Annotated in this window: 46 protein-coding genes and 1 riboswitch (1 of these 47 running past the window's edge); of the genes, 22 read left to right on the top strand and 24 right to left on the bottom strand. The window is 70.2% G+C overall.

The features are described from left to right. The 3 genes from C516_RS0107840 to htpG all read right to left on the bottom strand — a co-directional run. Positions 1-386 (bottom strand): DUF3304 domain-containing protein (locus C516_RS0107840; protein WP_018717816.1); only part of this gene is annotated, 386 nt, incomplete at its 3' end. Between the two features lie 312 nt (positions 387-698). Further along, on the bottom strand, positions 699-1,262 hold the full coding sequence (locus tag C516_RS18960; protein WP_018717815.1) for an elongation factor P hydroxylase: 564 nt from the start codon (positions 1,260-1,262) through the stop codon (positions 699-701). Beyond that, positions 1,259-3,151 carry a molecular chaperone HtpG gene (htpG, locus tag C516_RS0107830; RefSeq protein WP_018717814.1) on the bottom strand — a complete coding sequence of 631 codons (1,893 nt, stop codon included), beginning with the start codon at positions 3,149-3,151 and terminating at the stop codon, positions 1,259-1,261. The genes C516_RS18960 and htpG overlap by 4 nt, the downstream gene beginning before the upstream one ends. A gap of 170 nt (positions 3,152-3,321) precedes the next feature. On the opposite strand from htpG, the gene C516_RS0107825 reads away from it, so the two are divergent. Further along, a complete protein-coding gene (locus C516_RS0107825; RefSeq protein WP_018717813.1) occupies positions 3,322-4,062 on the top strand; it encodes a hypothetical protein in 741 nt (246 codons plus the stop codon). A 108-nt stretch (positions 4,063-4,170) separates the two neighbouring features. Here C516_RS0107825 and ilvB read toward each other — a convergent pair whose 3' ends face one another. From ilvB to C516_RS0107810, 3 genes are all read right to left on the bottom strand, one after another. Next, entirely contained in the window at positions 4,171-6,036 is a 1,866-nt protein-coding gene (ilvB, locus tag C516_RS0107820) for a biosynthetic-type acetolactate synthase large subunit (protein ID WP_018717812.1), read from the bottom strand. Positions 6,037-6,225: 189 nt separating this feature from the next. Further along, a complete protein-coding gene (msrB, locus tag C516_RS0107815; RefSeq protein WP_018717811.1) occupies positions 6,226-6,621 on the bottom strand; it encodes a peptide-methionine (R)-S-oxide reductase MsrB in 396 nt (131 codons plus the stop codon). Positions 6,622-6,626: 5 nt separating this feature from the next. After that, positions 6,627-7,385 carry an SIR2 family NAD-dependent protein deacylase gene (locus tag C516_RS0107810; RefSeq protein ID WP_018717810.1) on the bottom strand — a complete coding sequence of 253 codons (759 nt, stop codon included), beginning with the start codon at positions 7,383-7,385 and terminating at the stop codon, positions 6,627-6,629. 122 nt (positions 7,386-7,507) lie between these two features. Here C516_RS0107810 and serB point away from each other — a divergent pair, with 122 nt between their 5' ends. Beyond that, complete coding sequence (gene serB / locus C516_RS0107805; RefSeq protein WP_018717809.1) at positions 7,508-8,722, top strand: phosphoserine phosphatase SerB; 1,215 nt, start codon at positions 7,508-7,510, stop codon at positions 8,720-8,722. Between the two features lie 40 nt (positions 8,723-8,762). After that, positions 8,763-9,881: an alanine dehydrogenase gene (ald, locus tag C516_RS0107800; RefSeq protein WP_018717808.1), complete on the top strand. Its 1,119-nt coding sequence runs from the start codon at positions 8,763-8,765 to the stop codon at positions 9,879-9,881. Between the two features lie 12 nt (positions 9,882-9,893). Here ald and C516_RS0107795 read toward each other — a convergent pair whose 3' ends face one another. From C516_RS0107795 to ffh, 7 genes are all read right to left on the bottom strand, one after another. After that, positions 9,894-10,919 (bottom strand): proline racemase family protein, encoded by a 1,026-nt coding sequence (locus tag C516_RS0107795; protein WP_018717807.1) that lies wholly within the window; start codon positions 10,917-10,919, stop codon positions 9,894-9,896. A 65-nt stretch (positions 10,920-10,984) separates the two neighbouring features. Then, positions 10,985-12,367, bottom strand: coding sequence for an SLC5/6 family protein (locus C516_RS0107790; RefSeq protein WP_018717806.1), 1,383 nt, complete (start codon positions 12,365-12,367; stop codon positions 10,985-10,987). Then, a riboswitch (TPP riboswitch) is annotated at positions 12,357-12,460 on the bottom strand. It overlaps the preceding gene by 11 nt. Positions 12,461-12,609: 149 nt before the next feature. Then, entirely contained in the window at positions 12,610-12,990 is a 381-nt protein-coding gene (gene rplS / locus C516_RS0107785) for a 50S ribosomal protein L19 (RefSeq protein ID WP_026321022.1), read from the bottom strand. Positions 12,991-13,002: 12 nt separating this feature from the next. Continuing rightward, positions 13,003-13,755, bottom strand: coding sequence for a tRNA (guanosine(37)-N1)-methyltransferase TrmD (trmD, locus tag C516_RS0107780; RefSeq protein ID WP_018717804.1), 753 nt, complete (start codon positions 13,753-13,755; stop codon positions 13,003-13,005). 2 nt (positions 13,756-13,757) lie between these two features. Continuing rightward, on the bottom strand, positions 13,758-14,282 hold the full coding sequence (rimM, locus tag C516_RS0107775) for a ribosome maturation factor RimM (protein WP_156831162.1): 525 nt from the start codon (positions 14,280-14,282) through the stop codon (positions 13,758-13,760). 15 nt (positions 14,283-14,297) lie between these two features. Next, positions 14,298-14,558 carry a 30S ribosomal protein S16 gene (gene rpsP, locus C516_RS0107770; protein ID WP_018717802.1) on the bottom strand — a complete coding sequence of 87 codons (261 nt, stop codon included), beginning with the start codon at positions 14,556-14,558 and terminating at the stop codon, positions 14,298-14,300. A gap of 105 nt (positions 14,559-14,663) precedes the next feature. Continuing rightward, complete coding sequence (ffh, locus tag C516_RS0107765) at positions 14,664-16,067, bottom strand: signal recognition particle protein (protein WP_018717801.1); 1,404 nt, start codon at positions 16,065-16,067, stop codon at positions 14,664-14,666. Between the two features lie 143 nt (positions 16,068-16,210). Here ffh and C516_RS0107760 point away from each other — a divergent pair, with 143 nt between their 5' ends. Continuing rightward, on the top strand, positions 16,211-17,020 hold the full coding sequence (locus C516_RS0107760; protein ID WP_018717800.1) for a cytochrome C assembly family protein: 810 nt from the start codon (positions 16,211-16,213) through the stop codon (positions 17,018-17,020). A 20-nt stretch (positions 17,021-17,040) separates the two neighbouring features. Next, the gene (locus tag C516_RS0107755) at positions 17,041-18,315 is read left to right on the top strand and encodes an HlyC/CorC family transporter (protein WP_018717799.1); all 1,275 of its coding nucleotides are present in this window, start codon (positions 17,041-17,043) and stop codon (positions 18,313-18,315) included. Between the two features lie 23 nt (positions 18,316-18,338). Here the strand turns inward: C516_RS0107755 and cysS are convergent, their stop codons facing one another. After that, positions 18,339-19,730 (bottom strand): cysteine--tRNA ligase, encoded by a 1,392-nt coding sequence (gene cysS, locus C516_RS0107750; RefSeq protein WP_018717798.1) that lies wholly within the window; start codon positions 19,728-19,730, stop codon positions 18,339-18,341. Positions 19,731-19,782: 52 nt separating this feature from the next. Next, positions 19,783-21,192 carry a glutamate--tRNA ligase gene (gene gltX / locus C516_RS0107745; protein ID WP_026321021.1) on the bottom strand — a complete coding sequence of 470 codons (1,410 nt, stop codon included), beginning with the start codon at positions 21,190-21,192 and terminating at the stop codon, positions 19,783-19,785. A 154-nt stretch (positions 21,193-21,346) separates the two neighbouring features. Between gltX and C516_RS18955 the strand changes: the two genes are divergently transcribed. Genes C516_RS18955 through C516_RS0107720 form a run of 5 tightly spaced genes read left to right on the top strand, consistent with a single transcriptional unit; the run spans position 21,347 to position 26,030 of the window. Then, positions 21,347-22,396, top strand: coding sequence for a phosphoribulokinase (locus C516_RS18955; protein WP_018717796.1), 1,050 nt, complete (start codon positions 21,347-21,349; stop codon positions 22,394-22,396). Between the two features lie 26 nt (positions 22,397-22,422). Then, a complete protein-coding gene (locus C516_RS0107735; protein ID WP_018717795.1) occupies positions 22,423-23,532 on the top strand; it encodes a sensor domain-containing diguanylate cyclase in 1,110 nt (369 codons plus the stop codon). Next, positions 23,529-24,464 (top strand): DMT family transporter, encoded by a 936-nt coding sequence (locus C516_RS0107730; protein ID WP_018717794.1) that lies wholly within the window; start codon positions 23,529-23,531, stop codon positions 24,462-24,464. The genes C516_RS0107735 and C516_RS0107730 overlap by 4 nt, the downstream gene beginning before the upstream one ends. Further along, on the top strand, positions 24,461-25,570 hold the full coding sequence (locus C516_RS0107725; RefSeq protein ID WP_018717793.1) for a RuBisCO large subunit C-terminal-like domain-containing protein: 1,110 nt from the start codon (positions 24,461-24,463) through the stop codon (positions 25,568-25,570). Before C516_RS0107730 ends, C516_RS0107725 begins: the two co-directional genes overlap by 4 nt. Continuing rightward, entirely contained in the window at positions 25,560-26,030 is a 471-nt protein-coding gene (locus tag C516_RS0107720; RefSeq protein ID WP_018717792.1) for a cupin domain-containing protein, read from the top strand. The genes C516_RS0107725 and C516_RS0107720 overlap by 11 nt, the downstream gene beginning before the upstream one ends. A gap of 118 nt (positions 26,031-26,148) precedes the next feature. Here the strand turns inward: C516_RS0107720 and C516_RS0107715 are convergent, their stop codons facing one another. Next, positions 26,149-27,435, bottom strand: a complete 1,287-nt coding sequence (locus C516_RS0107715; protein ID WP_018717791.1) for a TRAP transporter large permease — start codon at positions 27,433-27,435, stop codon at positions 26,149-26,151. 38 nt (positions 27,436-27,473) lie between these two features. Further along, the gene (locus tag C516_RS0107710; RefSeq protein WP_026321020.1) at positions 27,474-28,106 is read right to left on the bottom strand and encodes a TRAP transporter small permease; all 633 of its coding nucleotides are present in this window, start codon (positions 28,104-28,106) and stop codon (positions 27,474-27,476) included. 156 nt (positions 28,107-28,262) lie between these two features. Here C516_RS0107710 and C516_RS0107705 point away from each other — a divergent pair, with 156 nt between their 5' ends. From C516_RS0107705 to msrA, 8 genes are all read left to right on the top strand, one after another. Continuing rightward, the gene (locus tag C516_RS0107705) at positions 28,263-29,282 is read left to right on the top strand and encodes a TRAP transporter substrate-binding protein (RefSeq protein WP_018717789.1); all 1,020 of its coding nucleotides are present in this window, start codon (positions 28,263-28,265) and stop codon (positions 29,280-29,282) included. Between the two features lie 185 nt (positions 29,283-29,467). Next, on the top strand, positions 29,468-30,445 hold the full coding sequence (locus C516_RS0107700) for an ABC transporter substrate-binding protein (RefSeq protein WP_018717788.1): 978 nt from the start codon (positions 29,468-29,470) through the stop codon (positions 30,443-30,445). A 138-nt stretch (positions 30,446-30,583) separates the two neighbouring features. Further along, positions 30,584-31,507: an ABC transporter permease gene (locus C516_RS0107695; protein WP_018717787.1), complete on the top strand. Its 924-nt coding sequence runs from the start codon at positions 30,584-30,586 to the stop codon at positions 31,505-31,507. Next, the gene (locus tag C516_RS0107690; protein ID WP_018717786.1) at positions 31,507-32,301 is read left to right on the top strand and encodes an ABC transporter ATP-binding protein; all 795 of its coding nucleotides are present in this window, start codon (positions 31,507-31,509) and stop codon (positions 32,299-32,301) included. Before C516_RS0107695 ends, C516_RS0107690 begins: the two co-directional genes overlap by 1 nt. Positions 32,302-32,340: 39 nt before the next feature. Then, positions 32,341-33,111, top strand: coding sequence for a helix-turn-helix domain-containing protein (locus tag C516_RS0107685; protein WP_018717785.1), 771 nt, complete (start codon positions 32,341-32,343; stop codon positions 33,109-33,111). Positions 33,112-33,210: 99 nt separating this feature from the next. After that, positions 33,211-33,963 carry a haloacid dehalogenase type II gene (locus C516_RS0107680; protein WP_018717784.1) on the top strand — a complete coding sequence of 251 codons (753 nt, stop codon included), beginning with the start codon at positions 33,211-33,213 and terminating at the stop codon, positions 33,961-33,963. Between the two features lie 155 nt (positions 33,964-34,118). Beyond that, the gene (msrB, locus tag C516_RS0107675; protein ID WP_018717783.1) at positions 34,119-34,625 is read left to right on the top strand and encodes a peptide-methionine (R)-S-oxide reductase MsrB; all 507 of its coding nucleotides are present in this window, start codon (positions 34,119-34,121) and stop codon (positions 34,623-34,625) included. After that, positions 34,622-35,245, top strand: coding sequence for a peptide-methionine (S)-S-oxide reductase MsrA (gene msrA, locus C516_RS0107670; protein WP_018717782.1), 624 nt, complete (start codon positions 34,622-34,624; stop codon positions 35,243-35,245). The genes msrB (C516_RS0107675) and msrA overlap by 4 nt, the downstream gene beginning before the upstream one ends. 13 nt (positions 35,246-35,258) lie before the next feature. Here the strand turns inward: msrA and C516_RS0107665 are convergent, their stop codons facing one another. Beyond that, the gene (locus C516_RS0107665) at positions 35,259-35,900 is read right to left on the bottom strand and encodes an IMPACT family protein (RefSeq protein ID WP_018717781.1); all 642 of its coding nucleotides are present in this window, start codon (positions 35,898-35,900) and stop codon (positions 35,259-35,261) included. Positions 35,901-36,241: 341 nt separating this feature from the next. Between C516_RS0107665 and C516_RS0107660 the strand changes: the two genes are divergently transcribed. The 3 genes from C516_RS0107660 (at position 36,242) to C516_RS18950 (ending at position 39,133) form a co-directional block, all read left to right on the top strand. Then, entirely contained in the window at positions 36,242-37,438 is a 1,197-nt protein-coding gene (locus C516_RS0107660) for an ABC transporter substrate-binding protein (RefSeq protein WP_018717780.1), read from the top strand. A 90-nt stretch (positions 37,439-37,528) separates the two neighbouring features. Further along, positions 37,529-38,032 (top strand): xanthine phosphoribosyltransferase, encoded by a 504-nt coding sequence (gene gpt / locus C516_RS0107655; RefSeq protein WP_018717779.1) that lies wholly within the window; start codon positions 37,529-37,531, stop codon positions 38,030-38,032. A gap of 9 nt (positions 38,033-38,041) precedes the next feature. Beyond that, complete coding sequence (locus C516_RS18950; protein WP_018717778.1) at positions 38,042-39,133, top strand: GGDEF domain-containing protein; 1,092 nt, start codon at positions 38,042-38,044, stop codon at positions 39,131-39,133. A 63-nt stretch (positions 39,134-39,196) separates the two neighbouring features. Here the strand turns inward: C516_RS18950 and C516_RS0107645 are convergent, their stop codons facing one another. Next, positions 39,197-39,853: an XRE family transcriptional regulator gene (locus C516_RS0107645; RefSeq protein WP_018717777.1), complete on the bottom strand. Its 657-nt coding sequence runs from the start codon at positions 39,851-39,853 to the stop codon at positions 39,197-39,199. A gap of 486 nt (positions 39,854-40,339) precedes the next feature. Here C516_RS0107645 and C516_RS18945 point away from each other — a divergent pair, with 486 nt between their 5' ends. After that, positions 40,340-41,053, top strand: a complete 714-nt coding sequence (locus C516_RS18945) for a GGDEF domain-containing protein (RefSeq protein WP_018717776.1) — start codon at positions 40,340-40,342, stop codon at positions 41,051-41,053. Here C516_RS18945 and C516_RS0107635 read toward each other — a convergent pair. The 5 genes from C516_RS0107635 to C516_RS0107615 form a co-directional block, all read right to left on the bottom strand. Next, entirely contained in the window at positions 41,050-41,676 is a 627-nt protein-coding gene (locus C516_RS0107635; protein ID WP_018717775.1) for an alpha/beta family hydrolase, read from the bottom strand. The two genes, C516_RS18945 and C516_RS0107635, sit on opposite strands and share 4 nt — an antisense overlap. Continuing rightward, complete coding sequence (locus C516_RS0107630; RefSeq protein ID WP_018717774.1) at positions 41,673-42,602, bottom strand: PhzF family phenazine biosynthesis protein; 930 nt, start codon at positions 42,600-42,602, stop codon at positions 41,673-41,675. Before C516_RS0107630 ends, C516_RS0107635 begins: the two co-directional genes overlap by 4 nt. Before the next feature lie 104 nt (positions 42,603-42,706). After that, complete coding sequence (locus C516_RS0107625; RefSeq protein ID WP_018717773.1) at positions 42,707-43,402, bottom strand: SDR family NAD(P)-dependent oxidoreductase; 696 nt, start codon at positions 43,400-43,402, stop codon at positions 42,707-42,709. A gap of 66 nt (positions 43,403-43,468) precedes the next feature. Continuing rightward, positions 43,469-44,539, bottom strand: a complete 1,071-nt coding sequence (nadA, locus tag C516_RS0107620) for a quinolinate synthase NadA (RefSeq protein ID WP_018717772.1) — start codon at positions 44,537-44,539, stop codon at positions 43,469-43,471. A 34-nt stretch (positions 44,540-44,573) separates the two neighbouring features. Then, on the bottom strand, positions 44,574-44,677 hold the 3' portion of the coding sequence (locus tag C516_RS0107615; protein ID WP_018717771.1) for an NUDIX hydrolase. Its footprint extends 568 nt past the window's final position; only the last 104 of its 672 coding nucleotides appear in the window; its start codon lies beyond the right edge, outside the window — the gene reads right to left on this strand; the stop codon is at positions 44,574-44,576.

The following is a 44,677-nucleotide window of genomic DNA, read 5'->3' as shown; positions in this document are numbered from 1 at the left end:
TCGCCGTAGCGGGGTACCGCCACCGTGCGCTCGAGGTCCAGCGTGCCGTTGTCCCGGCGCTCGACGTAGTTCTGCTGGCGCTCCTCGTAGGAATCCCCGACCAGTGAGGGACGCACGGTCACGACGACCTCCAGCCCCTCGTGCCACTGCCTGGGCAGCGGCACGCAGCAGGTCACGCCGCCGGCGCCGTAAGGGCGGATGCTCATGCCCACGGCGCTGCGTTTGGCATCGCCCGGGCGGTGCACGGAGAAGTAGCGGATACCCCGCTCGGTGTAGTTCACCGCCGAGACGGACACGCCGATGCCCTCCCCGCCGCCGCAGGCGGTGAGCAGGGCGGCCATGAGCAGGGGCCAGACGATGAGGGGGGTCGAGCGGCGTGCTGTCATGCTGACACGCCGGCGGGCCCGGGGATGCCCGGCTTTCCGTGACCGCCCCCGGCCGGTCCCGGCGGTGCGGTGTGTCGTGTCGGCGAGGAACCGGACAACCCGGGCGGGATGCCCGTGAAGGAATCGTCAGCCATGTGCCACCTTCCCTGGTCAAAAGCCGAAGTGCATCAACCCGCGCGATAATGCGCCTTCCGCCTTCCTGGCGGTGCGTACCGGGCCAGGCTTGCCCGGTCCGGGCGATATCAGCCTACCTCAGTACTTTCCGGTTGCCGAGTCCGGAATGCGGATCACTCACACCGCAACCCAACGCGATCATAAACGAGGAAGATCCGCGGGCAGCTCGATATGACCGCCGTAGCGGTCCTGCAGGCGGATGGCGAAACGCCGGGCCCGCGGCGGGAGTCCGTCGCGGAGATACACCGCCAGGGCGTCGCGGACGGCGCGGCGGAAGCCGTCCGGATCACCGGGATCGCCGTCCAGATTGTCGACGCTCACCCGGAAGGGTGCATCCGCGGCCATGCTGAAGGCCCACTCCAGCGCCTGGGGGCGGGCCTCGACCCGCTCGAACTCGGCCTGGGTGACGGCGTCCCGTCCGTCCCCCTCGTACCAGTAGCCGTAGTCCACCAGCGCCCGGCGCCGGGGTCCGGCGATGCACCAGTGCGCAATCTCGTGGAGCGCGCTGGCGAAGAAGCCATGGGCGAAGACCACCCGATGGTACGCACACGTGTCGTCCGCCGGCAGGTACAGCGGCTCCTCATCGCCGCGCACCAGCCGGGTGTTCTCCGGGGCGAACTCGTCGTCGAACAGCCGTATCAGCTCCGCCGGGTCGTGGCCGCCGGCATCCGCCGACGGCCACGGCTGCCCGGTGCCGCTCACGCCGGCGTTTCCAGCAGACGGTTGACCCGCTGCACGAACGCCGCCGGGTCCTCGAGCTGGCCGCCGCCGGTAAGCTGGGCCTGGTCGAAGAGCAGCTGCGCCCAGTCGTCGAAGCGCGCATCCTCGCCGCCGCCCTCGAGCCGCTGGATCAGCGCGTGATCCGGATTGATCTCCAGCGCCGGCGCCCCCTGGGGCATCTCGTGGCCGGCGGCCTTGAGCATGCGCTGGAGGTTCATGCCGAGCTCGTAGTCGCCCACTACCAGGCAGGCCGGCGAGTCGGTGAGGCGGTCGCTGACACGGACCTCGGAGACCCGCTCGCCCAGCGACTCCTGGAGCTTCTCGGTGAGCGGCCTGAGCGCCTCGGCGCGCTCCTCGCGGGCCTGCTTCTCGGTCTCGTCCTCCAGCTCGTCCAGGTCCAGCTCGCCCTTGGCGACGGACTGCAGGGGGTAGCCCTGGAACTCGTGGAGATGGCTCGCGAGCCACTCGTCGATGGGCTCGTGGAGCAGCAGCACCTCGACGCCCTTCTTGCGGAAGATCTCCAGGTGCGGACTGTTGCGCGCCGCGTTGAAGCCCTCGGCGGTGACGTAGTAGATGTGCTTCTGGCCCTCGCGCATCCGCGCGACGTAGTCCGCGAGGGTGACGTCCGCCTCCTGTTTCGCCTCCTGGGTGGAGGAGAAACGCAGCAGTCCGGCGATGCGCTCACGGTTGCCCGAGTCCTCGATCACGCCCTCCTTGAGCACCGAGCCGAACTGGGACCAGAACGTGGCATAGTTCTCGGGCTCGTCCCGGCTCATGCGCTCCAGGGTGTCGAGCACCCGCTTGACCGAGGCGCCGCGGATGCGGTCGATGAGCTTGTTGTGCTGGAGCAGCTCGCGGGAGACGTTGAGCGGGAGGTCGTCGGAGTCGATCACGCCGCGCACGAACCGGAGGTAGCGCGGCATCAGGTGCTCACTGTCCTCCATGATGAACACCCGGCGCACGTAGAGCTTGACGCCGTGGCGCTGGTCCTGGTCGAACAGGTCGAAGGGCCGGCGCGCAGGGATGTAGAGCAGCGAGGTGTAGGCCTGGTTGCCCTCGACCTTGTTGTGCAGCCAGGTCAGCGGCGCCTCGAAGTCGTGGGCGACGTGCTTGTAGAACTCGATGTACTCCTCGTCGCTGATCTCGCCCTTCGGGCGCATCCACAGCGCGGAGGCCTGGTTGACGGTCTCCTCCCCCGGGGCCTCGTCGGACTCCGGATCCGCCTCGGCGGGCATGCGGATGGGCAGCGAGATGTGATCGGAGTACCGGCGGATGATGTGGCGAAGCCGCTGCGGCTCCAGGAACTCGTCGCGTTCCTCGGCGAGATGGAGCACCACGCGGGTGCCGCGCTCGGGGCGCTCGACGTACTCCACCGAGTAGGCGCCCTTGCCGTCGGAGGACCAGTGCACACCGAGTTCCGGGGACTCGCCGGCGCGGCGGGTGTAGACGTCCACCCGGTCGGCGACGATGAACGCGGAGTAGAAGCCCACGCCGAACTGGCCGATGAGCTGCGCGTCCTGTTTCTCGTCACCCGTCATCGCCTCCAGGAAGCGTTGCGTGCCGGAGCGCGCGATGGTGCCGAGGTTCTCGACCACGTCGTCCCGGCTCATGCCGATGCCATTGTCCTCGATCGTGACCGTGCGTGCCTCGCTGTCCGCATGCACCCGGATGGCGAGCTCCGGGTCGTCCTCGAGCAGGCTCTCGTCCTTCAGCGCCTCGAAACGCAGCTTGTCCGCCGCGTCGGAGGCGTTGGAGACGAGCTCGCGGAGGAAGATCTCCGGATTGCTGTACAGCGAGTGGATCATCAGATCCAGCAGCTGCTGGACCTCGGTCTGGAATTCCAGGGTCTCCTGCTGTGCCTCTGCGCTCATACCGCTTCGCATTCCCTTCTTGATCAATGACGTGGTCCACAACGGCCGCGGTCTGTACGATCGTAACCGCGGCGACGATCTTCGCATGGTGCCGGATCGATCCCATTTCAAGGCCGGGGAGAGCCGGGGGTCGATTCTATTACAACTACGACGACACAAAGGCCGACGGCATGACCACCTACGACAGCGTTCTCATCGCCTTCGTGATCTCTGCCGAGGTCGCCCTCGTGCTCGCTGCCATCACGATCTGGCTGGCTCTGCGACTGCGCCGGCGGCATGCGGACCCGCTCGATGCCGCCCGCGCCCACCTCGCCGATGCCCTGGCGGCGAGCGAATCGGGCAGCGGGAGCGCGGCGGAGGTCCGGCGGCAGGCCCTGGCCGCCGAGATCGCCGCCATCGACGCCGACACCGCCGACGACCGGGAGGAGGCGCTGTCCGCCTACGCGGCCCTGTCCTCCGTGGACAAGGCGAACGAGGACGCGGCGGAAGAATCGGCACGCCTGCGACGCCTGCTCACCCGCGAGGAGGAACGGGTCGCCTCGCTGCTGGAGCTGCGCGACGAGCTGCGCACCCTGCGGGTAGGCTACGACCGGGTCCGCCACCTGGCCGGCAAGCTGCTGGAGAACGTCGAGGCGCACGGCCTCGACGAACAGGAGACACAGACCTACCGCGAGACCGAGACCCGCTGGCTGGCCTCCCTGGAAGAGCTGGAAAAGCGTTTCTCGGAGACCGTGGAGGCCGATCCGCCGGACGCCGGCGGGGACGCGTCAGCAGACGGGGTCTCCGTGCCCGAGGAGATCGAGCAGGTCATGGCGATGAAGGACAAACAGATCGAGGAGCTGCGGGCCCGCCTCGGTGAATCGGAGTCGGATCCGGAAACGGCGGAAGAGACGGAACAGCCGCGGGGCTAGGCGGCGGCAGCGATAACGGGCCCGCGCCCGGGAACCGCGGCGCGGCGAGCCGGCGGCCGGCGCCGGGCCGGCCGCCAATAAGGCCCGCTCAATCCGGGACGGCGCCGCCTAGAAGGCCTCCGAAGGCGCCAGCCGCTCCGGCCCGTCACGGCTGTCACCGTAATCCCGGGACGGGATGTGATCGCCGGTGACCATCTCGCGGTAGCTCATGCCCGGCCCCACCATCGGGTACACCCCGGCGTCCGGATCGATGACCACCTCCAGGAATGCGGGCCCCTCAAAGCCCACGAAGGCCTTCAGCGCCTCGCCGAGCTCCGCCTTGTCGGTGACGCGGCGGGCGAACTCGAAACCATCCGACTCCGCCGCCTTGATGAAGTCCTTGCGATGCAGGGACTTGTCGCTGCCCGAGAAACGGTCCTCGAAATACAGCCGCTGCCACTGGCGCACCATGCCGTCGCAGCTGTTGTTGAGCAGCAGCACCTTCACCGGCAGGCCGTAGGTGGTGACGGTCTCCATCTCGCCCAGGTTCATACGGATGCTGCCGTCGCCGTCCACGTCGATGACCAGCGCGTCCGGATTGGCGAACTGGGCGCCGATGGCCGCCGGCAGCCCGAAGCCCATCGTGCCCATGGACCCGGAGGTGAGCCACTGGCGCGGGCGGTGGAAATCGAGGTACTGCGCCGCGAACATCTGATGCTGGCCCACGCCGGTGGCGATGACCGCCTCGCCCCGGGTCAGCGTATTGAGCCGTTCGAGCACCTCCTGGGGCTGGATGAGCGGCGTCTCGCGGTCGAAGTTCATCGGGTAGCTGCCGCGCAGGCCGCGCACGTGTTCCAGCCAGGGCGTGAAGTCCCGGCGGAAGCCCTCGCTGCGCCCGAACTCCACGAGCTGTCGAAGCGAGCGCCCGGCGTCGCCGACATGCGCCCAGTCCACGAGCTTGACCTTCCCGATCTCCGCGGCGTCGATGTCGATATGCGCCACGTGCTCGGCCATCGGCGCGAACAGTTCCGCCTTGGCGGCCACGCGGTCGTCGAAACGCGCGCCCACGGCGATGATGAAGTCGCAGTCCTCCACCGCGTAGTTGGCATACGCGGTGCCGTGCATGCCGAGCATGTGCAGGCACAGGTCGTCGGTGGTGTCGATGGCACCCAGGCCCATCACCGTGGTCACCACCGGGATCCCGTACGCCTTGGCGAAGGCGGTGAGGTCATCGCCGGCGTCGCCGCTGACCACGCCACCGCCGACGTAGAGCAGCGGCCGCGAGGACTGGCCGAGCAGGTCGAAGAACTGCCGGCACTTGCGCTCGGAGAGCTTGGCCTGGCGCAGCGACTCCATGCGCTGACGGTAGCCGCGCACATCGAGCAGCCCCTCGCCGTGGAATTCCCCCACCCAGTTCTGGACGTCCTTGGGCAGGTCCACCACCACCGGCCCGGGCCGCCCGGAGCGCGCCACCTCGAAGGCGGTGCGCATGGTCGCCTCCACGTCCTCCGGATTGGTCACGAGGAAGACGTGCTTGGCGCAGTTGCCCATGATGTTGACGATGGGTGCCTCCTGGAAGGCGTCCGTCCCCATGGCGCCACGGGCCACCTGGCCGGTAATGGCGACCACCGGCACGGAGTCCGCCATGCAGTCGCGGATGGGGGTGACGGTGTTTGTCGCACCGGGACCGGAGGTCACCAGGAACACCCCCACCCGGCCGGTACTGCGGGCATAGCCCGCCGCCATGAAGCCGGCACCCTGCTCGTTGGCAGGCACCACCAGGTTCATCGGCGCACCACCGGTATCGCCGCGCTGGCGCTCGTTGTAGCGGAACACGGCGTCGTAGGTCGGCAGTATCGCGCCACCGCTGTAGCCGAAGACCGTATCTACCCCCTCATCCGCCAGGACCTGTACGACCATCTCCGCGCCGCTCATCTGCTCGCCGGCGAGGGGGTGCTGGGTACTGTGCGGGATGCGGGGTGCTTGTTCCGTCATGGTCGGTCTTCGTCTCCACTGGCTCCGTGGCCCCTAACATCAGGGGATCGATCGATCAATATACTAATGTGACGATAGGTAATGCCAGCTTTCAGGGCGCCCGGAAGCGCCTGCGCGACGGACGTCCGCGACGGCGGGGCCGCTCCCCGGGAGCGGCATGGCACCGCTCCTTCGGGACCGGCGCGACAATCAGTCGTCCCGCGAGTGGAAATCCAGGGCCGCGGAGTTGATGCAGTAGCGAAGCCCGGTGGGCGCCGGCCCGTCGGGGAAGACGTGCCCCAGGTGGGCGGCGCAGCGGCGGCAGTGCACTTCGGTGCGCCGCATCCCCAGGCTCTCGTCGAAGGACTCGCCCACCGCCTGCGGATCCGCCGGCGCGGTAAAGCTCGGCCAGCCGCTGCCGGAGTCGTACTTGTCCCGGCTGTCGAACAGCGGCCCGCCGCAGCACACGCAGCGGAACGTGCCGTCGCCCTTGAAGTCGTTGTACTCCCCGGAGAACGGCGGCTCGGTGCCGTGCTGCTGGGTGACCCGGTACTGCTCCGGGGTCAGCCGTGCCTGCGGGGTATCGTTGTCACGGGTATCGCTCATCGCCTTTATCCTCCAGGCCCGCCGCCGAGTGCGGCCACCAGGCGCGGCAGCACCTCGTCGGCACCGCCGCGCAGCGACCAGTCCGCCTGCCGCGTCAGCGGCGTGGCTTCGGTATTGATCTCCACCACCGGCACACCCGCCTGCAGCGCCGCCCACGGCAAGTCCGCCGCCGGGCGCACCAGGGACGAGGTGCCGATGCTGAGCACGCAGTCCGCCGACTCCGCGAGCTCGCCGGCCCGGTACAGCGCCGCCACCGGCAGCGGCTCGCCGAACCAGACCACGTCGGGACGCATCGGCGCGCCACATTCCGGACACGCCGGCGGGGTTTCACCCGTGGCCCCCGGACGACGCACCGCGCAGCCGGCGCTGCAGCGGTCCCGGTCGATGCGGCCGTGCAGCTCGATGACGTCCCCGCTGCCGGCACGCTGGTGCAGACCGTCCACGTTCTGGGTGACCACGGTCAGCCGTGCCGGCCCCGGCCAGCAGGCCAGGGCCGTGTGGGCCGCGTTCGGCTCCACCCCCGCCAGCAGAGAGCGCCGCCAGGCATACCAGGACCACACCAGCCCCGGATCCCGGGAAAACGCCTCCGGGGTGGCCAGCGCGGTCGGATCGTACCGCGCCCACAGCCCGGTCTGAGCCTCGCGGAACGTGGGCACACCGCTCGCCGCGGACACGCCCGCCCCGGTCAGGGCGAGCACCTGCCGGGCACGGCCCAGTAGCTCGGTCAGGGCGGCGGGAAGCGCCTCGGTGGATGTCTCGGTCATTCCCTCAAGATACCAATGGCAGTGATGGCACTGGAAGCGCACCGCCCCGAATCCACCCGGGCAATGACCGGTCCCATGGCCTACAATGGAGCGCTTTCCGCAGCAGGACGGGACCGCGCGCGATGAGCGAAGTGGTACTGATCAATATCTCGGGGCACGACAACCCGGGCATCACCTCCGCACTGATGGACATCCTCGCCGGCTACGGCGCCCGGGTGCTCGATATCGGCCAGGCCATGATCCACGACACCCTGGCGCTGGGCATACTGATCAAGATCCCGGACGAGGCGCAGAGCGCGCCGGTGCTCAAGGATCTCCTCTACGAGGCCCACAAGCTGGATCTGCGCGTTCGCTTCACGCCGATCTCCGCGGAGGACTACGAGCGCTGGGTCGCCCACGAGGGGGCGCCACGGCAGGTGCTCACCCTGCTCGGCCGCCGGGTCACCGCGGAGCAGATCGGGCGCATCGCCCACGTGATCACCGACCAGGGGCTGAACATCGAGGACATCGTCCGCCTCACCGGGCGCAGCGCGCTGCACGACGACAACGGCGGCAGCCGCGCCTGCATCGAGCTGACCTTGCGTGGCACGCCCCGGGACCCGGACGCCATGAAGGCGAGCTTCTTCAGCATCTCCGAGGCCCTCGGCGTGGACATCTCGTTCCAGGAGGACAACTTCTACCGCCGCAACCGCCGGCTGGTGGTCTTCGACATGGACTCCACACTGATCCAGCAGGAGGTCATCGACGAGCTCGCCAAGGAGGCCGGCGTCGGCGAGCAGGTGGTCGCGGTCACCGAGGCGGCCATGCGCGGCGAGATCGACTTCCGCGAGAGCCTCGCCCGGCGGGTGGCCCTGCTCGAGGGCCTGCCGGAGACCACCCTGGAGGCCGTCGCGCAGCGGCTCACCCTCACCGAGGGCGCGGAGCGACTGCTCAAGACCCTGCACACCCTGGGCTACCGCACGGCGGTGATCTCCGGCGGCTTCACCTACTTCGGCCGCTACCTCCAGCAGCGCCTCGACCTGGACTACGTCCACGCCAACGAGCTGGAAATCGCCGACGGCCGACTGACCGGCCGGGTGATCGGCGAGGTCGTGGACGGCGGCCGCAAGGCCGCGCTGCTCGAGGAGATCGCGGTGCAGGAGGGCATCACCCTGGACCAGGTCATCGCCGTGGGCGACGGCGCCAACGATCTGCCCATGCTCAAGCTCGCGGGCCTGGGCATCGCCTTCCACGCCAAGCCGCTCGTGCAGCAGCGGGCGCGCCAGGCGATCTCCACCGTCGGCCTCGACGGAATCCTCTATCTTATGGGCATGAAGGACGCCGAGCTGCCCCACTGAGGCGGCCGGCAGCGGACACGACACTAGCGCGGAGGCGATCATGCAGGTAGGTGTGCCACGCGAAATCAAGAACCGGGAGTACCGGGTCGGCCTCACCCCGGACAGCGTGCGCGAGTTCGTCGCCCACGGCCACGAGGTGCTCGTCGAGCACGACGCCGGCATCGGCGTGGGCTACGCCGACGCGGACTACGAGCGCGCCGGCGCCAGGATCAGCGACACGCCGGAGCGCATCTATGCCGAGGCCGAGCTGGTGGTCAAGGTCAAGGAACCCCAGCGCGAGGAGCGCCGGCAGCTCCGGGCGGACCAGATCCTGTTCACCTACCTGCACCTCGCCCCGGACCCGGAGCAGACCCACGACCTGGTCGACAGCGGCGCCGTGTGCATCGCCTACGAGACGGTCACGGACGGCCACGGCGGCCTGCCCCTGCTCGCGCCCATGTCGCAGGTCGCGGGCCGGATGTCCATCCAGGCCGGCGCCCACTGCCTGGAGAAGGCGGCCGGGGGCGGCGGTGTGCTCGTCGGCGGGGTTCCGGGCGTACCGCCGGCGCGCGTCGTGGTGATCGGTGGCGGCGTGGTCGGCGAGAACGCCATCGCGATGGCCATCGGCCTGGGCGCCGACACCGTCGTGCTCGACCGCGACGTCGGGGTGCTGCGCCGCCTCGCCACGCACTTCGGACCGGCGCTGACCACCATCTACGCCACCCGCCAGAGCCTGGAGGACCAGGTCCTCGACGCGGACCTGGTGATCGGCGCAGTGCTTGTCACCGGCGCGGAGACCCCGAAGCTCGTCAGTCGCGAGATGGTCTCGCGCATGCGCACCGGCAGCGTGCTGGTGGACGTCGCCATCGACCAGGGCGGCTGCTTCGAGACCTCCCACCCCACCACCCACGACGAGCCGACCTTCGTCGTCGACGGGGTGGTCCACTACTGCGTGGCGAACATGCCCGGCGCGGTACCCCGCACCTCCACGCTGGCGCTCAACAACGTCACCCTGCCCTACGCCCTCGCCCTGGCGGACAAGGGCTTCCCGCAGGCGCTGGCCGAGGACCCGCACCTCCTCGACGGCCTCAACGTCTGCCGCGGGCACGTGACCTACCGCGCGGTGGCCGAAGAGCTGGGTTACCGCTACCTGCCCCCGCGGGAGGCCCTCAAGGGCTGAACGGGGGCGCGCTCAGCGCCGCCCCCAGAGCTCGTCCGGCAGGGCGACGCCGTCGGCCAGCGGGTCGCCGGCCTCGACCACGAACCGTGCCTCACCCACGTAGTGGCCACGGCCGCTCACGGTGACGACCACGCTGCCGTCGGCGGCGGCCCCGCGCACCGCGGCGGTGAAGTCCACCCCGGCGATGCCGCGGAACGTCCGTATCTGTCCCGGCTCGATCAGCCCGCGGGCGTGGGCCAGCGCGAGCCGCGCGGTGACGCCGGAACCGGTGGGGCTGCGATCCACCTGTCCCCCACCGAAGATGCACACATTATGGCTCGGCGCCTCGCTGCTCGGCGGGACGTCGTCGGTGAGGATGGTGCCGTAGATGAAGCCGAGGTCGTCGGCGTCCGGATGGCTCACGCTGAGCTGCTCGCGGGCCGCAGCGGTCATGGCGCGGGCGGCGTGGAGCAGCTGCTCGTAGGGGGTGGCGAAGAGATCGAGCCCCAGCCGCGAGGCGGGCACGATCACGTAGAACGCCCCGCCATAGGCGACGTCCACGGCGATACGGCCGTACTCCGGCACGGTCACGTCGGCGTCCAGGTGGCTGGCGAAGGCCGGCACGCTGTCGAAGCTCACGTCCCCCGGGGCACCATCGGCGTCCGCGTGCACGTGCACGGTGACCGGCCCGCAGGGGCACTCCAGCACGAAGTCGGCGCCGTCCGGACCCAGGGTCACCAGCCCCTGGTCCACCGCATACCGACCCAGGGCGATGGTGGCGTGCCCGCACATGGTGCTATAGCCCTCGTTGTGGGTGAACAGCACCGCCATGGCGGCATCCGGATGGCTCGCCCGCGTCGGCCACACGCCGTACATGTCGGCATGCCCGCGGGGCTCCAGCATCAGGCGCCGGCGCACGTGGTCGTGGTGATCCATCGCGTCGCGCCGGCGATCGAGCAGGGTCTCGCCGGCCAGCTCGGGCAACCCGCCCGTGAAGATACGCACCGGCTCGCCCGCCGTGTGCATGTCCACCACCGTGTAGGCCGTCTTCTCCGCCATGGGCACCCCCCCGTCGAAAAAACCGCCATTCTAACCGCCGCCCGGAAAGGCGGCCACGGAACCATTCAGGCCCGGGCGACGGCCTCGCGTCCGGGCACGAGCAGTGCCACCAGCAGGCAGACCGCCGTAGAGGCGATCATCGCCCCGGCGAAAGGCCCCAGGGTCGGCGCCCCACCGGGGAACGAGGCCGCATGGAGGCCGGCGACGGGACCGCCACCCTGCCACCAGCCCGGCACAATGGAACCCGCGAGACCGGCGGCGGTGCCGGCCACCGCGGCGGCCGGCGTGGTCCGCCGCCACAGTCCCATGAGCACCGGCACCACCGTGGTCGCGCACAGCAGGTCGGCGATGAGGAACAGTCGCAGCACGGACAGGCCCTGCAACGCGACGGCCACCACCGGCACCATCAGCACCACGGTCACCCAGCGGGCCGCACCGAGCGACAGGCCGCGGGCCTCGGTGACCGCCAGCGAGGCGATGCCGTTCTGCAGCGTGTCCACGGACGACGCCACCAGCGTGACCGCCAGGACCAGCGCCGGCAGGGTGACCCATGCGGGGGCGGCATTGAGCAGCGCGAAGAAAGGGATCGGCGGATCGCCGAGGGACAGTCCGGTCATCGCCGCGACGATGCCCAGGGCACCGATCACCGCGACCACCACGACGGTGGTGCCGGCCCCGAGGAGCGCCCCGCGCCCGAGCACACGTGCGTCCCGAGCGGCCCAGACCCGCTGCCAGTAGCCCTGGTGGAAGAGGTTGGCGGCGGTCACCGCGAGCACCAGCGCCAGTGCCACCGCCAGGCCGTCCGCCAGCGGCACCGAGGGCATCGCCGACGCCGCCGGCGGCCGTCCCGTCCCGCCCAGGGCGACACCGGTCACCAGGGCCAATAAGGCAAGCAGCAGCCAGGCCTGCCAGCGGTCCGTCTCCAGGCTCGCGCGCAGTCCGCCGGCGGCGGTGTAGGCGAGGGTCGCCACCGCCACGGCTACCACGACCACGCCGCCGTCCAGATCCGACAGCAGCGCGGTGATCGCGCCGATGGCGGTGAGTTCCGCGGCGAGGAAGCACAGCATGTAGAGCACGGAGATCAGCGCCACCCAGCGCCGTACCGCCGTCCCGTAACAGGCCTCCGCGAAGTCGCCGACGCTGCGCCCCTGGGGCACCCGGGACCGGATCGCCGGGCCGCAGAGCGCGAAGACCAGGAACGGCAGCGCGGCACCGACGGCATAGCCGGCGAGGGCCACCGGCCCCACGAAGGCGCCCACCTCCGGCGGGGCGAAAAGGATCCATGCCCCCATGCCGGAGGCGAGGAAAGACAGGCCCAGCACGGTCGCGCCCTGGCTGTTGCGGGCGGTGACGTAGTCGTCCAGCCCGGCCGAGGTGGCACGGGCACGCAGGCCGATCCAGGTAAAGGCGATGAGGGCCACGCCGAGCGTGGCAAGGGTCAGGTACATGTCGCGCTACCTCCGCCGGTATGATCCGGATCAGGTTCCAGGGTCTGCGCGGCGCGCACTCTCAGTCCGTGACGGACTCCCCTGGCGACGGTCGGATTGTGGTGAGTCGGTGATTCTCGCGCGCAGCCGCGCCGATGGCAAATCCGGCGGTGCCACGAAAAAGGCCACCGGCACGGGGTGCCGATGGCCTTCGTCACGCTCGCGCGCCCCCCGGCGCGGGGGACACGGACGGGCGTTGCGCCTCAGGCGCCCTGCTTCGCGCCCTTGGTGCGGATCTTCTCCTTGATGCGGGCGGCCTTGCCCTGACGATCGCGGAGATAGTAGAGCTTGGCGCGGCGCACGTCGCCCTTGCGCTTGACCTTGATGCTCTCGATGACCGGGCTGTGCAGCGGGAAGACGCGCTCGACGCCCTCGCCGTGGGAGGTCTTGCGCACGGTGAACGCGGAGTTCACACCGCGGTTGCGCTTGGCGATGACCACGCCCTCGAAGGGCTGCACACGCTCGCGGTTGCCCTCCTTGACCCAGACGTTCACCAGCACGGTGTCACCGGGTGCGAACGCGTCGAGGCTGCGCCCGGACTTTTCGATCTGTTCCCGCTCAAGCTCTTTGATGATGTTGCTCATGACCACAAACCCCTAGCGTTCCGAGTCCCCTCGGTACTCCTCGATGAATTCTTCCAGTAGCGCCTGCGCGTCGCCGTCCAGCTCCCGCCCGGACAGCAGCTCAGGGCGCCGCAGCCAAGTCCGTCCCAACGCCTGCTTGCGCCGCCAGCGCGCCACCGCCTGGTGATCGCCGCCGAGCAGCACCGCCGGCACGTCGCGCCCGTCGATGGACTCCGGACGCGTATAGTGCGGGCAGTCCAGCAATCCCGCCGTGAAGGAATCCTCCTCGGCGGAATCCACATGCCCGAGCACCCCGGGCACCAGCCGGCTCACCGCATCGATGAGCATCATCGCCGGCAGCTCGCCGCCACTGACCACGAAATCCCCGACCGAGATCTCGCGATCCACCTCCGCGGCGATCAGGCGCTCGTCCACACCCTCGTAGCGGCCGCACAGCAGAATGAGCCGCGGCAGCCGCGCCAGCTCGCTCACCGTCGCCTGGTCCAGCGGCCGGCCCTGAGGGCTGAGATAGACCACCGTCGCCGGCGTCGGCACCGCCGAACGCGCCGCGTGTATCGCGTCGCGCAACGGCTGGACCTTCATGACCATGCCGGGACCGCCGCCGTAGGGCCGGTCGTCCACCGTGCGGTGGCGGTCCGTCGTGTAGTCCCGCGGGTCCTGCGGGGCGATCTCGATCAGCCCGCGCTCCACCGCGCGCCGGGTCACCCCGGATTCCGTGATCGCCCGGAGCATCTCCGGGAAGATCGTGACGACATCGAAGCGCACCGTCAGTCTTCCGGGTCCCAGTCGACCTCCAGACGCCCCGCGCCGAGATCGACGTCGAGGACGAAGACGTCGACGACGAACGGGATCAGCCGCTCGCGCTCGCCGGCCACGACCATCACGTCGTTCGCCCCGGTCTCCATCAGCCGCCTGACACGGCCGAGGACCACGCCCTCGCGGTTGACGACCTCGAGCCCGACGAGGTCGTGCCAGTAGTACTCACCCTCTTCCGCCGGCGGCAGCGCCGAGCGGGGCACGGCGATCTGTCGCCCGATGAGCGCCCGCGCCGCATCACGGTCTTCGACGCCCTCCAGATGCGCGATCAGGCCCTTGCCCTGTTGCCGGCCCGAACGCAGCTTCAGAGTACGCGCGGCGCCGGCATCGTCGAGCAGCTGCCACTCGGTGAAGCCGAGGATGTTATCCATCGGCCGGGTCCAGGAATACACCTTGACCCAGCCCTGCACACCGTGAACGCCCACGATCTCGCCCAGCACCACGGGCGGGTCATCCTGCGCGCCACGCTGCACCAGCCGCCTCCCGGGTCGTTACGCCTCCGCGGCCGCGCCCTTGCGCGCCTTGCGGATCAGCCCCTCGGCACTCTCGGTCGGACGGGCGCCACGCTCGAGCCAGTGGTCGACACGCTCGAGCTCGAGCTTGAGCGAGACTTCCTGACCGGTCGCGACCGGGTTATAGAACCCGAGGCGCTCGATGAACCGACCGTCCCGCGGGTTGCGGCTGTCGGTAACGATCAGGTGGTAGAAGGGCCGCTTCTTCGCGCCAGTGCGAGCTAGACGAATGGTTACCATCGTGTTCGTTAATCCCCTGTGATCGGCAAACAGAACTGGGCTACCGATGTAAAACGCGCAAGTCTACTTGAAACCGCGCCGATGTAAAACCGCCCCGACGGGGCATCACCGCAGGAAACCGGACGGGCCGCCGGGCGGCATGCCGCCGCCCCCCGGTGGAAAGCCGCCGCCTCCGCCGCCGCCGAACTGGCGCATCATCTTCTGCATCCCGCCCTTCTTCATCTGCTTCATCATCTTCTGCATCTGCTTGTGCTGCTTGAGCAGGCGGTTGACGTCCTGCACCTGCAGCCCGCTGCCGCGAGCGATGCGGCGCTTGCGCGAGCCGCTGATGATGTCGGGGCGGCGCCGCTCGCGCGGGGTCATGGAGTCGATGATCGCGATCTGGCGACGGATCTGCTTCTCACCGACCTGGTCCTGCATCTGCTCGGTGAGCTTGCCCATGCCGGGGAGCTTGTCCATCAACCCGCCCATGCCGCCCATCTTGTTGATCTGCTGCATCTGCTTGCGCAGGTCGTCGAGATCGAAGCCCTTGCCCTTCTTGAGCTTGGAAGCCATCTTCTCGGCTTCGCTCTTGTCCACCGAGCGCTCGACCTCCTCGACGAGGCTGAGCACGTCGCCCATGCCGAGGATGCGGGAGGCCACCCGGTCCGGGTGGAAGGGCTCGAGGGCGTCGGTCTTCTCGCCGACACCGAGGAACTTGATGGGCTTGCCGGTGATGTAGCGGATCGACAGCGCCGCACCGCCGCGGGCGTCGCCGTCGGTCTTGGTGAGGACCACACCGGTGAGGGGCAGCGCCTCGTCGAACGCCTTGGCGGTGTTGACGGCGTCCTGGCCGGTCATGCTGTCGACGACGAACAGCGTCTCCACCGGATCGAGGGCGCCGTGCACGCGCTTGACCTCGTCCATCATCGTCTCGTCGACGTGCAGCCGGCCGGCGGTGTCGACCAGCAGGACGTCGTAGTACTCGCGCCGGGCACGGTCCACGGCCGCCTCGGCCGCGGTCACCGGGTCGTCGCTGGTCTGGGTGGGCTGGAAATCCACGCCCACCTCGCCGGCGAGGCGCTCGAGCTGATCGATGGCGGCGGGACGGTAGACGTCCAGGGATACGGTGAGGACCTTCTTTTTCTCACGCTCGGCGAGCCAGCGCCCGAGCTTGGCGATACTGGTGGTCTTGCCGGAGCCCTGCAGCCCCGCCACCAGGACCACTGCGGGCGGGCGGGTGGCCAGGTCCAGGCCGGTGTTCTCCTCGCCCATCACGCGCACGAGCTCGTCGCGCACGATCTTCACGAAGGCCTGCCCCGGCGAGAGGCTCTTCATCACCTCCGAGCCGAGGGCACGCTCACGGACGTCGTTGACGAAGGACTTGACCACCGGCAGCGCGACATCCGCCTCGAGCAGCGCCATGCGCACCTCGCGGAGGGTGTCGCGGATGTTGTCCTCCGTTAACCGCCCCTGGCCGCGCAGGCGCTTGCTGATGCCCTCGAGCCGTTCGCTGAGACTGCTGAACATGGCGCGCTCCAATGGATATTCGTCGACAGCCCGTTAGTATAACGGTCGGGGCGATGCCGGGGCGAGGACCGTGTCCGGGACTCGAAGCCCGGAGCAAGGTGTGCGATGATCGACGCCAACTCAAGGAGCGCACACCGGCGCGAATGATTCACCCCTTACTGACTATCACCGTCATCGCCCTCTACCTGGCGGCCACCGTGGTCCTCGTGCTGCGCCTCACACGGCGGCTCCCGGCCCGCGAAGGCACCCGCCAGGCCGCTATCGCGCTCGCAGTGGCCGGCGTGGCCCTGCACGCCGTCATCCTCAGCCAGACCATCTGGCAGAGCAACGGCCTGGATCTGCGGCTGTTCAACGCCGGGGCGCTCATCGGCTGGGTGATGGCGGCACTGCTGGTGCTCGCCGCCGTGCGCGAGCCGGTGGAAAGCCTCGGCGTGATCGTCTTCCCGATCGGTGCCGCCTCGGTACTGGCGCAGTACTGCTTCGGCGTGGCCCATACGACCAACCCGGTGGGCTTCGCCGGGGTGGACAGTCACGTGCTGCTGTCGGTGATCGCCTACAGCGTGCTCGGTATCGCCGCGGCGCAGTCGGTGGTGCTGGCGGTCCAGGAGCGCCAGCTCCGCAACCGCCATCCCGGCGGCTTCCTGCGGCTGCTCCCCGCCCTGCAGGACATGGACGCGCTGCTGTTCACCATGCTCCGCGTCGGCTTCGTGCTGCTCACGGCCTCGCTCGCCACCGGCTGGTTCTTCGTCCAGGACCTCTTCGCCCAGCACCTGGTGCACAAGACCGTGCTCACCGTGCTCGCCTGGGCCCTGTTCGCGATGCTGCTGCTGGGGCGCCGGCACTACGGCTGGCGCGGGCAGGTGGCCGCACGCTGGAGCATCGCCGCCTTCCTCGTCCTCGCGCTCGGCTACTTCGGCTCCAAGATCATGCTGGAACTGGTGCTCGGCGCCTGATGGTGCGCTGAGGAGGCGCCGTGGAACACATCCCGCTATCCGGGCTGGTCATTGCGCTGATCGTCTCGCTGGTGCTCTCCGGGTGCTTCTCCGGCTCGGAGACGGCGCTGATGACCCTCAATCGCTACCGGCTGAATCACCTCGCCGGCGAGGGCCGTCGCGGGCCGCGCATCGCCCAGCGCCTGCTCGAGCGCCCCGACCGGCTGATCGGCGTGATCCTGATCGGCAACAACCTGGTGAACATCCTCGCCGCGCAGATCGCCACGGTGATCGCGCTGCGCCTCGGCGGCGAGAGTGCCATTGCCGTGGCCACCGGGCTGCTGACCCTGACCATCCTGATCTTCTCGGAGGTCACGCCCAAGACCCTCGCCGCGCTCCACCCGGAGCGCGTGGCCTTCCCCGCCGCGTTCGCGCTGTCACCGCTGCTGCGCGTGCTCTACCCGCTGGTGTGGCTGATCAACCTCATCGCCAACGGCATGCTCCGGGCCGTGGGCGTGCGCATCGAGAAGGATGCCGGCGCGGCGGTCAGCCGCGAGGAACTGCGCACCGTGGTCAACGAGGCCGGCGCGATGATCCCGCGCACCCACCAGCGCATGCTCACCAACATCCTCGATCTGGAGCAGGCCACTGTCGAGGACATCATGATCCCGCGCAGCGAGATCGTGGGCATCGACCTGGAGGACGACTGGGACGCGATCCTGGAACTGCTCGCCAACACCGAGTACACGCGCATGCCGGTCTACCGCGGCGCGGTGGATGAGATCGAGGGGGTACTCCACGTCCGCCGGGTGCTCTCCAGCCTGCTCACCGGCGAGCTCACCCGCGAGGAGCTGATCGCCGGCATGCACGAGCCCTACTTCGTGCCGGAGGCCACACCGCTGCACGTGCAGCTGCTCAACTTCCAGAACCGGCGCCGGCGCATCGCCCTGGTGGTGGACGAGTACGGCGACATCATGGGGCTGATCACCCTGGAGGACCTGCTCGAGGAGATCGTCGGGGAATTCACCACCGACCCGGCGGAAGTGATACGCGACGTCCACCCGCAGTCGGACGGCTCGTTCCTGGTGGAGGGCAGCGCCAGCGTGCGCGAGCTCAACCGCACGCTCCACGCGGAGATGCCCACCGGCGGGCCGAAGACGCTCAACGGGCTGATCCTCGAGCAGCTCGAGACCATCCCGGCCCCCGGCACCAGCCTGATGCTGGAGGGCTACCCGGTGACCATCATCCAGACCCAGGGCAACCGGGTGAAGCTCGCCCGTATCCAGCCGCCACCCACCGGCGGGAACCGGCGCTGACGACAACGCGCTCCGGGGCGACCCTACTGGCGGGTACGCCGCCAGGTGGTGCCCTCGGGGCCGTCCTCGATCACCACGCCGGCGGCCTGAAGCTCGTCGCGGATGGCGTCCGCCCGGGCGAAGTCCCGCTCGCGGCGGGCCTGCGTGCGCGCCTCGATCAGGCGGACAACCTCGTCATCATCCGGGCCGTCGCCGTTGCCGCCGCCACGCTTGAGGAACGCCTCCGGCGACTCGCGCAGCAGCCCGAGGTCGCCGGCAAGCTCCGCCAGCAGCGCCCCCAGTCCCTCGGTGCGCCGCTCCCCGGCCTCGCGGGCCCGGTTGACCGCCCGCGCCAGCTCGAAGAGCACCGCCAGCGCCCCGGGGGTGTTGAAGTCGTCGTTCATCGCCGCGTCGAAGCGCGCACGCCAGTCCTCGTCGTCCTGGGCGGCCACGGGGGGAAGGTCACGCACGGCGAGATAGAGCCGCTCCAGCCCTGAGGCGGCCTCGGCGAGGGACTCCGGGGTGAAGTTTAGAGGACTGCGGTAATGGCTGCTCAGCAGGAAGTAGCGCACCACCTCCGGGGCGTGCTCGGCGAGGATGTCGCGCACGGTGAAGAAGTTGCCCAGGGACTTGGCCATCTTCTCGTCGTTGATGCGCACGTGCCCGTTGTGCATCCAGTAGTTGGCGTAGGTCGTGCCGCAGGCGGCCTCCGACTGGGCGATCTCGTTCTCGTGGTGGGGGAACTTCAGGTCCAGCCCGCCGCCGTGGATGTCGAAGTGCGGCCCGAGCGCGGCGGTGGACATCGCCGAGCACTCGATGTGCCAGCCCGGCCGCCCCGCGCCCCACGGCGAGGGCCAGCTCGGCTCGCCCTCCCGGGCCGCCTTCCACAGCGCGAAGTCCGCCGGGTCGCGCTTGGCCTCGCCGGGCTCGATCCGCGCGCCGGCACGGAGGTCCTCCAGGCGCTCGCCGGAGAGCCGGCCATAGCCCTCGAAACGCGCCACCGAGTAGTAGACGTCGCCGTTGTCCGCGGCGTAGGCGTAGCCGCGCTCGATCAGGCGCTCGATCATGGCGATGATCGCCGCCATGTGGCCCGTGGCCCGCGGCTCCAGGTCCGGACGCAGGCAGCCGAGGGCGTCCGCGTCCTCGTGCATCGCCGCCGTGAACCGCCGGGTCAGCGCCTCCGGGGCCTCGCCGGTCTCCGCCGCCCGGCGGATGATCTTGTCATCCACGTCCGTGATGTTGCGCACGTAGGTCACATCGTAGCCGAGACGGTGCAGATGGCGGACGACGGCGTCGAAGACGACCATCGCCCGGGCGTGGCCGAGGTGGCAGTAGTCGTAGACGGTCATGCCGCAGACGTACATGCGTACCCGGCCGGCCTCGATGGGCTGGAACGGCTCCTTGCGGCGCGTCAGGCTGTTGTAGATCTGGAGCATGTTCGTCGTCCTCTTCCGGCCCACCGTGGCGCGGCAGGCGGTGTCGTTGTACTCACGCGCCCGCCGCGCGCCCGGCGGCGGCGCGCAGGCGGCGGGCGACCCGCTCGGGGCCCATGAGTCGCGCGGCCTCGGCGAGCGCCGGTCCGTCGCCGCGTCCGGTCAGCGCCACGCGCAGCGGCATGAACAGCCGCCGCCCGCCCCGGCCGGTGCGCTCGCGCAGTGCGGTGGTGAACGCCCGCCAGTCCGGGCCCGCCTCGTCGTAAACGCCCGCCGCCGTCTCGAAGAACGCCGCCCCCGCCTCGTGCAGGACCGCCGCGTCGCCCTCGGGGACCGCGCCGAACAGCCGTTCCGCCCACTCCCGAACCTCCCCGGGGAAACGCACGTTCGGGCGCACCAGCTCGACGAACGCCTCGCGCTGCGCCGCCGGCACCGGCGCGTCCGCGTCCAGCCAGGCGGCCAGTGTCCGCACCGGTGCCGCAGCCACGGCCTCGTCCTGCCAGTGACCGAGCTGGACGGGATCGAACCGCGCCGGCGCATGCCCCAGGCGCGCGATGTCGAAGACGCGCGCCATGCCGGCGACGTCCATCAGGGTATCGTCCCGGCTGCTGTGCCCGAGACGGTAGAGGTAGTTGGTCAGCGCAGCGGGGAGAAAACCGTCCTCACGCAAGGCCTCCAGGGAGCGGCTGCCGTTGCGCTTGGACAGCGGCGCGCCGTCGTCGCCGAGGATGAGCGGCAGGTGTCCGTAGCGCGGCGGCGTGAGCCCCAGGGCCTCGAGCACGAGCAGCTGTCGCGGCGTATTGGCGAGGTGATCATCGCCGCGGAGCACATGGGTCACGCCCATGAGGGCGTCGTCGACGGCATTGCAGAACAGGAAGGCCGGCGTGCCGTCCGCCCGCTGGATGACGAAGTCCCCGAGCTCGGCGGCGTCGACCGCCTGCTCGCCGCGGACCAGGTCGGTGAACGCAATGCGCCGCTGCGCCGGCACCCGCAGGCGCAGAACGGCGGACTCGCCGGCCGCCACACGCCGGGCCGCCTCCGCCGGATCGATACCGGCACAGGTCCCGGGATAGCGCGGCGGCCGGCCGGCGGCCCGCTGCGCCTGGCGGTTGCGCTCCAGGGTCTCCGCGCTGCAGAAACAGGGGTAGGCGTGCCCCGCGTCGAGCAGCCGCCGGTACCAGTCGGCGTAGACCTCGCCGCGCTCCGACTGGCGCGCGCCGCCCCGCGGCTCCGCGCAGTCCGGCCCCTCGTCCCAGTCCAGCCCGAGCCAGCGCAGCCCGTCGAGCAGCGCCCGTTCGGCGTCCCGGTCGCTGCGCCCGGCGTCGGTGTCCTCGATGCGCACGAGAAAACGCCCACCGTGGTGCCACGCGAGCAGCGCATTGAACAGCGCCGTGCGCACGTTCCCGGGGTGCATCCGCCCGGTCGGGCTCGGGGCGAAACGGGTCCTGACAAGGGGTTCGGCCATAGCCGCGCAATGGTAGCGGAAACGCCACAGCGGCACCAACCGGCCCGCCCGCGACACGGCAACCGGTCGCGGTTTGACACAGGCCCGACGCAGCGCACAATTACGACGAAACAGCCGCCCCACTGCGCGGGGCAGAACACACCCGGAGATCCCCATGCCGCACGGTCCCGAAAGCGCCCGCCAGCCGGAGGCGGACGGCCTCGACGGCGACCTCCGCGCGCTGCTCGCCGCCGCGCGCCGGCCCGTCGTCGTGGGCGTGGCCGGTGACAGCGGCAGCGGCAAATCCACCTACGCCCGCGGCATCCGCCGGCTGCTCGGCAACGAGATGGTCGCCACCCTCACCCTGGACGGCTACCACAAGGAGGACCGCGAGGCCCGCCGCCGCAGCGGCCGCTCACCGCTGGATCCGCGGGCCAACCACCTGCCCCGGGTGCGCGAACACCTGGCGGCGCTGCGCGAGTGGCAACCGGTGGAGGTGCCCACCTACGACCACGTCACCGGCCGTTTCGGGGAGGCCGAGCTGTTCCGGCCGACACCGGTCATCGTGGTCGAGGGCCTGCACGCGCTCTACCCGGAATTCCTGCCGCTGCTCGACTTCCGGCTGTTCGTCGACCCGGAACGCGAGGTCAAGCGCCACTGGAAGCTCGAGCGCGACGTCCACCGCCGGGGCTACACGCCGGAGGAGGCGCGCACGGAGATGGACCGCCGCGAGGCCCACTACCAGCGCTGGATCGACTTCCAGAAGGCCAACGCCGACGTCATCGTGCGCATCAATGAAAGCGAGCTCGGCGCACTGGCGGTGGACGAGCTCCAGGGCCAGATCCCGGAGCACTGCCACCACATGGAGATCATCGTCACGCCGACGCAGACCCCGCTGCCGCCGCTGCACCTGCCCGTGGACCTCAACGCCATGACCCGGCGCCAGGCCCTGCCGTTCATGCTCGCGAACGTGCCCAGCAGCTTCTGGGGACGGGCGGTGAACGTGGTGCACATCGACGGCGCCCTGCCGGTCCAGGCGCTGGCCCGGCTGGAATCGGATATAATGCGCCTGACGGGGATCGAGACCGACGGCGATACCGACGTGGCGAACGAGGCCTCGACCATCGTGTTCACCCAGCTCCTCGTGGCCTGGCCCTTCCTCGGGCACGTCCACGCCCTGCTGCGCCGCCGCGGCCGCGAAGCCGACGGGGACGCCGAAGAATAGACGCCCATTCCGCCGGGAGACCATCCATGCCGCGCAAGCGTAGTGGCGAGGAAATCGGCGAGCGGCTCCGGCAGCTGCTCATCCAGCAGGAGGACCTGCGCGGCCAGCTCGCCGCGCTCACCGAGCGCATGTCCGACGAGGTCGCGGAACTCGAGCACCACGGCGCCAGCGCCGGCCAGGAGGCACCGGAACGGCGTATCGGCATGGACAAGGTCCTCGACCTGCTCGGCCACCTCGCCATCGCCCCCACGGAATCCGACGCCTGCGAGGTCATCGTCTCCGCCGCCCGCTACCTGCTGCCCGGCACCCGCGGGGCGCTGTGCCTGGCCGGGGATGACGGCACCATGGCGGTGGCCGCGGTCTGGGACGCCAAAGACCAGTGGAACCGCCCCTACCGCCGGCGCGAGGGCGGCTCGCCGCCGCAGCGCCTGGCGGGGCGCGTCTCCGCCGGGCCAACGGGCCAGGGCTGGGTCTATCCCGCCCGCGGCTTCGGGCTGCTGGTCGGCGAGCTGCGGGTCTGGCCGGAGGACGAGGCGTCGGCCACCGAGGCGATATCCGGGCGCTGCGAGCTGCTCGCCCGCAGCGCCGGCCTCGTGCTCGCGGGCATGACCCTGCAGCGGCGTCTGCGCGACGAGGCCGTGCGCGACCCGATGACCGGATTGCTCAACCGCGCCTACTTCACCGAGGCCCTGCCCCGGGAGCTCGCCCGTGGCGCCGCGCGCGGCGACGGCACCGGCCTGATCATGCTGGACATCGACCGCTTCAGCCTGTTCAACGAGCGCCATGGACCGGCCGTCGGCGACCGCATGCTCGCCACCATCGGCGCCACGCTCATCGAGCACACCCCGGACAGCGGCGTGTGCTGCCGCTACTCCGGCGAGCGCTTCGCGGTCCTGCTCCCCGGCCACGACCGGACCGCCGCCCGGACCGCGGCACAGACGCTGTGCCAGACGCTCGCGGCGCTGACGGTCACCGACGGCGAGGGGCGGGAGGCACGGGTCAGCCTCTCGGCGGGCGTGGCGACGGCCGCGGACGGCACCGACGACCCGGCCGAGCTGATCGCCGCCGCGGAGGACGGCATCTTCAACGCCCGCCAGCGCGGCGGCGACACGGTGCGCGAGCCGGGCGGCGCATGAGCTGGCCCGGGAGACACGCCGACCGCCGCAGCCGCCCCGCCTCCCCGAACCCCCTGCTCACCGGCGCCACCCTGATCATCCTCTCCGAGGCGCTGCTCGCGACCATGAGCGCCGCCATCAAGGTGGTTTCGGCGGACCTGCCCAACGAGATGCTGGTGTTCTTCCGCAACCTCTTCGGGCTGGCACTGGTACTGCCCGTGGCCCTGCGCCACGGACCCGGGGCACTGCGCACCGAGTGCATCCAGTGGCACCTGCTGCGCGCCACCGCGGGCGTCGGCGCGATGTACTGCTTCTTCTACACCATCGAGCACCTCGCCCTGGCCGAGGCGATCCTGTTCAAGCTCACCGCGCCGTTCTTCATCCCGCTGATCGCCCTGGTCTGGCTCGGCGAGCGCATCCCCGCGAGCGCGCGCATCGCCATCGGCGTCGGCTTCGCCGGCAGCGCCCTGGTGCTTGGCCCCGGCGGCGCGGACCGCTTCGCCCTGGCCGGGCTCACCGGCCTGGGCGGGGCGTTCCTGGGCGGCCTGGCGAAGGTCGCGATCCGGCGCATGGGCCGCAGCGAGCCCGCCCCGCGGATCGTTTTCTATTTCGGCGTGTTCGCGACCACGCTGACGGCGCTGCCCCTCACCTGGGCCTGGCAGACACCGGGGCTCGCGTCGCTGGGCTGGCTCGGCCTGATGGGCGCCTGCGCCACCACCGCCCAGCTCTGCCTGACCCGCGCCTACAGCCTGGCGCCCGCGGGCCAGATCGGACCGTTCACCTACATCTCGGTGGTGTTCGGCTCGCTCGCCGGCTGGCTGTTCTGGGGCGAGGTGCCGGGCCTGCTGACCGTGGCCGGCAGCCTGTTGATCGTCGGCGCCGGCCTGCTCACCCTGCGGGGCCACAGGGCACCCCGCCCTGAGACCTCGTCCGCCGAAGGGAGCCGCGCATGAGCGAGCACCTCACCGCCACCTACGAAATACGCCCCGGCCGCGGCGAGAGCGCCGAGGAACGGGCGCAGGACATCGCCCTGGAGCAGACCGTGGAACTGCCGGCGGCACTGGTCCCGGCAGCGGCGGCGGGGATGGTCGGCGAGGTGCGCTCGGTCGAGCCGAGCGGACGCGGCGTCTGGCAGGCACGGATACGCTTCCCGGTCGCCGCCACCGCGGCGGAATGGCCGCAGCTGATCAACCTGCTGTTCGGCAACATCTCCCTCAAGCGCGGCCTGCGTCTGATCGACGTGAACTGGCCGCAGACGCTGCTGGACACCTTCGGCGGGCCGGGCACCGGCACCGAGGGGCTGCGCGCGCTCACCGGCGTACCCCGCCGCGCCCTCCTCGCCACCGCGCTCAAGCCCATGGGGCTGTCCGCCAGCGAGCTGGCGGCGCGCTGCTCGGCCTTCGCCCGGGGCGGCGTGGACATCATCAAGGACGATCACGGGCTCACCGACCAGGCCGCCGCGCCCTTCGAGGAGCGCCTGGCGCGCTGCCAGGCGGCGGTGACCGACGCCAACGCCGCCACCGGCCGCCGGTGCCAGTACTTCCCCAACGTCACCGCCCAGCGCACCACGCTCATGGCCCGTGCCCGCGCCGCGCGGGAGGCGGGCTGCGCGGGTGTGCTGGTCAACCCCTGGCTCACCGGCATGGACGCCGTCGCCTGGCTGCGCGACGAGCCCGGCCTCGCGGTCATGGCCCACCCGGCCCTGACCGGCGACCTGTTCTCGCCGCGCCACGGCATCAGCGCGCCGCTGCTGCTCGGCGAGCTCTTCCGCATCGCCGGCGGCGACGCCGTCATCTACCCCAACCGCGGCGGGCGCTTCGGCTTCTCGCTGGCCCGCTGCGAGCGCATCAACGAGCGGCTGCGCCGCCCCCTCGGCGGCCTGCGCGCCGCCATGCCGACGCCGGGCGGCGGCCTGGACGTCACGCGCATCGGCGCCTGGGCACGGCACTACGGGCGCGATACCCTGTTCCTGGTCGGCGGCAGCCTGTACGCGCGCGGGGATATCGCCGCCGCCTCCGCGCGCCTGATCGAGGCCCTGGAACACGCCCATGACGAGTGACGACGACCGCAGCAAGGTGCTCCACGCCCGGGACTTCCGCTGGGAGGCGGTGCCGGTGCGCGAATACAAGAGCGAGGGCACCACGACCTTCCGCGACATCACCCGCCAGACGCTGATCGGCGAGGGGGAGGACGAACGCGCCCCGGGCTTCGTGACGCGGTACTTCGAGATCCAGCCCGGCGGCTACTCCACGCTGGAATACCACGCCCACCCACACTCGGTGGTCGTGCTGCGCGGCGGCGGCCAGGTGATCCTGGGGGACCGCGTGGAGCCGGTGCACCCCCATGACGTCGTCTACATCGCGCCGCACACCGTCCACCAGTTCCACGCCACCGGCGACGGGCCCCTCGGCTTTCTGTGCATCGTCGACCGCGAGCGCGACCGCCCCACCCTGCCCGACGACGACGAGGTGGAACGGCTGAGCCGTTACCCGGACATCGCGACGCGCCTGCGCCGATAGCCCTGCGGCGGCACCCGCCGCCCGGGCCGGCATGCGGCCCCGTCTCTGCCCTTGTGAAACACCTTTGCGCCCCGGACCTGGGGCGCCGCCTGGCCGGCGGCGCTCCCAGGCAGGCCTGCTACTGCGCCCCGAACGAGGGCAGCCACAGCGACAGCTCCGGGAAGACAATCAGCAGCGCAGTGGCGAGCAGCAGGATCAGGATGAACGGCGGGGTGCCGCGGATCACGTCGAAATAGGGCCGCCGGAACACCGCCATCGCCGTGAAGATGTCACAGCCGAACGGCGGCGTGGCCGAGCCGATCGCCGCCTGCAGGGTAACGATCACGCCCACGTGCACCGGATCCAGCCCGGCCGAGTCGACCAGCGGCTTGAAGATCGGCACCAGGATCAGGATGACCACGATCGGGTCGACGAACATGCAGCCGATGAAGAACGACAGCGCGATCAGCGACAGCGCGGCGATCTGGTTGTCGCCGATGCTGTCCACCGCCGGGCCGAGGACCTGCTCCGGGATATGCGCCGTCGCCAGGGTCTGCGAGAACGCGGCGCCCACCGCGACCAGGATGAACACCACGGCGGTGATCATGCCCGTGGACAGCGCCAGGTCCCAGAGATCGCGCAGCGTGACCTGACGGAAGATGATCACCTCCAGCACGAAGGCGTAGGCCACCGCCACCGCCGAGGCCTCCACCGGGCTGAAGAAACCGCCGTAGATGCCGCCCACCACGATGGCCGGGAAGCCCAGCGGCAGCAGCGCGCGCTTGATCGACTGCCAGCGCTCCGGCCACGGGGTCCGCGGCTCGGGCTCGATGCCCTGGACACGCGAGCCGATGTAGCAGTACACGGAGAACAGCAGCAGGATGAGCAGGCCGGGGACGATACCGGCGATGAACAGGTCGCCGATGGACGCCCCGGGCATGATCACCCCGTAGACGATGAAGCCGATGCTCGGCGGGATCAGCAGTGCGATGTCGCTGGAGTTGATGATCAGCGCCAGCGCGAAGCTGTCGGTGTAGCCCTTCTCGAGCAGCCGCGGGCGCATGGGCCCGCCCATGGCGACCACCGTGGCCTGGGTCGAGCCGGAAACCGCGCCGAACACCGCACAGCTCGCCGCGGTGGTGATCGGCAGGCCGCCGCGCAGATGGCCGGTGAAGGCGGAGACCAGGTCCAGCAGCCGGTTGGCGGTGTGCCCCTTGGTCATGATGTCCGCGGCGAAGATGAACATCGGCACCGCCGCGAGCACCCAGGTGCCGATACCGGAGATCATCCAGCTCACACCCTGGTCGGGCCCGAAGAAGGTCATCCCCGTGAACATCATGTACAGCGTGCCGGCCGCCAGCGGGACCATCATCGGGAACCCGAGCAGCAGCAGCACGATCATCGTCACAACAAGCCAGGTCAACATCCGGCGCGCTCCCCTTGCTCTCTAGCCTATGCGCCCGCTCAGGCGCCGTTATTCTGATTCGTCGTGGTGCCGGCCGCGGCACCCTCCTCCTCGACGGGAACCTCGGCGTACTCCTCCTTCTCGGTGAAGGAGCGATACAGCTCGTGGCTGGCGAGATTGCGCACGGCGGTGAGCACGTACTGCACGCCGGCGAGGGTGAAGCCAATGGGCGCGGCGAGGTAGACGATCCACAGCGGGATGGTCAGCGCCGAGCTGGTGCGCCCCCGCTCGTAGATCGCCAGGGTGTAGTCGGCGGACTCGAAGGCCAGGTAGAACATCAGCGCGGCCGTGCCGAGACAGATCAGCACGAGCAGCCCCTTGCGGGCGGTGCCGCCGAGCTGATCGTAGAGGGCGGACATGCTGATGTGGCGGGCGGAGCGGGCGGCGTAGCTGACGCCGATGAAGGTGATGAGGATGATCAGGAGCTCGGTGATCTCGCTGGTGCCGGGGATGCCTTCGCCGAAGATCAGTCTTCCGAGGACATGCCCGCTCATGACGATGGCCATGACCAGGATACCGCCGCCGACTATCAGCCTTTCTATGTTGCCGAGCCAGCGGTCCAGCGTCGCCAACCCTCTGAGAAAGACGTTGTGACTGCGCGGTCCCGCCGCACCATCACCGGATTGCGTCATAGCGAATTCCCCCGCCGCGGCTGGTCAAACCTTAATTGACCATAAACCAAGAATCCGGGTTTGCCTACTCGCTGGACGGCCGAAAACCCTGTGTTACTGTTACCGGGGAGCCTCGACACGAACGAGAACAGCCAATCAGAAAGGAGGTCCTTACCCATGCGGCTGTACAAGTCCATCTCCATCGCGGCGCTCGGCCTGGGCCTGGCGTTCGCGGCAACAGCGAGCAGTGCGGAGACCTGGCGCTTCGGTCTCGAAGAGATCGAGGGCAGCGTTCAGTACGAGTACGCGGCCGAGTTCAAGAACATCATCGAGGAGAAGACCGACGGCGACGTCACCGTCGAGCTCTATCCCTACGGCGAGCTGGGCGGGCTCACCGACATCTACGATGCCGTCCAGAGCGGCGCCATCCAGCTCGCGTTCGGCTCCGGCTTCCTCGGCGGGACGGTGCCCGAGAGCCAGCTGTTCAGCCTGAACTTCATCCTGCCCCAGGACGAGTGGATGACCACCAAGGTCCTCAACTCCCCCGAGTTCCTGGAGAGTGACCCGTGGCAGAACGCGTTCCAGGATCGCGGCCTGCACCCGATCGCGATCGTGCCCGAGGGCTTCCAGGTCTGGACGGCGAACAAGCCGATCCACACCCCTGACGACATGGAAGGTCTCGCCATCCGCGTGATGGACAACCGCCTGCTGCTCGAGACCTACCGCGCCTATGGGGCGTCGCCGACGACCATCGAGTACGGCGAGCTCTACAGCGCCCTCCAGCAGGGCCAGGCCGAGGGCAACATCCAGCCGGTCTTCGCCCACGAGGAGATGAACTTCTACGAGGTTCAGGACTACATGATCTTCGCCAACCAGGCGCAGTTCGTGGCCACCGCGATGGCGAACCAGGACTGGTACAGCGGCCTGTCCGACGAGCGTAAGCAGCTCATCAAGGAGGCCACCGACGAGCTCGTGCGCTATATCCACGACAAGCAGCAGGAGCTCAACAGCAAGCGCCTGGATATCATCAAGTCCAACAGCGACATCGAGATCATCCGGCTCTCCGACGAGGAGCGGAACCAGTTCCGCGAGCTCGCCAAGCCGGTGCGCCAGGTCTTCGTCGACGAGGTCGGCGACAGTGGCCAGGAGCTGCTGGATCTGGTAACCAAGCTGTTCGACGAGGCCGAGAAGAAGTAGGCTTCCCGAAGCGGGAAACCTCGAGACCCGATCGAGCCCGGGGCGGCGCCCCGGGCTCTTTTCGTTACGGCCGGCGGTATTTGCCCGCGTCGGCCTTTGCGGCAGAATTGGCGGCTTACGGCGCCGCGCACGACGCCTTCGCCGGGACACGTCGGCGCCGGCAACACCAGCCAGGGGGAAAGGGAATGATCGGCAAAAACCTCGTCCGCGGCCTGCTCGGGGCCGCCTCGCTGTCCATGGCACTGATCGCGGGCCCCGCGGCCGCGGCCCCGGCGACCGTCAGGGTGACCTCCATCGTCGAGCACCCGGCGCTGGACGCCGTGCGTGATGGCACGCTGGACGAGCTGCGCGAGCGCGGCTACGAGCAGAACGACAACCTCGACTGGGCGTTCCAGACCGCCCAGGGCGATGTCGGCATCGCCGGACAGATCGCCCGGCAGTACGTGGGCGACGACCCGGACGTGATCGTCGCCATCGCCACGCCCTCGGCACAGGCCGCGGTATCCGCCGCCCGCGGACGGATCCCGGTGGTCTTCTCCGCGGTGACCGACCCGGTCAACGCCAAGCTGGTGAACGATCTCGACCATCCGGGCGGCAATGTCACCGGCGTCTCCGACATGACGCCGGTAGCCAGGCACCTGGCGTTCATCAAGCGCGTAATGCCGGAGCTCGAGACCCTCGGCATTCCCTACAATCCCGGTGAGCCCAACGCCGTCGTGCTTGTCGACGCGATCAAGAAGGCCGCGCCGGAGTACGGCATCGAGGTCAAGACCGCGGCCGCCCCGTCAACAGCGGACGTGCTCGGCGCCGCCCGCTCACTGGTCGGCGACGTGGACGCCATGTACATCGGCACCGACAACACCCTGATCAGCGCCTTCGAGTCGGTGGCCAAGGTGGGCATGGAGGCGGACATCCCGATCTTCACGGGCGACACCACCATCGTGAGCCGCGGCGCCGCCGCCGGTATCGGGTTCAACTACTACGACGTCGGCCGCCAGACCGGTGCCATCGTGGCCCGCATCCTCGAGGGCGAGGCCCCCGGGGATATCCCGGTGGAGTTCGTCGACAAGACACGGATCCATCTCAATCCGGCGGCGGCCCGCAAGATGGGGCTGGAGTTCGACCAGTCGGTGCTCGACGACGCCGACGAGATCGTCGAATAACACGCGCGGGCCCGCGGCCGGGTCCGAACGGCGCCGGCCACCACGCCGGCGCCCGGCCACCGGCCGTTTTCCGGCCGCGCCCACAAGGCGTGGCCGGCCCGGACCGGCACCTTCGGTTATGACGCAAAGGGCAGCGACGTGAGTCAGATCGCCATTCTCGGCGCCATAGAGACCGGCCTGCTGTTCGGCCTGGTCGCCATCGGCGTCTTCCTGAGCTTCCGGATACTCAACTTCCCCGACCTTACCGTCGACGGCAGCCTTCCGCTGGGCGCCGCCGTCGCCGCAACGCTGATCCTCGCCGGCGTGAACCCCTGGCTGTCGACCGTGGCCGCCTTCTTCGCCGGGGCCGGCGCCGGGCTGGTCACCGCCTGGCTGAACGTGCGCCTGCGCATCCTCCACCTGCTCGCGAGCATCCTGGTGATGATCTCGCTGCACACGGTGAACCTGCGCATCATGGGCCGGCCCAATGTCGCACTGCTCGGCGAGCCCACGGTCTTCTCCGCATTCGAGGGCCTGGACATCCCCTACTACTGGCTCAATCCCGCGGTGCTCCTGGTCGTGGTCCTCGTCACCGGTTACCTGATCACGCGCTTCCTGGGCTCGGAGATGGGACTCGGCATGCGCGCCACCGGTGCCAACCCGCGCATGGCCTCCGCGCAGGGCATTCATACCGGGCGGATGACGCTGCTCGGCATCGCGCTGTCCAATGCCCTGGTGGCACTCGCGGGCGCGCTGTTCGCCCAGATCCAGGGCGCAGCGGACATCACCATGGGCATCGGCACCATCGTGATCGGCCTGGCCGCGGTGATCGTGGGCGAGGCGCTGGTACCGCCGAAGACGATCGTGCGCGCGGTCATCGGCGCGGTGATCGGCTCGATCATCTACCGCTTCGCCGTGGCCTTCGCGCTCAACGCCGAATTCATCGGCCTGCAGGCGCAGGACCTCAAACTCATCACCGCGGTGCTGGTCGTGGTCGCCATGGTGCTGCCGGGCCTGCGCACCAAGCGCGCCATGCAGCGCCGGGCCCGGGCCACTCCGGCCAACAAGGGGGGACAGGGCTGATGATCCGTCTCGAGGACATCCACGTCACCTTCAATCCCGGTACGGCCATCGAGACCCACGCGCTCACGGGCCTGAACCTGGACATCCCCACGGGCGAGTTCGTCACCGTCATCGGCTCCAACGGCGCGGGCAAGTCCACCATGCTCAACGTCCTCGCCGGCGAGACCGGCACGGACACCGGCCGCGTGCTCATCGGCGAGGACGACGTCACCCGCCGCAGCACATCGGCACGGGCGGGGCTGGTCGCCCGGGTGTTCCAGGACCCCATGGCCGGCACCTGCGAAGACCTCACCATCGAGGAGAACCTGGCCCTTGCCTGCGCCCGCGGCCACCGCCGCGGATTGCGCCGCGCGGTCGACGGCGGCCGCCACCGCGCCTTCCGCGAGCGGATCGCGGAGCTCAACCTCGGCCTCGAGGACCGCCTCGGCGACCGCATGGGCCTGCTCTCCGGCGGCCAGCGCCAGGCCGTGAGCCTGCTGATGGCCACCATGAACCCCATGCGCATCCTCCTGCTCGACGAGCACACTGCGGCGCTGGACCCGCGTACCGCGAACTTCGTCATGGGCCTGACGGACCGCTTCGTGGGAGAGTCCGGGCTGACTACACTGATGGTCACCCACTCCATGCGTCAGGCGCTGGACCACGGCGACCGTACGGTCATGCTCCACGAGGGGCGGGTGGTGCTCGACGTCAGCGGGGAGGAGCGCCGCGGCATGAAGGTCGAGGACCTGTTGCACATGTTCGAGAAGGTCCGCGGCGAGGAGGTCGACGACGACGCACTCGTACTCGGCTGAACATGGCCGGCGGCGAACGCCGGCCCGGAGGACACGGTCATGACGGTCCCCACGGAACCGGCACACCTGGCGCTGCGGCGCTACGCGCGGGAGACACACCACCACGCTCATCCCCATCACCAGGTCGTGCTGCCGCTGGCGGGCACACTGGAAATGGACGTGGACGGCCGGGGCGGCGACGTCACCGGCGACTGTGCCGCCGTTATCCCCCGCGGCCGGCCCCACGGCTTCGCCGGCAGCGGTGACAACGCGTTCCTGATCCTCGACATCACCGCACCGCCCTCCCCCGGCAACGGCCGCGAATTCTGGCAGGCGGCCGCCGAACAGCCCTTCGTGCGCTTCGACGCCAGCCTCCACGGGCTGTGCCGCTTCATGGCCGAGCGCATCGGCCCGGACGGTCTCGGCGGGGTGCGCTCCGAGGTCACCGGATCGATGATCGTCGAGACCCTCGCCCGGGGCCTCGACACGGTCCCCGCCGCCCTGCCACGGCCGCTGGCGCGGGCCATCCGGTTCATGGAATCCCACTGCAGCGAGGCCCTCACGGTGGCGGCGATCGCCCGCGAGGCCGGTGTCGGAACCAGCCGGCTGTTCACGCTGTTCGATACGCATTTCGGGACTTCGCCGGGCCGCTATCTCGCCCGGCAGCGCCTGCACCACGCACGCTGGCTGCTGGAGACGACGCGCCGGCCGCTCGCGGAGATCGCCCTGGCCTCCGGCTACGCGGACCAGAGCACCTTCACCCGCGCCTTCCGCCGGGAGACGGGCATGCCGCCGGCCGCTTACCGCCGCCGCCACGGTGGCCGGCGATAAAGGCGGAGCCCAGGCACAAACGGCGGCAGCAACGGGCAAAGACAGGCCTCCGCCCCACGCTCCAGACTGCGGCCTCAGGACGCAGAGGAGATGCAAGCCATGACCCGTCGACTGACCGACTTCTCCGTGCTCACCTTCGACTGCTACGGGACGCTGATCGACTGGGAGAGCGGGATCTGGGACGCCCTGCAGCCGGTGCTCCACGCCAACGGCTGCACGGAAATCACCCGCGAAACCGGCCTCGCCGCCTTCGCCGAGTTCGAGAGCACGCAGCAGGCCGAGACCCCCGGGATGCGCTACCCCGAGCTGTTGCGGCGTGTCCACGAGCGCTTCGTCGAGCGCTTCGGGCTGCGCAGCGACGAGGCCCTGGACCGGGCGTTCGGCGAGTCCGTGCCTCACTGGCCCGCCTTCCCCGACAGCGCCGACGCCCTGCGCTCGCTCGCCCGTTCGTACCGGCTGGTGATCCTCTCCAACGTGGACCACGGAGGCTTCGCCGCCTCCAATCGCAAGCTCGGGGTCACCTTCGACGCCATCTACACCGCCGAGGACATGGGCGCCTACAAGCCCACCCCCGGCAATTTCGAGTACATGGTCAACCGGCTGCGGGAGGACCACGGCATCGCCCCGGAGCAGATCCTGCACACCGCCCAGAGCCTGTTCCACGACCACGTCCCGGCCAGCCACGCCGGCCTCGCCCGATGCTGGATCGATCGCCAGGGCCTGTCCCGTGGCGGCAGCTGGGGGGCCACCGCAGAGGTGCCGGAACGGCCCTCGGTCGACTTCCTCTTCCCGGACCTCGCCGGCATGGCCGCGCAGGTGCGCGAGGAGGAGGACGCCCCGCCGGCGCGCTGAACAACGAGGGCGGGCGGGGTCCGTAAAGCCCCGTATGCACATGCTGGAGCCCCCGCGCTAGCCTTACTGACACGGTCATTCCCATGGCCGCCCGCCCCCGGCGAACATACCGGGGACGGGGCTGTCGAAACGGTAAAGGTCAGCGGAGAGAAGGCATGGCCATGACACGACGCCAGTTGCTCGCGGCCCTCGGGGCCGCGGCCATCATCCCCGCCGGGGTGTGGCGGCTGCTGCCGAGCGCCCGCGCCGCCGGCGAGTTCCCCCTGGAGCTCAGCGAGGCGGAGTGGCGCAAGCGGCTGACCCCACGCGAGTACGAGGTCCTGCGCGAGGAGGACACCGAGGCACCCGGCAGCAGCGAGCTCCTGCACGAGAAGCGCGCCGGGGTATACACCTGTGCCGGCTGCGACCAGCCCGTGTTCCGCTCGGAGACCAAGTTCGACAGCGGCACCGGCTGGCCGAGCTTCTACGCCCCCATCGACGGCGCGATCGGCACCCGCGAGGACCGCCGCCTGCTCGTGATGGTGCGCACCGAGGTGCACTGCAGCCGCTGCGGCGGCCATCTCGGCCACGTCTTCGAGGACGGTCCGGAGCCCACGGGGCTGCGCTACTGCCTCAACGGCGTGGCGCTTGATTTCGTCCCCGCCGGGGAGGCCCCGGCATGATGCGCCGGCTGGCCGTAATCCTCCTTGCCGCCGTCACCACCGCCGCAGGCGCCGCCGGCATGGGCAAGCCCGCGGCCGGCCCGCCACCGGAGGGACTCGCGGTGGCGACCTTCGCCGGCGGCTGCTTCTGGTGCATGGAGCCGCCGTTCGACAAGCTCGACGGCGTGCGTGAGACGATCTCCGGCTATACCGGCGGCCACGTCGAGCGACCCACCTACCGCCAGGTCGGCAGCGGCGGCACGGGTCACTACGAGGCGGAACGCGTGGTCTACGACCCGGCGAAGATCAGCTACGAGCGGCTGCTCGAGGTGTACTGGCGCAACGTCGACCCCTTCGACCCCGGCGGACAGTTCTGCGACCGCGGCCGTTCCTATCGCACGGCGATCTTCGTGCACAACGACGAGCAGCGCCGTCTCGCCGAGCAGAGCAAGGAGCGGCTGGCGCAGCGCTTCGATCACCGCATCGTCACACCGGTGGTCGACGCCTCGGCGTTCTATCCGGCGGAGGACTATCACCAGGACTACTACCGGAAGAATCCGATCCGCTACAAGTACTATCGCCTGCGCTGCGGACGCGACCAGCGGCTGGAAGCCATCTGGGGTGACGAGGCCGGCGGGTGAGCTCCACCCGCCATCAACCGCGCCCCTCGCCGCCCGTCCCCGGGGCGGCGGAGGGCGCCTCCATACGGACGCCCTGCGCGCCGCAGAACGCCGACAGCGCCTCCAGCTCGTCGTCCGGCAGCACCAGCTCCATGACCACCCCCTCGCCGTAGTCGACCGAGCACGGCCATGCGTCGTGACCGGAGGCCCAGTGGCGCAGCGGCTGCTCGACCGCGAAGCCCATATGCAGGCGGACCCGGGAGCACGGCCGGTGACGCGTGAGCTCGAGCGCCGATAGCACCTGTTCCGTGGCACCCGCGTAGGCCCGGGTAAGGCCGCCGGCCCCCAGCTTGATACCGCCGAAATAGCGCACGACGACCACCACCACGTCGGCGATGCCCTTGTGCTGGATCACACCGAGGATGGGCCGGCCGGCGGTACCCGAAGGCTCACCGGCATCGCTCACCGCCGCGGAGGCGGCCCCCTCGGGGTCTCCGACGAGGTAGGCCCAGCAGTGATGGCGCGCGTCCGGGAACTCCGCGGTCAGCCGATCGACCACGGCGAACGCCTCCCCGCGCGTCTCCGCGCGTTCGGCGTGAGCGATGAACCGGCTCTTGCGCACCAAGGTCTCGGCACGCGCCGGACCGGCCGGCACCAGCGGGGCGGTGTCCGCCACGGCGACTCCTCCGGGAGGTGAAAGGCGTGCCGCCATACTAACCCGGACGCTTGCCCGTCCTCACCCCGGTATGCCGGGAACGCCCCTTCACCGGACCGCGGTGCCGCCCGGCAAGGGCCCGTTGCACCCGCAAGGCATACGGACACACGGCGATCAGGCACCGGATGAGACCGTGGATCCATCAAAGCTTGATGTTGCTCACACGCCGGCGACCGCCACGCCGCCAAAATGCTACAGTCGTGCGTAGCCGCGCGGATACGCGCCGTCGCGGCAACACGGCCCAATCCGAACAATAAGGCGCGGTAGGGAATGGACTGCGCCGGCCAGCAAGGAGATCATCCATGCGCGCGATGCTTCGCGGACTGCTCGCCCTGGTGCTGTGCGGCGCGTATGCCACGGCCCATGCCGACTTCTCCGACGGTGAGATCCGCATCGGGGTGCTTACCGACCTCTCCGGCGTCTCCCGCGGCGACGCCGGCCAGCTGAGCGTGGTCGCCGCCGAGGTCGCCGCCGACCGCCTGGGCGGGAATATCGACGGTGCCCCCATCCGTATCATCGCCATGGATCACGGCAGCGATGCGGATCAGGCACTGAAGGCGGCGCGGGAACTGGTCGAGACCCACCACGTGGACATGATCACCGACCTGGTGCGCTCCAACACGGCAATCCCGGTACAGCGCTATGCGACCGAGCAGGGCGTGGTGGTCATGCCCACCGGCGCGGGCGCCTCGGCACTGCACGGCAAGTACTGCTCGCCGCTCGCCTTCCACTGGGGCTTCGATAGCTACGCCCTCGCCAACGCCGTGGCCTCGGCGGTCACCCGGGACGGTGGCGACGAGTGGTTCTTCGTCACCGCGGACTACGCCTTCGGCAGCGCCATCGAGTCCGCCGCACGCGGGCTGGTCAAGCAGGCCGGCGGCGAGGTCCTCGGCGCGGCACGCTACCCGTACAAGGCCACCGACCTCACCGAGCCCCTGACGGCCGCGGAGGATTCCGGGGCCGGCGTGATCGCGCTCGCCAGCGGCGGCGAGGACACCCAGCGCGCGATCCGCCAGGGCTATGAGCTCGGCCTGGTGGACGACGAGCACCGCTTCGCCGCGCTGCTGATGTTCCTCACCGATGTCCGCGATCTCGGGCTCTACGTCGCCCGGGGCCTGCAGCTCGCCACCCCCTTCTACTGGGACCTCGACGAGGCCTCGCGCACCTTCGCCCAGGCGGTCTACGAGCGCGCCGGCGCGATGCCGACCATGATCCACGCGGGCACCTACTCGGCCACGCTGAACTACCTCCGCGCCGCCAGGAAGGCCGGCACGGACGACGCCCGGAGCGTCGCGGACACGCTGCGGGGCATGTCCATCGAGGACGCCTTCGCCCACAACGGCCACGTGCGCGAGGACGGGCTGATGGTCCACGACTTCTATCTCATGCAGGTGAAATCACCGCTGAACAGCACCTCGGCCTGGGACTATTACAAGCAGGTCAGCGTCATCCCGGGCGACGACATCCATGCCGCCCCGGACGGCAGCTGCAAGCGGTGACACCGGGCGGGGCGGCCTTCCGGTATTGGCCGCGCGGGCCGATTTGACGATAATGTGCCGCCCCAACCCCGCTGCAGGTACTCGACGACCATGGTGCCACACCCACAGGAAAAGGCCTTTCCCGTCTCCTGGGATCAGCTCCACCGCGACGCCCGGGCCCTGGCCTGGCGTCTGTCCGGCGTCGGCCAGTGGGACGCCCTGGTCTGCATCACCCGCGGCGGGCTCGTGCCCTCGGCCATCGTCGCCCGGGAACTCGGCATCCGGCTTATAGAGACCGTCTGCGTCGCCTCCTACCACGACTACGACACCCAGGGTGACCTGGTCGTGCTCAAGCACGTCACCGACGCCGTCACCAACCTCGGCGCCGGCAGCGGCGAGCGGGTGCTCATCGTCGACGACCTCGTGGACACCGGCCGCACCGCGCGCGAGGTCCGCGACATGCTCCCGAAGGCGCATTTCGCCACGGTCTACGCCAAGCCCCAGGGCTGCGAGGTGGTGGACACCTTCGTCACCGAGGTCTCCCAGGACACCTGGATCTATTTCCCCTGGGACATGAGCCTGCAGTTCACCCCGCCGCTGCACGACGGGCACTAACGGGCGACCATGGCCCGCGCCCTGCTCCCTCGCCTCTGCGACTGGCTCCACGCCCGCCGGCGCCGCTCCGTCACCGCTGCACTCAGGCGGGCGCTGGCGGCCCTGTTCACCACCGATGCGCTGCCGGAAACCAGCCGCGCGCACCGGGGGACCCTCGCCGAAGAGCTTGGCGACGACACCGACTGCGCCGAGCGCGTGCACCGCTTCCACGCCCTGCTGGAGAGGGACCTGCGCTCGGAGGCCAGGCTGCTCGAGCAGGGGCTCAACACCTACGCCCGCCAGCTCGCGGCACTGGACCGCCACCTCCGCCACGCCGAGAGCGAGCGCGCGGAGGCCATCGCCGACCACGACGCCATGAGCGACCACGTCCGCCAGCACGTCGGGGACATCCGTCAGGCGGTCTCCGGCGGGACCGCCGACGTCCCGATGCAGCGCGTGGAATCACGGCTCGCGCACATCGTCGACACCCTGCGGACCTATTCCCGGCGTCAGCACGAGCGCGTGGCGGCGGCGGAATCCGAGGCGGACGCACTGCGCGGCCGGCTGCAGGAGGCCGAGGCCGAGACCGCCGAGCTACGCCGGCGCCTGGTCGAGGAGCGCAGCCGCGGGGCCACCGACACCCTCACCGGCGTCCCCAACCGCATGGCCTTCGAGGAGCGTTTCTCCGATGAGCTGGCCCGCCAGCAGCGCACCCGCCGGACCTTCGCCCTGGTCGTCGCGGATATCGATCACTTCAAGCGCGTCAATGATATCCACGGCCACCTCGCCGGCGACCGGATCCTCGTGGCCGTGGCGGAAACGCTGCGCGCCGCCCTGCGCACCACGGACATGATGGCCCGCTACGGCGGGGAGGAGTTCGTCGCGCTGCTGCCCGAAACGGACGCGGACGCGGCACGGGAGAGCGCCGACCGGCTGCTGGAGGCCGTCCGCCGGCTGCGCCCCGACGGCGGCGGCCCGGAGGCCGTCCCGGTTACGATCTCGGCCGGTGTGACCGAGGTCCAGGTCGGCGACGACATGACGGATGCCTTCGAACGCGCGGACCACGCCCTCTACGACGCCAAGCGCGCCGGACGCGACCGGATCGCCGTGCGCCTGCGTTGACACCCGGCGAGTGCCGCGTCACCAACGTCAACCACGACGACGCGGAGCGAACGCGGTGCCGGGCTAGACCCGTCGCGCTATCCAGATCACCCGGCCGACCACATCCAGGGCCGCCAGGGCCGCGCCGGAAACGTGCTGATCCGCGTAGCGGAGGCTGTCCGATCGCACCCACACCCCGCCGGACCAGTCCCGTTGCAGGCGTTTCGGCTGCAGCGCACCGTCGACGCGGAGCACGTACACAGCGTCGTCGCCGATATCGTGCCGGGTCGTGTCGACGAGAAGGCGATCCCCTTCGTTCACGGTCGGGGCCATGGAGTCGCCGCTGGCCGTGACCACGACCAGCGCCTCGGCGCACAGTCCCTCCGCGTTCAGCCACGCCGATGAGAGCGCCAGCACCGGCATCGTGTCCGCGGCACGGATCGGCGTGTATTCCCCCGCGGCGTATCGGGGCCCGGCCTCGCGTACGGTACCGGATACCTCCAGCGCCCCCTCGCCGGTCGCGAGCCACGCGACGGACACACCGCCGGCCCGGGCCAGGGCCACCAGGCGCCCCGCCGTGGGCTCGCTGGCCCCCGCGATATAACGATAGAGATGGCTCTCCGAGACACCGGCCCGCGCGGCGAGGGCCTTCTTGCCCCCGACGTGCGCGGCAATCTCGGATATGCGAGCCCCAATGGCGCCGGCATCCGTCGATGCACCCCCGTGTGAACGGCCGGCCATGTCGTTGTTTTTTCCTTCGTCAGGCATTGTCGTGTTCCACTGGCACGCCCGGGCCACCCCGGTTGCGACACACGCCCGGAAACCATTGACACGAAACTCCCGGATAAGGCAGTCTCACCCTTATCCGGGACTCCGGCGTCACGGAATGGACGGCCGGAGACCGTGTCGGCGCATGCAACGTGCCGGCCCGTGCGCCTTGAGCCACGGAGACACCGCAGTATGGACACACCGGGCGGATACCCAATCGCGCGGCGGCGGTGGCTTATGGCTGACCATAAGTGAACGAGCATACCGGGCGGCAGACGATCGCGTCATGTCGACCATGTCCCATTACCGGGAACGCCCCGGGAAAGGACGACGCAATGGCGGCGCGAGCCATGCACCCGCGTAAACCCCGCGACTGCATGGCACCGGTGCAGGGACACGCCAGAACCAGCCCCCCGTGCCGCGCACGGATGCACGGGACGTGCGCAGAGGTAGGGATCAATGGCTCAGGACGAGCAGGCTGAGCGCGGCAGGCCAATCACACGCACCATCCCCGGTAACATCCCCCGACGCCTTGCCCTCCGCGCCCTGGCGCTGCTGCAGCGTTGCAGCCCCGGACGGCAGAGCACGGCGTGCAGGGCCTGCCCGTACCGCAGGCGCCTGCGCGAGAGCGAGGCAAAGATCGCGGAGCTTCGTCGGCGCCTTGCCGAGGAACGCAACCGCGGGGCCACCGATGCCCTCACCGGCATCTACAACCGCAAGGCCTTCCAGGAGCGCTTTGCCGTCGAGCTGGCGCGACGCCAGCGCTACGGCCGGCGCCTGTCACTGATCATCCTCGACATCGATCACTTCAAGGGGGTCAACGACGCCTACGGCCACGTCACCGGCGACCGCATCCTCACCGCCGTCGCCAGCCGGCTTCAGGCAGAGGTGCGCGCCATCGACCTGCTCGCCCGTTACGGCGGCGAGGAGTTCGTGGTGCTGCTGCCGGAGACCGACCTGCAGCAGGCCCGCCACACCGCCGGCAAGCTGCTGGCACGGATACGCGACGAGCACTTCCAAACCGGCGAGCACAAAATCGGTATCACGATCTCGGCAGGCGTGACGGAGGTACGCAGCGACGATACGGCGGCACGGGCACTGGAGCGTTCCGACGCCGGGCTCTATGCGGCGAAGAACGGCGGGCGTAACCGCATCGGCGTCTCCGGGGACTAGGCGAGCCGCGCCAGGAAGGCAGCGCTGGCGGCCACCGCCCGGTCAAGGTTGCCCGCCTCGGTCTCGCCGCTGCGCTTGCGCGGCTTGAAGGAGTGATCGCCGTCCGGCACCCAGGTCACCGCAATGGTGGAGGCGAGCTCGTAGGCCGCGACTTCGTCCGGCCGGCCGAACGGGTCACGCTCGCCCTGCAGGATCAGCGCCGGTGTCGACAGCGCCGCCAGGTGCGCGACCCGCGGCCGCTCGGGCCGGCCCGGGGGATGGAAGGGGTAGCCGAGGACGAGCAGTCCCCGGGCGCCGAGCTCGTCCGCGACCAGGCTTGCCATGCGTCCGCCCATGGATTTGCCGCCGATGGCCACGGTCCCCGGCCAGCGCTCGCGCACCGCCGCGACGACCTCGCGGTAGCACCCGAGCAACGTCTCCTGCCGGTCCGGGCCACGTCGCTTACCGTCCTCGCGCCGCCTCGCCATGTACGGGAACTCGAAACGCACCACGCGGTGGCCCGCCGCGGCGAGCCCTCCGGCGATGTGCGTCATGAACGGTGTGTCCATGGCGGCACCGGCGCCGTGGGCGAGGACGACCGTGACCGCCGCGCCCCCCGGCCCGTCAATCAGCCACTCGCTCACCCGTCGTCGCCATCCCCGGTGTCGGGGACCAGCATCAGCCCCTCCATCACCTGCACCGCACGCCCGGCAACGCGGACACCGCGGATCGCCTCGGGCTCACCCTGGACCTCGACCCAGGCCTCACCCGGCCGGCCCAGCCAGTGCCCCTGCTCCACGGAGAAACGGGCGTGCGGAATGAGTCCGTGGTGCCAGAGGTAGGCCGCCAGGCCGCCGCTTGCCGAGCCATTGAAGCTGTGCTCGAAGGCGTTCGGTGGTGCGCCGAAATGGCGGGAGAACACGTCACCGCTGTCGGTGGCGCCCCCGAGGGCGAACAGATGGGCCCCCACGAAACCGCCGAAACGGTGGAGCTCGGCATAGGCGTCGAGCCGGACACGGGCGCGCCGCAGCGCGTCCTCGCTCACCACGGGCACCATCAGGTGCGGGATCACGGTATTCACCGTCTGCACCGGCGCGTCATCCCGCAGGTCCGAGAGCTCCAGGCCGAATACCGTCGCGATCTCTGCCGGATCCTGGGCCTCGAAGAAATCCGGCGGCGGCTGCGTGACCGACAGCAGCGGCATATCCCCGCCGGAATGGGTCACGTCCATCTCGACCACGCCGTGGTTGGTCTCGATGCCCAGGCGCTGGATGTGCCCGTCGCCCCGCGCCAGGCGTCCCTTGGTCAGCAGCGCATGGGTGAGCGCCACCGCGAGGTGGCCGAACAGCGGCACCTCCTCGCGCCCGACGAACGAGCGTGCCCCCACCTCGGCCACTGTCTGGTCCTCCGGATCCATGGCGAACACGGTCGCGGAGACGCCCAGCTCGTCGGAGAGCGTGCTCATCATCTCGTCGTCGAGGCCATCCGCGTCGAGTACCACGGCGCAGGCCACGCCGCCGAAGGCCGTCGCGGTGAAGGCATCCACCTGAATGATCGGTACTGCTTGCATGCCGTTATCCCTGTCGTCGCCAACCAGGCCGGAAACGGGTGCCGGACACCCACGGTGCCCCGCACCATAACCGCTGGCACCGGTGCCGTCACTCGGTGGGCCGGTCAGAAACGTTCCGTGGCGGGCCGCAGGTCGAGCTCCTGGGTCCACGCATTGGGGGGCTGGCAGTGGAGCTGCCAGTAGCTCTCGGCGATCGCAGCGGGCTCGAGCCGGTCGTTGTCGGCGACCCCGTCGGGCGGTCCGATGCGCCCGTCGATGACGACATGGGCCACGTGCACACCCTCGGGCCCGAGCTCCCGGGCCAGGCTCTGGGAGAGCGCACGGATGCCGAACTTGGGGACCGCGAGGGTGGCGAACCCGGCACCGCCGCGCCATGCCGCCGTGGCCCCGGTGAACAGCAGGCTGCCCCGTCCCCGCGGTGCCATGTGACGCGCGGCCTCGCGCGCGACGATGAAACCACCCAGACACCCCACCCGCCAGCACCGCTCGAAGGTGGCCACGGAAATGTCGCGGATACCGCCGGGCTCGAAAGTCCCGGCGTTGTACACCACCGCCTCCACCGGACCGAGCTCGGCGTCGGCGGCGTCGAACACGGCTGCCACCTGGGCCTCGTCGGTGGCATCGCAGGGATAGGGAAGGACCTGCCCTTCGTCGGCGTCCATACCGGCGGCGATATCGGCCAGCCGCTCGGCGCCGCGGGCGATCATCGCGACGTTCAGACCACCGGCGGCGAAACGCTGTACCAGCGCCGCACCGAGCCCGGGGCCAACCCCGACGACCAACGCGCTGCCCCTGCCCATAGCACTGTCTCCGGACGATGCCTTTATGGACAGTTTAGACGGGCAACCCCGCCATCGCCGCCGCCTTCAGGCGTCGCCGTTGCCCAGAACGGCCTGGCGGCGCTCGCGGCCGAAGGTCATCATCCGCCCGAGCGAGATCCGGGCCTGCTCGGCCACGGCCTCGTCCACGAAGATCTCGTTGTCCAGGCGCTCCAGCGCACCGGCGAGGTTGCGCAGGCCGTTCATCGCCATCCACGGGCAGTGGGCACAGCTCTGGCAGGTGGCGCTGCGCCCCGCCGTGGGCGCCTCCATGAGCTCCTTGTCCGGCGCGGCCTCGCGCATCTTGTGAAAGATGCCGTTGTCGGTGGCAACGATGAACCGCGATGCCGACGAGGTCGTGAGCGCCTGCAGCAGCTGCGAGGTCGAGCCGACGACGTCCGCCTGCTCCACCACCGAACGCGGCGATTCCGGGTGTACCAGCACCGGCGCATCGGGGTAGCGCGAGCGCAGCTGTTCGAGCTCGCTACCCTTGAACTCCTCGTGGACGATGCAGGCCCCGTCCCACAGGAGCATGTCCGCGCCGGTCTCGCGGCGGATGTAATCGCCGAGGTGGCGGTCCGGCCCCCAGAGGATCGGCTCGCCGCGCGCGTGGAGGTGCCGGATGACGTCCACCGCAATGCTGGAGGTCACGACCCAGTCCGCACGCGCCTTCACCGCCGCGCTGGTGTTGGCGTAGACCACCACCGTGCGCTCCGGGTGGGCGTCGCAGAAGGCGGCGAACTCGTCCGGCGGGCAGCCCTCGTCCAGCGAACAGGTCGCCTCCAGCTCGGGCATGATCACGCGCTTGTCCGGGGTGAGGATCTTGGCGGTCTCACCCATGAAGCGCACGCCCGCCACCACCAGGGTCGAGGCAGGGTGATCCGCGCCGAAGCGCGCCATGTCCAGGGAGTCCGAGACGTGGCCGCCGGTCTCGTCCGCCAGGGCCTGGATCTCCGGGGCCGTGTAGTAGTGCGCCACGAGCACCGCGTCGCGGGCCTCGAGCAGCTCGCGAATGCGTGCCCGCAGGGTATCGGCCTCACCGGCGCGCAGGGTCTCGTCCGCGCTGAAGGCCTCGGCCCGCAGGTGTGTGCCGGTGCGTGCCGGCTCGGCGTTGTTCATCGCCAGTCCTCCCCACACCGGGACGCACCCGGTGTCACTTGATGATCTCGACCCGGCCCGGTGTCCGGCGCCGGTACAGCCGCGCAGGGCGGTGATTGCCCGCGCGGTAGGTCTCGCCGGTGGGCTCGACGCACTCCA

It is taken from the genome of Arhodomonas aquaeolei DSM 8974 (genome assembly GCF_000374645.1).
Classification (GTDB): Bacteria; Pseudomonadota; Gammaproteobacteria; order Nitrococcales; family Nitrococcaceae; genus Arhodomonas; species Arhodomonas aquaeolei.
The sequence above is the reverse complement of the archived record's forward strand: the minus strand, read 5'-3'. Positions and strand labels throughout refer to the sequence as shown.

Excerpts from the sequence above, each read along its gene's own strand:
- htpG (WP_018717814.1), bottom strand. The coding sequence starts at position 3,151 with ATGAGCGCAGAGGCACAGCAGGAGACCCTGGAATTCCAGACCGAGGTC.
- C516_RS0107825 (WP_018717813.1), top strand. The coding sequence starts at position 3,322 with ATGACCACCTACGACAGCGTTCTCATCGCCTTCGTGATCTCTGCCGAG.
- ilvB (WP_018717812.1), bottom strand. The coding sequence starts at position 6,036 with ATGACGGAACAAGCACCCCGCATCCCGCACAGTACCCAGCACCCCCTC.
- msrB (WP_018717811.1), bottom strand. The coding sequence starts at position 6,621 with ATGAGCGATACCCGTGACAACGATACCCCGCAGGCACGGCTGACCCCG.
- C516_RS0107810 (WP_018717810.1), bottom strand. The coding sequence starts at position 7,385 with ATGACCGAGACATCCACCGAGGCGCTTCCCGCCGCCCTGACCGAGCTA.
- serB (WP_018717809.1), top strand. The coding sequence starts at position 7,508 with ATGAGCGAAGTGGTACTGATCAATATCTCGGGGCACGACAACCCGGGC.
- ald (WP_018717808.1), top strand. The coding sequence starts at position 8,763 with ATGCAGGTAGGTGTGCCACGCGAAATCAAGAACCGGGAGTACCGGGTC.
- C516_RS0107795 (WP_018717807.1), bottom strand. The coding sequence starts at position 10,919 with ATGGCGGAGAAGACGGCCTACACGGTGGTGGACATGCACACGGCGGGC.
- C516_RS0107790 (WP_018717806.1), bottom strand. The coding sequence starts at position 12,367 with ATGTACCTGACCCTTGCCACGCTCGGCGTGGCCCTCATCGCCTTTACC.
- rplS (WP_026321022.1), bottom strand. The coding sequence starts at position 12,990 with ATGAGCAACATCATCAAAGAGCTTGAGCGGGAACAGATCGAAAAGTCC.
- rpsP (WP_018717802.1), bottom strand. The coding sequence starts at position 14,558 with ATGGTAACCATTCGTCTAGCTCGCACTGGCGCGAAGAAGCGGCCCTTC.
- ffh (WP_018717801.1), bottom strand. The coding sequence starts at position 16,067 with ATGTTCAGCAGTCTCAGCGAACGGCTCGAGGGCATCAGCAAGCGCCTG.
- C516_RS0107760 (WP_018717800.1), top strand. The coding sequence starts at position 16,211 with ATGATTCACCCCTTACTGACTATCACCGTCATCGCCCTCTACCTGGCG.
- cysS (WP_018717798.1), bottom strand. The coding sequence starts at position 19,730 with ATGCTCCAGATCTACAACAGCCTGACGCGCCGCAAGGAGCCGTTCCAG.
- gltX (WP_026321021.1), bottom strand. The coding sequence starts at position 21,192 with ATGGCCGAACCCCTTGTCAGGACCCGTTTCGCCCCGAGCCCGACCGGG.
- C516_RS18955 (WP_018717796.1), top strand. The coding sequence starts at position 21,347 with ATGCCGCACGGTCCCGAAAGCGCCCGCCAGCCGGAGGCGGACGGCCTC.
- C516_RS0107735 (WP_018717795.1), top strand. The coding sequence starts at position 22,423 with ATGCCGCGCAAGCGTAGTGGCGAGGAAATCGGCGAGCGGCTCCGGCAG.
- C516_RS0107730 (WP_018717794.1), top strand. The coding sequence starts at position 23,529 with ATGAGCTGGCCCGGGAGACACGCCGACCGCCGCAGCCGCCCCGCCTCC.
- C516_RS0107725 (WP_018717793.1), top strand. The coding sequence starts at position 24,461 with ATGAGCGAGCACCTCACCGCCACCTACGAAATACGCCCCGGCCGCGGC.
- C516_RS0107720 (WP_018717792.1), top strand. The coding sequence starts at position 25,560 with ATGACGAGTGACGACGACCGCAGCAAGGTGCTCCACGCCCGGGACTTC.
- C516_RS0107715 (WP_018717791.1), bottom strand. The coding sequence starts at position 27,435 with ATGTTGACCTGGCTTGTTGTGACGATGATCGTGCTGCTGCTGCTCGGG.
- C516_RS0107710 (WP_026321020.1), bottom strand. The coding sequence starts at position 28,106 with ATGACGCAATCCGGTGATGGTGCGGCGGGACCGCGCAGTCACAACGTC.
- C516_RS0107705 (WP_018717789.1), top strand. The coding sequence starts at position 28,263 with ATGCGGCTGTACAAGTCCATCTCCATCGCGGCGCTCGGCCTGGGCCTG.
- C516_RS0107700 (WP_018717788.1), top strand. The coding sequence starts at position 29,468 with ATGATCGGCAAAAACCTCGTCCGCGGCCTGCTCGGGGCCGCCTCGCTG.
- C516_RS0107690 (WP_018717786.1), top strand. The coding sequence starts at position 31,507 with ATGATCCGTCTCGAGGACATCCACGTCACCTTCAATCCCGGTACGGCC.
- C516_RS0107685 (WP_018717785.1), top strand. The coding sequence starts at position 32,341 with ATGACGGTCCCCACGGAACCGGCACACCTGGCGCTGCGGCGCTACGCG.
- C516_RS0107680 (WP_018717784.1), top strand. The coding sequence starts at position 33,211 with ATGACCCGTCGACTGACCGACTTCTCCGTGCTCACCTTCGACTGCTAC.
- msrB (WP_018717783.1), top strand. The coding sequence starts at position 34,119 with ATGGCCATGACACGACGCCAGTTGCTCGCGGCCCTCGGGGCCGCGGCC.
- msrA (WP_018717782.1), top strand. The coding sequence starts at position 34,622 with ATGATGCGCCGGCTGGCCGTAATCCTCCTTGCCGCCGTCACCACCGCC.
- C516_RS0107660 (WP_018717780.1), top strand. The coding sequence starts at position 36,242 with ATGCGCGCGATGCTTCGCGGACTGCTCGCCCTGGTGCTGTGCGGCGCG.
- gpt (WP_018717779.1), top strand. The coding sequence starts at position 37,529 with ATGGTGCCACACCCACAGGAAAAGGCCTTTCCCGTCTCCTGGGATCAG.
- C516_RS18950 (WP_018717778.1), top strand. The coding sequence starts at position 38,042 with ATGGCCCGCGCCCTGCTCCCTCGCCTCTGCGACTGGCTCCACGCCCGC.
- C516_RS0107645 (WP_018717777.1), bottom strand. The coding sequence starts at position 39,853 with ATGGCCGGCCGTTCACACGGGGGTGCATCGACGGATGCCGGCGCCATT.
- C516_RS18945 (WP_018717776.1), top strand. The coding sequence starts at position 40,340 with ATGGCTCAGGACGAGCAGGCTGAGCGCGGCAGGCCAATCACACGCACC.
- C516_RS0107630 (WP_018717774.1), bottom strand. The coding sequence starts at position 42,602 with ATGCAAGCAGTACCGATCATTCAGGTGGATGCCTTCACCGCGACGGCC.
- C516_RS0107625 (WP_018717773.1), bottom strand. The coding sequence starts at position 43,402 with ATGGGCAGGGGCAGCGCGTTGGTCGTCGGGGTTGGCCCCGGGCTCGGT.
- nadA (WP_018717772.1), bottom strand. The coding sequence starts at position 44,539 with ATGAACAACGCCGAGCCGGCACGCACCGGCACACACCTGCGGGCCGAG.